General features: G+C 46.9%; 57 protein-coding genes and 1 tRNA gene (1 of these 58 only partly in view). 20 read left to right on the top strand and 38 right to left on the bottom strand.

The features are described 5' to 3' along the window. Positions 1–44 precede the first annotated feature (44 nt). Both cysK and EXU85_RS12570 read right to left on the bottom strand, forming a co-directional pair. Positions 45–953: a cysteine synthase A gene (gene cysK, locus EXU85_RS12565; protein WP_142772411.1), complete on the bottom strand. Its 909-nt coding sequence runs from the start codon at positions 951–953 to the stop codon at positions 45–47. A 115-nt stretch (positions 954–1068) separates the two neighbouring features. Beyond that, complete coding sequence (locus tag EXU85_RS12570) at positions 1069–1914, bottom strand: serine O-acetyltransferase (RefSeq protein WP_142772412.1); 846 nt, start codon at positions 1912–1914, stop codon at positions 1069–1071. Between the two features lie 233 nt (positions 1915–2147). Between EXU85_RS12570 and EXU85_RS12575 the strand changes: the two genes are divergently transcribed. From EXU85_RS12575 to EXU85_RS12590, 4 genes are all read left to right on the top strand, one after another. Then, positions 2148–3383 (top strand): sorbosone dehydrogenase family protein, encoded by a 1236-nt coding sequence (locus EXU85_RS12575; protein WP_142772413.1) that lies wholly within the window; start codon positions 2148–2150, stop codon positions 3381–3383. A 436-nt stretch (positions 3384–3819) separates the two neighbouring features. Then, complete coding sequence (locus EXU85_RS12580) at positions 3820–4536, top strand: ferritin-like domain-containing protein (RefSeq protein ID WP_142772414.1); 717 nt, start codon at positions 3820–3822, stop codon at positions 4534–4536. 127 nt (positions 4537–4663) lie between these two features. Beyond that, complete coding sequence (locus EXU85_RS12585; RefSeq protein WP_142772415.1) at positions 4664–5158, top strand: RDD family protein; 495 nt, start codon at positions 4664–4666, stop codon at positions 5156–5158. 2 nt (positions 5159–5160) lie between these two features. Continuing rightward, entirely contained in the window at positions 5161–5664 is a 504-nt protein-coding gene (locus EXU85_RS12590; protein WP_142772416.1) for a methylated-DNA--[protein]-cysteine S-methyltransferase, read from the top strand. 79 nt (positions 5665–5743) lie between these two features. Here EXU85_RS12590 and EXU85_RS12595 read toward each other — a convergent pair whose 3' ends face one another. The 5 genes from EXU85_RS12595 to EXU85_RS12615 form a co-directional block, all read right to left on the bottom strand. Then, positions 5744–6385, bottom strand: coding sequence for an autotransporter outer membrane beta-barrel domain-containing protein (locus EXU85_RS12595; protein WP_142772417.1), 642 nt, complete (start codon positions 6383–6385; stop codon positions 5744–5746). A 43-nt stretch (positions 6386–6428) separates the two neighbouring features. Continuing rightward, complete coding sequence (locus tag EXU85_RS12600; protein WP_168207780.1) at positions 6429–8243, bottom strand: serine/threonine-protein kinase; 1815 nt, start codon at positions 8241–8243, stop codon at positions 6429–6431. A gap of 8 nt (positions 8244–8251) precedes the next feature. Then, on the bottom strand, positions 8252–9190 hold the full coding sequence (locus tag EXU85_RS12605; protein WP_142772419.1) for a Stp1/IreP family PP2C-type Ser/Thr phosphatase: 939 nt from the start codon (positions 9188–9190) through the stop codon (positions 8252–8254). Positions 9191–9202: 12 nt separating this feature from the next. Then, the gene (locus EXU85_RS12610; RefSeq protein WP_142772420.1) at positions 9203–10399 is read right to left on the bottom strand and encodes a serine/threonine-protein kinase; all 1197 of its coding nucleotides are present in this window, start codon (positions 10397–10399) and stop codon (positions 9203–9205) included. Between the two features lie 110 nt (positions 10400–10509). Further along, positions 10510–12207: a trypsin-like peptidase domain-containing protein gene (locus EXU85_RS12615; RefSeq protein ID WP_142772421.1), complete on the bottom strand. Its 1698-nt coding sequence runs from the start codon at positions 12205–12207 to the stop codon at positions 10510–10512. Between the two features lie 307 nt (positions 12208–12514). On the opposite strand from EXU85_RS12615, the gene EXU85_RS12620 reads away from it, so the two are divergent. The 3 genes from EXU85_RS12620 to EXU85_RS12630 all read left to right on the top strand — a co-directional run bounded on the left by EXU85_RS12620 (position 12515) and on the right by EXU85_RS12630 (position 16898). Continuing rightward, positions 12515–14584, top strand: coding sequence for a tetratricopeptide repeat-containing sensor histidine kinase (locus EXU85_RS12620; protein ID WP_168207781.1), 2070 nt, complete (start codon positions 12515–12517; stop codon positions 14582–14584). Positions 14585–14824: 240 nt separating this feature from the next. Then, positions 14825–15817: an exo-alpha-sialidase gene (locus EXU85_RS12625; RefSeq protein WP_142772423.1), complete on the top strand. Its 993-nt coding sequence runs from the start codon at positions 14825–14827 to the stop codon at positions 15815–15817. A 247-nt stretch (positions 15818–16064) separates the two neighbouring features. Beyond that, on the top strand, positions 16065–16898 hold the full coding sequence (locus EXU85_RS12630; RefSeq protein ID WP_142772424.1) for an IS982 family transposase: 834 nt from the start codon (positions 16065–16067) through the stop codon (positions 16896–16898). 65 nt (positions 16899–16963) lie between these two features. Here the strand turns inward: EXU85_RS12630 and EXU85_RS12635 are convergent, their stop codons facing one another. From EXU85_RS12635 to EXU85_RS12645, 3 genes are all read right to left on the bottom strand, one after another. Further along, positions 16964–18403, bottom strand: coding sequence for a serine hydrolase (locus tag EXU85_RS12635; RefSeq protein WP_142772425.1), 1440 nt, complete (start codon positions 18401–18403; stop codon positions 16964–16966). An 87-nt stretch (positions 18404–18490) separates the two neighbouring features. Beyond that, complete coding sequence (locus tag EXU85_RS12640) at positions 18491–19477, bottom strand: alpha/beta hydrolase (protein WP_142772426.1); 987 nt, start codon at positions 19475–19477, stop codon at positions 18491–18493. A 157-nt stretch (positions 19478–19634) separates the two neighbouring features. Then, complete coding sequence (locus EXU85_RS12645; protein ID WP_142772427.1) at positions 19635–20288, bottom strand: response regulator transcription factor; 654 nt, start codon at positions 20286–20288, stop codon at positions 19635–19637. A 187-nt stretch (positions 20289–20475) separates the two neighbouring features. Here EXU85_RS12645 and EXU85_RS12650 point away from each other — a divergent pair, with 187 nt between their 5' ends. Then, positions 20476–21504, top strand: coding sequence for an MBL fold metallo-hydrolase (locus tag EXU85_RS12650; RefSeq protein ID WP_142772428.1), 1029 nt, complete (start codon positions 20476–20478; stop codon positions 21502–21504). A 111-nt stretch (positions 21505–21615) separates the two neighbouring features. On the opposite strand, the gene EXU85_RS12655 is transcribed toward EXU85_RS12650, so the two are convergent. From EXU85_RS12655 to EXU85_RS12675, 5 genes are all read right to left on the bottom strand, one after another. Beyond that, complete coding sequence (locus EXU85_RS12655; protein ID WP_142772429.1) at positions 21616–22623, bottom strand: bestrophin family protein; 1008 nt, start codon at positions 22621–22623, stop codon at positions 21616–21618. 113 nt (positions 22624–22736) lie between these two features. After that, the gene (locus EXU85_RS12660; RefSeq protein WP_142772430.1) at positions 22737–23240 is read right to left on the bottom strand and encodes a GNAT family N-acetyltransferase; all 504 of its coding nucleotides are present in this window, start codon (positions 23238–23240) and stop codon (positions 22737–22739) included. 14 nt (positions 23241–23254) lie between these two features. Next, the gene (locus tag EXU85_RS12665; RefSeq protein ID WP_210422465.1) at positions 23255–23614 is read right to left on the bottom strand and encodes a cupin domain-containing protein; all 360 of its coding nucleotides are present in this window, start codon (positions 23612–23614) and stop codon (positions 23255–23257) included. A gap of 178 nt (positions 23615–23792) precedes the next feature. After that, positions 23793–25691 (bottom strand): TlpA disulfide reductase family protein, encoded by a 1899-nt coding sequence (locus EXU85_RS12670; protein ID WP_142772431.1) that lies wholly within the window; start codon positions 25689–25691, stop codon positions 23793–23795. Positions 25692–25838: 147 nt separating this feature from the next. Next, complete coding sequence (locus tag EXU85_RS12675) at positions 25839–27302, bottom strand: sodium:solute symporter (protein WP_142772432.1); 1464 nt, start codon at positions 27300–27302, stop codon at positions 25839–25841. A 113-nt stretch (positions 27303–27415) separates the two neighbouring features. Here EXU85_RS12675 and EXU85_RS12680 point away from each other — a divergent pair, with 113 nt between their 5' ends. The 5 genes from EXU85_RS12680 (at position 27416) to chrA (ending at position 31645) form a co-directional block, all read left to right on the top strand. Then, the gene (locus tag EXU85_RS12680) at positions 27416–27706 is read left to right on the top strand and encodes an ATP-dependent Clp protease adaptor ClpS (protein WP_142772433.1); all 291 of its coding nucleotides are present in this window, start codon (positions 27416–27418) and stop codon (positions 27704–27706) included. An 84-nt stretch (positions 27707–27790) separates the two neighbouring features. Further along, the gene (gene recR / locus EXU85_RS12685) at positions 27791–28402 is read left to right on the top strand and encodes a recombination mediator RecR (RefSeq protein ID WP_142772434.1); all 612 of its coding nucleotides are present in this window, start codon (positions 27791–27793) and stop codon (positions 28400–28402) included. Between the two features lie 174 nt (positions 28403–28576). Then, positions 28577–29272 carry a superoxide dismutase gene (locus EXU85_RS12690; protein WP_142772435.1) on the top strand — a complete coding sequence of 232 codons (696 nt, stop codon included), beginning with the start codon at positions 28577–28579 and terminating at the stop codon, positions 29270–29272. 124 nt (positions 29273–29396) lie between these two features. Then, a complete protein-coding gene (locus EXU85_RS12695; RefSeq protein ID WP_142772436.1) occupies positions 29397–30356 on the top strand; it encodes an isopenicillin N synthase family oxygenase in 960 nt (319 codons plus the stop codon). A gap of 86 nt (positions 30357–30442) precedes the next feature. Then, positions 30443–31645, top strand: coding sequence for a chromate efflux transporter (gene chrA / locus EXU85_RS12700; protein ID WP_142772437.1), 1203 nt, complete (start codon positions 30443–30445; stop codon positions 31643–31645). Positions 31646–31818: 173 nt separating this feature from the next. Here chrA and EXU85_RS12705 read toward each other — a convergent pair whose 3' ends face one another. Further along, the gene (locus tag EXU85_RS12705; protein ID WP_142772438.1) at positions 31819–32310 is read right to left on the bottom strand and encodes a GtrA family protein; all 492 of its coding nucleotides are present in this window, start codon (positions 32308–32310) and stop codon (positions 31819–31821) included. Positions 32311–32547: 237 nt separating this feature from the next. Between EXU85_RS12705 and EXU85_RS12710 the strand changes: the two genes are divergently transcribed. Next, on the top strand, positions 32548–33087 hold the full coding sequence (locus EXU85_RS12710; protein WP_142772439.1) for a GNAT family N-acetyltransferase: 540 nt from the start codon (positions 32548–32550) through the stop codon (positions 33085–33087). A 72-nt stretch (positions 33088–33159) separates the two neighbouring features. Here EXU85_RS12710 and EXU85_RS12715 read toward each other — a convergent pair whose 3' ends face one another. Beyond that, positions 33160–34539 (bottom strand): LapA family protein, encoded by a 1380-nt coding sequence (locus EXU85_RS12715; protein ID WP_142772440.1) that lies wholly within the window; start codon positions 34537–34539, stop codon positions 33160–33162. A gap of 58 nt (positions 34540–34597) precedes the next feature. Further along, entirely contained in the window at positions 34598–35683 is a 1086-nt protein-coding gene (locus EXU85_RS12720) for a hypothetical protein (protein ID WP_142772441.1), read from the bottom strand. A gap of 282 nt (positions 35684–35965) precedes the next feature. Between EXU85_RS12720 and EXU85_RS12725 the strand changes: the two genes are divergently transcribed. Further along, positions 35966–36400, top strand: coding sequence for a DUF3592 domain-containing protein (locus EXU85_RS12725; protein ID WP_142772442.1), 435 nt, complete (start codon positions 35966–35968; stop codon positions 36398–36400). Positions 36401–36408: 8 nt separating this feature from the next. Here EXU85_RS12725 and EXU85_RS12730 read toward each other — a convergent pair whose 3' ends face one another. The 6 genes from EXU85_RS12730 to EXU85_RS12755 form a co-directional block, all read right to left on the bottom strand. Continuing rightward, a complete protein-coding gene (locus EXU85_RS12730) occupies positions 36409–37134 on the bottom strand; it encodes a hypothetical protein (RefSeq protein WP_142772443.1) in 726 nt (241 codons plus the stop codon). A gap of 93 nt (positions 37135–37227) precedes the next feature. After that, positions 37228–37446 (bottom strand): YgaP-like transmembrane domain, encoded by a 219-nt coding sequence (locus tag EXU85_RS12735; RefSeq protein WP_142772444.1) that lies wholly within the window; start codon positions 37444–37446, stop codon positions 37228–37230. 126 nt (positions 37447–37572) lie between these two features. Continuing rightward, entirely contained in the window at positions 37573–38859 is a 1287-nt protein-coding gene (locus EXU85_RS12740) for an adenylosuccinate synthase (RefSeq protein ID WP_142772445.1), read from the bottom strand. 29 nt (positions 38860–38888) lie between these two features. After that, on the bottom strand, positions 38889–39362 hold the full coding sequence (locus EXU85_RS12745; RefSeq protein WP_142772446.1) for a DUF3291 domain-containing protein: 474 nt from the start codon (positions 39360–39362) through the stop codon (positions 38889–38891). A gap of 23 nt (positions 39363–39385) precedes the next feature. After that, positions 39386–39895: a Fur family transcriptional regulator gene (locus tag EXU85_RS12750; RefSeq protein WP_142772447.1), complete on the bottom strand. Its 510-nt coding sequence runs from the start codon at positions 39893–39895 to the stop codon at positions 39386–39388. Positions 39896–40045: 150 nt separating this feature from the next. Next, the gene (locus EXU85_RS12755; protein WP_142772448.1) at positions 40046–42316 is read right to left on the bottom strand and encodes a bifunctional (p)ppGpp synthetase/guanosine-3',5'-bis(diphosphate) 3'-pyrophosphohydrolase; all 2271 of its coding nucleotides are present in this window, start codon (positions 42314–42316) and stop codon (positions 40046–40048) included. Positions 42317–42560: 244 nt separating this feature from the next. On the opposite strand from EXU85_RS12755, the gene EXU85_RS12760 reads away from it, so the two are divergent. After that, positions 42561–42642, top strand: a tRNA-Leu gene (locus EXU85_RS12760). Positions 42643–42752: 110 nt separating this feature from the next. Continuing rightward, on the top strand, positions 42753–44108 hold the full coding sequence (tig, locus tag EXU85_RS12765) for a trigger factor (protein WP_142772449.1): 1356 nt from the start codon (positions 42753–42755) through the stop codon (positions 44106–44108). Positions 44109–44166: 58 nt separating this feature from the next. Here tig and EXU85_RS12770 read toward each other — a convergent pair whose 3' ends face one another. The 14 genes from EXU85_RS12770 to mltG all read right to left on the bottom strand — a co-directional run bounded on the left by EXU85_RS12770 (position 44167) and on the right by mltG (position 55565). Then, on the bottom strand, positions 44167–44652 hold the full coding sequence (locus tag EXU85_RS12770; protein ID WP_142772450.1) for a hypothetical protein: 486 nt from the start codon (positions 44650–44652) through the stop codon (positions 44167–44169). 17 nt (positions 44653–44669) lie between these two features. Continuing rightward, on the bottom strand, positions 44670–44822 hold the full coding sequence (locus EXU85_RS35330) for a hypothetical protein (RefSeq protein ID WP_168207782.1): 153 nt from the start codon (positions 44820–44822) through the stop codon (positions 44670–44672). 88 nt (positions 44823–44910) lie between these two features. Continuing rightward, positions 44911–45126: a hypothetical protein gene (locus tag EXU85_RS12775; RefSeq protein ID WP_142772451.1), complete on the bottom strand. Its 216-nt coding sequence runs from the start codon at positions 45124–45126 to the stop codon at positions 44911–44913. A 39-nt stretch (positions 45127–45165) separates the two neighbouring features. After that, positions 45166–45351 carry a hypothetical protein gene (locus tag EXU85_RS12780; RefSeq protein WP_142772452.1) on the bottom strand — a complete coding sequence of 62 codons (186 nt, stop codon included), beginning with the start codon at positions 45349–45351 and terminating at the stop codon, positions 45166–45168. A 461-nt stretch (positions 45352–45812) separates the two neighbouring features. Further along, positions 45813–46709 (bottom strand): transglutaminase family protein, encoded by an 897-nt coding sequence (locus EXU85_RS12785; RefSeq protein WP_142772453.1) that lies wholly within the window; start codon positions 46707–46709, stop codon positions 45813–45815. Positions 46710–46893: 184 nt separating this feature from the next. Then, the gene (locus tag EXU85_RS12790; RefSeq protein ID WP_142772454.1) at positions 46894–47796 is read right to left on the bottom strand and encodes a cyclopropane-fatty-acyl-phospholipid synthase family protein; all 903 of its coding nucleotides are present in this window, start codon (positions 47794–47796) and stop codon (positions 46894–46896) included. 73 nt (positions 47797–47869) lie between these two features. Then, the gene (locus EXU85_RS12795; RefSeq protein WP_142772455.1) at positions 47870–49021 is read right to left on the bottom strand and encodes an acyl-CoA desaturase; all 1152 of its coding nucleotides are present in this window, start codon (positions 49019–49021) and stop codon (positions 47870–47872) included. Between the two features lie 7 nt (positions 49022–49028). Then, positions 49029–49358 carry a helix-turn-helix domain-containing protein gene (locus EXU85_RS12800; RefSeq protein ID WP_142772456.1) on the bottom strand — a complete coding sequence of 110 codons (330 nt, stop codon included), beginning with the start codon at positions 49356–49358 and terminating at the stop codon, positions 49029–49031. 492 nt (positions 49359–49850) lie between these two features. Continuing rightward, a complete protein-coding gene (locus EXU85_RS12805; RefSeq protein ID WP_210422466.1) occupies positions 49851–50873 on the bottom strand; it encodes a hypothetical protein in 1023 nt (340 codons plus the stop codon). 104 nt (positions 50874–50977) lie between these two features. Beyond that, entirely contained in the window at positions 50978–51598 is a 621-nt protein-coding gene (locus EXU85_RS12810) for an L-threonylcarbamoyladenylate synthase (protein ID WP_142772457.1), read from the bottom strand. 63 nt (positions 51599–51661) lie between these two features. Further along, the gene (locus tag EXU85_RS12815) at positions 51662–52678 is read right to left on the bottom strand and encodes a glycosyltransferase (protein ID WP_142772458.1); all 1017 of its coding nucleotides are present in this window, start codon (positions 52676–52678) and stop codon (positions 51662–51664) included. A 257-nt stretch (positions 52679–52935) separates the two neighbouring features. After that, a complete protein-coding gene (locus EXU85_RS12820; protein ID WP_142772459.1) occupies positions 52936–53892 on the bottom strand; it encodes a YihY/virulence factor BrkB family protein in 957 nt (318 codons plus the stop codon). Between the two features lie 101 nt (positions 53893–53993). Continuing rightward, positions 53994–54407, bottom strand: coding sequence for a thioesterase family protein (locus tag EXU85_RS12825; protein ID WP_142772460.1), 414 nt, complete (start codon positions 54405–54407; stop codon positions 53994–53996). A gap of 120 nt (positions 54408–54527) precedes the next feature. Continuing rightward, positions 54528–55565, bottom strand: coding sequence for an endolytic transglycosylase MltG (gene mltG / locus EXU85_RS12830; RefSeq protein WP_142772461.1), 1038 nt, complete (start codon positions 55563–55565; stop codon positions 54528–54530). Positions 55566–55748: 183 nt separating this feature from the next. Between mltG and EXU85_RS12835 the strand changes: the two genes are divergently transcribed. The 3 genes from EXU85_RS12835 to EXU85_RS12845 form a co-directional block, all read left to right on the top strand. Further along, positions 55749–56246 carry a DUF4440 domain-containing protein gene (locus EXU85_RS12835; protein ID WP_246859541.1) on the top strand — a complete coding sequence of 166 codons (498 nt, stop codon included), beginning with the start codon at positions 55749–55751 and terminating at the stop codon, positions 56244–56246. A gap of 130 nt (positions 56247–56376) precedes the next feature. Continuing rightward, positions 56377–57636 carry an MFS transporter gene (locus tag EXU85_RS12840; protein WP_142772462.1) on the top strand — a complete coding sequence of 420 codons (1260 nt, stop codon included), beginning with the start codon at positions 56377–56379 and terminating at the stop codon, positions 57634–57636. Beyond that, a protein-coding gene (locus EXU85_RS12845; protein ID WP_142776704.1) for a hypothetical protein crosses the window boundary here: on the top strand, positions 57636–57671 show its 5' end (the start). It continues 372 nt past the right edge of the window; only the first 36 of its 408 coding nucleotides appear in the window; its start codon is at positions 57636–57638; the stop codon falls past the right edge of the window. Before EXU85_RS12840 ends, EXU85_RS12845 begins: the two co-directional genes overlap by 1 nt.

The raw sequence follows: 57671 nt of genomic DNA on the forward strand, positions 1-57671 counted from the left end.
TACTTTATCCCCACTTAACTTACTCCACCTACTTCACTTTAGTCCTAATATAACCCTTCTATTGATAAATACCGCTCACCGGTATCATAACAGAAGGTTAAAATCCGACTGCCGGGGGCAATGTCGGGTAGTTTTTTGGCAACGGCTGCCAGGGAAGCTCCTGAGGAAACACCTACGAATATACCCTCTTCTTTTGCCGACCGACGTGCCATTTCGTATGCGTCGTCTTTGCTTACCTGAATGGTGCCATCCAGCAGGTCGGTATGAAGGTTCCTGGGAATAAAGCCCGCTCCAATACCCTGAATTGGGTGTGGGCCCGGAGCTCCTCCGCTTATGACGGGCGACAATTCAGGCTCAACGGCATAGATTTTTAGCGCAGGGAATTTCTGTTTAAGAACCTGCCCTACGCCGGTAATATGGCCACCAGTGCCTACGCCGGTAATCAGTACATCGAACCCCTCAGGAAAGTCAGCCAGAATTTCTTCGGCTGTGGTACGCACATGGACATCGATGTTGGCCTGGTTCTCGAATTGCTGGGGCATCCACGCCCCTGGTGTTTGTGCTACCAGTTCATGAGCGCGTTCGATAGCCCCTTTCATCCCTTTCTCGCGGGGTGTCAAATCAAATTCAGCGCCGTAGGCAGCCATGATTTTCCGGCGTTCAATACTCATCGACTCGGGCATGACCAGAATGATCTTGTACCCTTTTACGGCAGCTACCATGGCCAGACCAATGCCCGTATTGCCGGATGTAGGCTCAATAATGGTGCTGTCAGACGTAAGCAGGCCCTTGGCTTCAGCGTCTTCAATCATGGCCAGTGCAATCCGGTCTTTGATGCTTGCGCCAGGGTTGGCTCGTTCCAGCTTGGTCCAGACTTCGTAGCCCGGAAATAAACGGTTAATACGCACGCAGGGCGTTTGGCCGATGGTATCGAGAATAGTAGTAGCTTTCATTGGTGGTTAGTTAAGAGGGGAATGAGTGGAGTAAGTAAAGTAGGTGGAGTAAGTGTAGCCGTTCTTCTACTAGCCTTACTCCACTCACTACACCTAGTTCACTCACTCCACTACACTAGATGACAAAATTGATTGGTTCAACAGACTCCAGCGACTTTATCCGGACTTCGGTCTGGTGCTGGTGGAACACGAGAGAGTGGGCTTCAACGCTACTCGTTAACCAGACGTTACCGCCGATAACCGAGTCGTGACCCACAATGGTATGGCCACCTAAAATTGTGGCATTTGCATAAATGACAACGTTATTTTCGATGGTTGGGTGACGTTTTTTCTGCGCCATCGACTTGGCAACGTGGGTAGCACCGAGGGTTACACCCTGATAGATTTTTACGTTATTCCCAATAACCGTGGTTTCGCCGATAACAACACCTGTACCGTGGTCAATGAAAAATGACTGACCAATCTGGGCACCGGGGTGAATATCGATCCCCGTCTGGCCATGCGCATATTCAGTGAGCATCCGGGGCAGGAGGGGTACATTGAGTTTCAGTAATTCATGGGCAATTCGATAGACCGAGATGGCATAAAATCCCGGATAAACCGCTACCACTTCTTCAATACCAACCGAAGCCGGATCATTATCGACAATGGCATGCGCATCCAGTAGCAGGCTATCGTAAATAAATGGTAGCTGATCGAAAAAACGCTCTGTAATTTCAGCGGGGTTTTCGGATAGGTTTTTTTCCAGTGGGCACAGGAGGTTCGTCAGTTGCTCATGTAAACTCTGATACGTCTCTTCTACGTGCTGCGAAATCGACTTACAATCCTGCGTGACCGGGAACAGCAACCGCATTAACTGGTCAATAAATCGTCCGGCGTCAGGCCGGGAGGGAAGTTTGTAGCGATAGTGTGAACGCTGAGCCTGAAGGTGGTCAAGGAGGGTATTGGTCGCCGTGGTCATGGTGTTTTGTTGCTTAGTAAATCAAATGTCACTACTAGTTGTTAGTTTTTAAGATAGACTATAGTAGAATCTGCACCCCGTTCTGTAGAAACACGACCCTGAGGGACTAGTTGTTAAACGAACAAAGTTGGAATCTAACACAAACAGATTCTATGATTTTGGAACAAAATGCGGGCCGCAAAGTTCGCCGATACCAATTGGAGTCTGATTTGCAGGATAAATTTTAGAAACTAATGAAAGGAATCCTCATGTTTAGTAAAACCATCGTCACGTTTGTCATTTCACTGATAGCTACATCGGGCGTCTCCTGGATCGTCGCAATAGCTTGTCAGCCCGCAAAACAGGCCGATGCTATTGTTGCTGATTCGACTGGCAGTATGTCCGGCACCGCGCTGGTAAAAGTTGTTAATGCCTATCCAAAATTGACCTTCGACTCACCGGTTGAGTATACGTATGCGAATGATGGCACCAATCGAGTGTTCGTCGTGGAGCAGGCCGGGCGGATACGGGTAGTTGAAAACGACGCCAATACGGCTTCGGCGGGGATCTATTTAGACATACGTTCGAAGGTGGCATCGGGTGGAGAAATGGGATTGCTGGGCCTGGCCTTTCATCCCGATTTTAAGCAAAATGGCTTTTTCTATGTCAACTATACGAAAAGTAATCCTCGCGAAACCATTGTAAGTCGATTCAAGGCATCCTCAGCCAATGCGTCAACGGTTGACCCCGGTTCGGAAGTAATTCTATTTCGGTTTGATCAGCCTTATTCCAACCACAACGGCGGCAAAGTCCTGTTTGGGCCCGATGGGTACCTATATGTGTCAACGGGTGATGGCGGAAGCGGGGGAGATCCACAGAATAACGGACAGAACCGGAGTAGCTGGTTAGGGAAAATCCTACGCGTTGATGTAAATAGCACCGACAAAGGTCAATATGGTATCCCGAAGGATAATCCATTTAAAGGCAACACCAATGGTTACCGCGAAGAGATTTTTGCCTATGGCCTTCGGAATCCATGGCGGATCAGTTTCGATGAGAAAGGTCAACTGTGGGTAGGTGATGTTGGTCAGAACGCCATCGAAGAAGTAGATATCGTTACGAAAGGTGGGAACTACGGCTGGCGCCTAAAAGAAGGGAATGCCAACTACAACACAAAAGACAACGCGAATGCGGCTGAGCTGATCGCGCCCATCTGGCAATATTCACACAGCAATGGCGACGTATCGATCACGGGTGGCGTTGTTTACCGTGGTTCGACAAATCCGGACTTGCGCGGGAAGTATATCTATGCCGATTATGCCAGCGGCCGTGTTTGGGCGTTAACACCCAATGGTACAAAATCGGCTACGAACCAGGAACTTGTTTCGGGAGCAGGCGCTATTTCGGCCTTCGGCGAAGATCAGAAAAATGAGCTTTATCTCTGTGAATACGGCGGGGGCAAGATTCTTAAACTGATGGCCAATAACTGAAAAGCGAATAGTTACTAGTTAACCACAGAGGTATCGAGAATACTGAATACTAGAAGGTTGATTTTTAGTACTCAGTATTCTCGATACCTCTGTGGTTAAGATATAAAAAATTAATCTGTTGAATTATCTAAGTCTCACGTCCCTCTAGTGTGACCCCGACGGGGTCAGATGTTTGTAGAAATGAGGTTTTACTATAAACATTTGACCCTATCGGAGCCAATCGCCAACGACTACTATTATGTAATTGTTAAACTTAGTCTACGCTTCCTAAACTTGGTGTTCGTGGATTTAGTGTTGATAATCTACAGAACCTGTAGAGAAATTGAAACACAACTAGGGTACGAAAAGTCGTAAATGCCAGACTATCAGGTGTTGGTCCGAAAATGGCATACTGAGAAGACAAAACCAATTTAGTTAACTCAAAACCACAGTAATCATGGCAACGTTTGGAGAACGCATCGCTAACTTTTTCGGAGGCACGGACACGGAAACGCAGGAAGGCCTCAAGGGTTTGTTTGTTAATGAACTCAAGGACATTTATTATGCTGAAAAACAGGCTGTAGATGCACTGGGCGAGCAAGCCGATGCATCCACAACCGACGAAGTGCGGAATGCTTTTTTGCATCATCAGGAGGAAACCCGGAACCATGTAGCCCGACTGGAGCAGGTATTCAGTAGCATTGGGGTAGATGCCGAAGAGGGCTCCTGCGACGCTATTGATGGATTGGTAGACGATGCGCAACGGGTTGTTTCGAATACCGATTCTGGCTCATTGACACGTGATGCCGGTTTGATCATAGCTGGACAGAAAGTGGAGCATCACGAAATTGCTTCGTACGGTTCGGCTGTTACGCTGGCACAGGTTCTTGGCTATCAGCAGGCTGCGCGGCTACTGGAACAAACCTTGAACGAAGAGAAAAATGCCGATAAAAAGTTAACGACACTAGCCGAGTCATTCGTTAACAGCCGGGCTTCGTCGGAAGATAGCGGATCATCTTACCGGAATGATGATGACGCGGATGACTTTAACAAATGGGGCGTAGTTAATCCGGATGGGACTCGCTACGATGACCCGACCAGAAGCAGTAACTCAACGGGTACGACTTATAGTGGTAATACCAGTACACCATTGGCTGGCACATCGGGCATCTAATAGTTCATTAGAAGTAGACTGGTTGATTCAATAATAAAAAGATGAATTTTCGGGCCCTCAATTCGTTGAGATGTGCCGAAAATTCATCTTTTTTATGGGCCGTATTTAACCTGCACGTTTTACCCCAATGGACAGCCCATCTCGAGACCTACTTGATGCCAGTGAGCTTTTAGCGCAGCCCCTAAAGCCTACCCGCTGGACAAACCGGCTGGCAAATCTGCTGATTGACACGGTATTTTTCTATATCATTTTCGGTACGCTTGGTACTGCCATTGCCCTGATTAGTCCTGAATTCCTTGACTCGCTGGGTCGTATCCACCCAATACTTAATCAGGTCCTGAGTTCATTACTTTTTGTGATCTATTACCTTGCTTTCGAAATATGGTTGGGCAAGACGCCTGGAAAGATCATAACTAAAACGAAGGTTGTGGATCAGGAGGGGAATAAGCCTGATGTTAAGACTTGTTTAGAGCGTAATTTTGCCCGCCTAATCCCATTCGATGGGTTAACCTTTTTTCAGGCCGCGCCCATTGGTATGCATGACCGGATGGCGCATACTATGGTTGTTGATGATTTACCTGCGTTAACGTTGGATCAGTCGCTTCGAAACATACCGGAATAGTCATGGTAACTGTTGTTTTTGAATCACCCCTTGGTTTAGTGCGTGTCTCCGGCGATGAAAAAGGCGTTGCGGTTATTTCCTGCACCGATAGTTCAGTCCAGGAAATAACCCCTGAAATCCAGTCGATCTCTCCCCTTGTAGAACCAGTTCAGGCGGCTGTTCAGCAACTAAAAGATTATTTCGCAGGAAGCCGTCAAACGTTTGATTTTCCGTTGAATCCATCAGGAACCACTTTTCAGCAAACGGTTTGGCAGGCTTTGCTGGATGTACCGTTCGGCACAACACAATCTTATCTGGCACTGTCCCGCCGGATTGGCGATGAAAAAGCGATCCGGGCAGTAGCCGCTGCCAATGGCCGGAATCCACTCTGGATTGTAGTGCCCTGCCACCGCATCATTGGTTCCGATGGCTCATTAACAGGTTATGCGGGTGGCCTATGGCGCAAACAGTGGCTTCTGGAACATGAAGGAGCTTTCGCCAAGTCGAGCCAGTTATCGTTGTTCTAAGAATAGAACGCTGATGAATGGATTAAAAATGATTTTATCCTAATCAATCTGCTCAATCTGCGTCATCAGCGTTCCATTTTCAAAACAACTCACTCAAATACACGACCACACCCAACGAGATGCGAAACGCCATTACATCGGCCTTTTCATCGAAATAATTGACACCGGTTACATAAACGGGTGATTTTGCGCCTGCCTGTAAGCTTCCGTTTAGTGTTATCGCAACCGGTAACGAGACAAAGTAATTAAGACCTGCTCCAACATGTAAAGCACCACCCTTAAATAAAATATTGTCGCGCCCGCCGTTTCCATTAAGTACCAGGTCTGCCTTACCTGTTTGATAGGCGTAACCCAGTTCAGCAAAGGGGCGTAAGGCCTGGGTCGTTGTCGAAAAATTAAAACGCAGACCGGCTGTTGCGTGGGAAAAATGGAAAGACTTTCCAGCTATTTTGGTTGCGTCCAGGAAGGCAATATCGTACTGGGCGAAGACGTCGAGCCGTTGATTAAAACCATATCCTATCCGGCCACCAATACCCGGTCCGCTGCCAGCATTCTCGTCTAAATATTGAAAATGATCTGAGGACCAGCCCAGGTAATGCCCCTGTAACGTAAAACTGAGCCCTTCGGTAGTCGATTTCTGGCGGATCGTCTGCGCCCATAGGCTGTTCGATACGAATAAACTTACAACGAAGAAAAGGAATGAAAATCGGATGGATTTCATGATAATCAAGCTATTAAGTGAGGGGATGTAGTAATAAGGGTTCTTAGAAATTCAGGACATCGTCGCCGGTTCGGACTTCAAATGTTTGCCCGGACCGGAACAGTACCGCTTGTCCTTTTGCCTCGTCGCTGAACGTAGCCGACCGAAGGGCAATGCGTTTACCATTCACCGCTTCAACAGCCGTAATCCGAAATTCAAGTAGGTTTTTCTTGCGGAACACATCGCCATCGGCCCGTTTGATCCGACTTATTTCGCCATATGCCGTTGCTCCGCTTTGAATGACCACTTCGCCATCGCTCATCACTGGCTCAGTGACCCGAAAGCGGATGGACTGACCTTCCTGAGAACCATCTGATGAAAGTCCATCAACCAGAGCCAGATTTACCCGTAGACGTCGGATGGCAATGGATTTGTGGGTGACGGTAGATTTAGGAATTATGGCTTCAGGTGCTGGCTCCGATCGGGTAGCTGGGGTACCTGGATTCGCTGGCGTTTCAGTGGGCTTAGGGATTTCCGGTGATCCAGCGACTGGCTTTTTAACCAGGACAGGGCTATTACTATAGGGGCGAGGGCTGACCGATTTGGGCTGCTTTCCAATAACCTTCTTTTCCTCGGGAGCTGGTTGCTCCTGCCTGGGCTCGGGTACGGCAATGGTACTGGGCTTGTTGGATGGGGTTTCGTTTACTGCCACCGTAGTAGTGGCTGGCTCTACCGGTTGTTTGGCTAATCCGGATGCTACGGTGTTACTCGTGACGCCTGTTTGAGCCTGATGCGTTGATAGGGTATCGTCGGATCTGTCGAAAAATAATAACCCAATAAAGACGAAGGCAATCAGGATGAAGATACCTGCCAAGAGCGTTTGCCAATTGTCGGATACCCAGCTTGTAGTCTGTGATTTGTTGGTTGATTTTCGCTCTGGCTGAATCTCGGTTGTTTCGAGCAATACCGTTTTACGGACGGGCTGAATGTTCAATACATCCGTAGTGGGTGCAGGCTTTGGAGAAACCAATAACGATGGATCGAGAGAGGGTATCTGCGAAAAAAACGGCTGAAGTGCTTTTTGAAATTCCCTGGCATCGGCAAACCGCTTGGTCGGATTTTTCTCAAGGGCTTTATTGACAATTGCTTCCAGCTCTTTCGGGACATTCGCGTTCAGTTTCCGAAGGGCAATAGGTTTCTCCCGGATAATTGCCTGCATCAGGGCATAATCCGTTTTGCTGGCAAAAGGGAGTTTTCCTGAGAGTAATTCATACAACAGAATACCCATAGCGTACAGGTCCGAAGCAGGTGAAGGCGCTTCTCCCTGAACGAGTTCTGGGGCCATGTATTCCAGCGTTCCCACAATGCGGTTGACCTGCGTCAGGCGTTGGTTGCCAACTACACGGGCAATCCCGAAATCCATTAATTTGATGCTACCTTCTGGCGTAAGCATCAGGTTGGCGGGCTTGATGTCGCGGTGTAAAATGCCTTTCCGGTGGGCATGGGCGAGCCCTTCCAAGCCCTGACGGGTGATCTCAGCGGCCACCGAAGCGGGTAAAGCGCCGGTTTTTCGAACCAGACTTTCCAGGCTGTCACCTTCAACGTACTCCATGGCCATGAAATAATCGGAACCATCCTGCAGGAAATTATACACAACAGCAATATTGGGGTGGTTGAGCCGGGCCAGAATCAGCGCTTCGTTACGGAAACGCTCCATGAACGAGGTCTGGTTAACCAGATGAGTGTGTAGCATCTTGACCGCAACAAGTCGTTCGAGATGCGTATCAATGGCCTGATATACGGTCCCCATCCCGCCTTCGCCCAGTAGCGATTCAACGCGGTAGTGATGGATCAATCGGCCTTTCATAGTTGGTTGCATGGCGGTTGTCATTGAGGTAGTTCCAGATCACGAGTGAAGGGCAAGTCGATTTCACGGGTTTCTTTGGTGGTCGTTGTGGTATCGGAAACGACCCGCTCGGCAAGCACAATGGTTATATTGTCGTGTCCGCCCCGGTTCTTCGCTAGTTTGACTAATTCGTCGGCGGCATCGTGCAGGTTGGCCTGTTGCAATACCTGTATGAAATCGGCATCGAGGCAATATTCATACAGACCATCGGAGCAGAGTAACAGCCGGTCGCCCGAATCGAAAGGCAGAACACATCGTCCCAAATCCACCCGAATATCGGCTTTGGTACCCATTGCCTGCGTCAGCACGTTTCGTTCTGGATGGCTGGCAGCGGCTTCGGGGGTAATCTCGCCCGACCGAAGTAACTCCTGGATATAGGTATGATCCTGGGTTAACTGGATAAGCTGCCCCGTTTTAAATAAGTAGGCCCGGCTATCGCCAACGTGGGCGAAGTAAAGTTGCTGGTCATGAACCACAATGGCTGTGCAGGTGGTGCCCATGCCTCGAAACGCATCGTGCTGCCGGGCTTCATCGAAGATCTGCCGATTGGCCATCTGGAATGCTCGTAACAAACTTTTCTCAATGGATTCAGAATGCTGAAAATATTCCCGGTTCACGATTTCGGCGGCCATTTGGCTGGCTACCTCTCCGGCTAGATGCCCACCCATGCCATCGGCTACGAGCAGGAGATGGCCTTTAATCCGACGAAGGCCTTCGTCGGCCAGGCGGACAAACAGGCCGGTATCTTCATTGTTTTGCCGGACATTGCCCAGATCAGAAACCACCACGGCGTTGACTTCATCGACTGGTGAGCTTCCAGTTGGCGCAGGGCTGGTGGGTTGTTCAACAACCGATTCGGCGGTTTCCGGAAGCGCGGCCGGATCGTTGCTGCCGAATAGCCAGTTAAAGAAATTTTTCATGAGCGCGGGGGGCTATCGGTCAAAATAACACTGATAAAGGTCCTGTACTTCGGGGTCAATGATAAACTGCTGCTCGGCTCCCAGGTGCCGAATGGTAATCGGAAGTGGCTGGCCGGGTGTCCGTTTTACCACAAAGGGTTCTTTGGATTGTACGCTTCCATCGGGCATAACAAGCTCAAGATCATAGTCGGCGTTGAGTACTTCGACCCGAATCTGTTCATACTGTTCAGGCGGTTGGATAACGGTCTCTTCGGATTTTACAGGCTTCGTTACAGTGCGGTTGACGAAGGTAATCCCAGCTATACTGATGGCTCCGGCTAGCAGCCAGTACCGGATAGTAACGGGCCAGTTGAGCGTTGGTAAGGCTGGTAGTGAGAAAAGGTTTTCTGCAATAAATCCTTGTTCAACCGGTTTTTCCAGGATTGATTCAATGTCTGCGGCATTGGGTCGTTTGGCTGGATTTGTTTGCAGGCATTGGGTAATCACGGATGCCAGTTCCGGCGAAAGGGTAGGGTTAAGTAAGAGCGGGCGGGTGAAGTGCCCATGGTCAATTTGATGGCGTAGAAGAAGCGGATTCCGTTCGTCGAAGGGCAGGTGCCCCGTTGTCATTTCGTAGAGCAGAACACCCAGGGCCCAAACATCCGATTTTGGTTCAACCTGAGCCCGAAACTGCTCGGGGGCCATAAATTCAGACGTTCCAACGGCGTGTCCAACCTTCGTTAACTGAGGAGTATAGCGCCCTTTGGCAATTCCGAAATCAAGTACTTTAACCTGACCATCGGGGCGAATCCGAATATTTGATGGTTTCAGATCCCGGTGTATAATGCCCATCTGATGCAGGTAAGCAACGGCCCTGGCAATTTGCCGGATGATCCGGCTTGCTTCTTCGTTACTCAGTCGTTCTCTCCGTCGAATCAACTCATCCAGGGATAGTCCGTCGATCCATTCGATAACCAGCGCTGGGCGATCATCAATCAGCGTGACATCGTACAGGGCAGCAATATTGAGATGCGAAATAGATGCCTGGAGCGATGCTTCGTTGCGGAACCGGGCGGCAAACTCAGGTCGGTATAAAACTTTCACGGCCGCCTGCCGACCCGTTTCCAGATTCCATGCTTTAAACACTTCCCCCATTCCCCCCGCACCGACGTAATCGGTCAGGCGGTAGCCAGCAACAACGCGGTGGAGGTAGGAGTGAGCGGGTAGCATGGATAGACGGAGTTTATAGTTTGGAGTCTGAAGTTCGTAGTTTGATGTTACGGTACCCTGATTAAGCGTCAGCCAACTTCAAACTACGAACTACAAACTTTAAACAGTTATTATTCAACCACTTGCCGACGGCCCATTAACTCCAGACCGTATTTGATGGGGATTGCGAAGGTGATTCGGGTGGCATCTTCCCGGCTGGTGCTGGCGGAGAATATACCAATGGCGTTACCATCTTTGTCAAATACGGGCCCACCACTGTTGCCTGCTCCCGTTGCATTGGCTGTAAGCTGGTAGTAGTCACCAAATTCGCTGTAGTAAGCGGCTGCTTTCCCGGCCGACTGTCCGCGCAGAATCTTGCCAATATTGCCCGGTGTGACCGTTACATCGGGCACTTTAACGACCTGAGGATTCCGGTTGGCAAAGTCAGACGAATACTCGCCTACGAAAACATCGGGTGAAATGCCAGGGTAGCCCATAACCGTGATCGGCTGACCAACAGCAATATCTTTGTCGGCATCGCGCAGTTTAACCGGGGTGAGCGTTTCGGGCAGGTCGATTTTAATAATGGCTACATCGTGTTTCGAGGAAACAATGGGCTTACCCTGCGCTGGGAACCGTTGCTCGTTCTTATTGAAGGTAACGTCGAGGTAGGTGTTCTCGCCTTCAATTACTTTCCCTGACATTGGCTTTTTGCCGAAGAACTGGGTTTCGCCGGGCACCCAACGGAATTCCTGTACTGGCGTTGGGCTAATTTCCCAACCTTTAGCCCCTTCTACCAACAACATACCAGGGAAGGCATCCTGCGGGAAGCTGTAATAGGAATTCCAGGCGGCTGCTACGTGTCGGTTCGTCAGAATATGCCCCTGGGGCGATACAACAAAGCCGGTTCCACTGGCTCCTGCCATGGCAATTGGCTTACCAACGGCCACATTTCGCTTCAGACCCAACAAGGGTTCAATTTTACCCGAAGACGTTTCAATATACATGGCCACGTTAACTACACTTCCGTCTTTCTGCTTTACGGGCATGTATTCGTGGTAAATGTCGTCGCCGGTTGGAGTATACGTTAGCTTGTAGCCAAATTCAATGAAAACAACTTTGCTGGTGTTGGCAGTAGCAATCTGTTCGGCGTTTAGGCTATTGTCTTTGACACCCTCATGAATGACCTCCTTCGTTTTCACATAATAGGTTTTGGTGTCTGGCTTGATTTTGTCTTTGAAGGCATAACCCAGCCCTGATAATACAACCAGCAAACCGGCTACGCTCAGCAACACGCCCTTGTTCGTTTTCCGACGCTCGGTCATCATCATCCGCTCAACGGTTTGTTTGCCAAGGCCAACTTTGTGCGGAACTGCGATATCGCTTTCGTTCGATCCGCTATGGGTTTCGGCCAGGCTCATTTCTGTCGTTGGTTTGAACGACGGAATGTCGACAACGCGGGTGCTCATCATTAGTTCGGCAGGGCGAGGGTTCAAATCGAACTGGAAAACAGGACCGCCCTGACCCAGTTGAATTTCATCGCCAGGCTGAATAGGAGCGGAGTTGCTGATGCGGCTCTTGTTGACGAAAATGCCGTTTCGGGAGTTGTTGTCTACGACACTGAATGATAGCTCGTTACCAGGGTCGCGGACAATTTTGCCGTGATCGCGGGAAACGGCTGAGTCGCGTTCCGGATCGAATCGGATAACATTGGTGGTGGCCCGGCCGAAGCTCAGTTCGTTGTATTTCTTGTAATCGAACTCTTCGACCTGATTTGCTTTGCTACCGGTTAAGTGACGGATGACGTAACGATTGACTAGAGTTGCCATGATTTTGTATATGTCTTGGGGTGAAAAGTGATTGCCGTTTGACTGATACAAAGTTGGCGGATGGGCCGTCGGTGGGAAATCGGGGAAAGCCCTGATTTGCTTCCCGGCGAACCTATATTTTTCATCTATAGGTTTTCCTATATTTTGATCCAGCTCCTTGTCATTGAGCTTGTTAAATGACTACTTTGGATAGCGAATGAGTGAATAAGTGAATGAGTAAATGAGTGAAAGTGCGAAAACCAGCAAGCACTCATTATCCCTTTCGCTCGTTCGCTCATCTACTCTTTCACTCATTCGCTCTTTAGTTATGCGCTACGTTCTATTCCTCTTTCTAACCTGCACAATAGCCGTTGCCCAGAATCCAACTATCGATTCGTTACGGAACCAGCTAACCAAGCTACCTCTAGACAGTAATCGGGTGAAAACGATGCATGAGCTGGCAACTAATCTGTGGTGGAATGGCTATGACTCGCTGGCCCGCCAGATGCTTTACCAGGCAATGCACGTAGCCAGGCAGACCAACTACGCCACGGGTGAGATTCGCGCCCGGCTGGCACTGGCCCGGATTGAAGCGGATTATCTGTCGGACACCAGATCGGCTCATGTGCAATTGGATTCGGCTCAACAACAGGCTATTGCCATCCATGATTTGTCTTTGCAGGGACAGGTGTTTCTGCGAAGGGCGCAACTGTATGAGAATATCATGGACAAACTTCCTGAAGCCAGAAACTTGCTGGACAAAGCATTACAGAAGTTCCAGCAAGCCCACGATCAAAAATGGGAAGCGCAGGTACACAACGAAATGGCGATCATGAAGATGGGCGAAGGGAATTATGTAGCAGCTATTAACTTATGGCTCAATACCCGACGGATTCAGGAGTCGATACAGGATTGGAAAGGCCTCCGATCTACTTTACCCAACCTGGGTTCTGCCTATATAAAACTCAGACGGTATACCGAAGCGATGGCTTGTTTTACGGAAGCCGAAAAGGTAGCCGACCGACTAAATGATGGCATGATCCGAACGTTTATCCTGAGTCGAAAAGCCGAAATACTTGAAAAAGAAGGCAACTATACCCAAGCTCTGGCATTGTTTTTTCAGCAGATAAAAGCGTACACGACGCCTTACCAGCCCAGTCATCTGGCCAGGGCCTATGGCTCGGTTGGTCGAATGTATATTGAACTTAAACAATTCGATAAAGCACTTAAATACAGTCAATTATCGCAGGGTATTTATCGAAAAACTGTAGAGAAAACGCAGGAAGCGCTGGAACATAATGCTCAGGCTAATTTCGGTAAGATTTATCTGGCACTAAAACAGTACAGGCGTGTGATTCCGTACGCTCAGGCAGGACTGGCCTGGACTAAAGATGTAAAAGAAATGCGCCCCGAACGAACGGAATACGTTCGCCAACTGGCCGAAGCTTACGATCATTTGGGAGAGCCCGCCAAAGCGCTACGGTATTTTAAGTGGTACAAAGCCGAAGCCGATACCATGCTGAACGAAGAGGCCATGCAGAAAGCCACTGTGGCCAGCATGACCTATGATTTCGAGAAAAAGCAACAAGGTGTTCGGTTGAAGCAGGCGCAACAGGAAGTACGAATTCAATCGCTGGAAAACGACAAACTGGAACAGACGCGTAACCTGCTCATTACCTTGTTACTACTGGTTGCGGGTGTCCTCAGTTTTGTATTCTGGAATAACCGCCGATTGAAGATCAGAAATGAGGAACTCTCCCAGAAAAACGCCGAAATTGAAGCGGCTTTATACCGGGGACAGACGCTGGAACGCAAACGAGTGGCCAGTGAGTTGCACGATAGTGTTGCATCTAAAGTATCAGCGCTGAAATGGCGGTTCGAAGCCTTCGATACCTCGCAGTTCGATACCGAGCAGCACCGGGAGCACGCCCGATTGCTTGATCACATGGGCGAAGTGTATGAAGATATCCGGTCTATTTCGCACAATCTCATGCCCGAAATTCTCGAAAAATTGGGCCTCCAGGCAGCGTTGGTCAAGTTAACGGATACCCTAAACGTTCAGAACCGAACCCGATTTCAGGTAGAAGTTGACCAATCGGGAGAGGATGTGCGAGGCAACACGGCCTATGATCTCTATACGATCACGCTCGAATTGGTGAACAACATCCTGAAACACGCCAAAGCCCGTCAGGCTGATATTTCGTTAACGCGACGGAATGGCTTTCTAACCCTGACGGTACAGGACGACGGTCAGGGGATGCAACCGGAGAAGAATCAGGATGGCTTTGGGTTACAGAACATTAAGTCGCGCCTGGAGCGGCTGGGAGGCACCTATCTGGTATCGAACCCGGCGCAGGGAGGAACGTGTATACATGTTCAGATTCCGGTTGCGGTGTAGGGTTACCCAGGGTACAATCTACAAAGTCGAGTTGGACGAAGGCAATGAGCCTCTCTCAGCTTGAAATTGATTGACAGGATTTCGTGTGAATCTAAATCAGACAACTTAGGACAATGGACGAGGTTTTCGGTGGTTTTACAAACTTTTACATCTCGTTTATAACTCTTTACTACTAAAAAACTTCAGGATAGTTGACGCCCAATACCTTTACTGTATTGTTTTATCAAATCAATTATAGTCATGAATAGCTATAGCCTTGTTTTATTTCTCCTTTTGCAATTCTCATTTTATCAGGCGTTAGAATTTCCACAGTTATCCCCACTACTGGCTAGTCAGCAAAAACAAAAAAGAAATAAGGCTGGAGCTGCAAACATCATTTTTAAATCTACAGATGGCGGACAGACATGGCAGGACATTAGCGAAGGGCTGCCTGAAAATTTGCCAGCGGATAGTTTCGTTGAACATGATAGTGAGCTCTATATAAGTGCTGGCAATGGGATATATCATAGTAAACCAAATTCCACAGCTCCTTTTTGGGAAAAAGAGATTTCCCCTGAAAAATATAGCAGCCTTATTCCTGGTAAGACTGGAATAGTTGCCTACAATCACAATGGCCAATTTTTACAAAAAATAAACGGAACGAGTGTATGGTCGCCAATGTACACGAATTTGCAAGAGAGGGAAGTACGCACCTTTTTTGAAAGTGATGAAGGTGCATTTTTTGTCGGTTACAACAACGGCCTTTTTAAATCCACCAACAGTGGAAAAACCTGGAAACAAGTCTATGCAGGAGGCTGGGTAATGAAATTGGTTGAGTCAAACGGTGTGCTGATGGCGACCAGCCAGAAGGGTATAATAGTGTCGACCGATGATGGTGAGAACTGGAATTGTGTAATTAGCGAGGGCGGTGTGGGCATCGCTGTAGAACGCATCAAAGGCGGATTTGCGGCTATTACGTATAATACAGAGTCGGAAACCAGACGAGTGCGAACATCCTACGACGACGGTAAAACCTGGCAGCCCATTGATGCCGGCCTTCCGGCAAGCCTTTCAATTTCCTCAATTATTCAGGTTGGTGAATACTTCTTTTGTGGTCATCCTGGCGGCATTTTTAGATCATCAGATAAGGGAAAAACATGGAAACTGTTACTTCCTTCTATCGACAATAAAGTCTTCAATTTATCGGTTTCAGGCAACGTGATTTATGCCATACCCAGAAACGGAGGATGTTGAAAATTACATTATTTGCTATTTTGTATGACCCCGTCGGGGTCAGATATTTATAGCCAATTGAGCCTTTACTATAGCATTTGACCCCATCGGGGTCATACAAAATAAAGTGAAGTTTAATTCTGCTTGATTACTTAATCTAAGTTGTATGAAAGGCGATTGATTTGATAGGCAAACCCCTTAAAAAAACAGACATAGCACAAGCCAGACTACCTTTGAAGTGCGAAAACAGAGGTAAATCTAACCAGCTATGTCTGAGAAAGTAGTGGCAATTTATTGCTTTTTGGATGATTATTTCATCGAAGTGGGCAAAAATCAGGGGAGTGTAAAACCCCAGACAACTCCTAAAGTTAGCGACAGTATCGTGTTGACAACCGCCATCATATCGGCCCCTTTCTTTGGTGGCAATCAAGCCTCGGCTATGCTCTACATGGCTGATAAGCAAGGTATTGTCATGCTTGAGAAATCGGCGTTCAATCGTCGTCTTCACCGCCTGGCGACCACACTGAGTGCCTTGTTCTACTATCTGGCTGATTTTTTCAAAGCACTCAATCTGAGCGGAGAATACCTGATCGATTCGTTTCCTGTGGCAGTTTGTGACAACATCCGCATTGGCCGATCGCGGTTAGTCAAAGGGGAGGAATATCGAGGGAAGATTGCGTCGAAGCGTCGATTCTTTTTTGGCTTTCGTGTTCAACTCATCACCACCCGCGACAAGCAACCGGTTCAGTTTTTTATTCTGCCGGGTTCGTATGTGGATGTGACGGCGCTTCAGATGATGCATTTGACGTTGCCAGCAGGTAGCGAAGTCTATGGGGACTCGGGCTACACCGATTACGAGCAAGAGGATTTGTATGCTGAGAGTGAGGAGGTTAATTTAAGAATACAACGAAAAAGTAATAGCCAACGCCCCGATCAAGCTTGGGAAGCTGCTTACAAAAAGCAACTTCGCCAACGGATTGAGCAGGCCTTTAGCCAGATTACGATGCGATTTCCTAAGAAAATTCATGCCGTTACTGAAGCCGGTTTCCTTATTAAAATCGTGTTGTTTTTGATAGCCTATACCCTCGAAACAAACTTGTGACATACAACTTAGATTACTTAAGTAAATGACTATAATAATCCTAACCTGATCAGTACGATTACTCATTACTCAGGGGCCAATAACGTTTTTAGTCTGTTTTTGGCTTCCTCATTGGTTGGATTAACGGCAATGGCTTTCTGATACGTTGCTATCGCATCTTTTTTACGATGTAACGCTTCGTAGGTTTTTGCCAGGCTGACTAATGCGATATCTCGTCCAGGAAATTCGGTAACGTTGTTTTCGAAAATAAGCCGTGCATCCTCATATCGTTTTAAGGTAACTAATTGATTGCCAAGCTGGTCCATGGCTAGCCAGTCGATATAATACCGGCTCGTGTCCGCTTTCATCCGTTTATAGTCGTCAATCGCTTTTTGGGCATGTTGCGTGGCTAGCAATGTTTCTAAAACTTTATGAACAGGTTGTTTCAGCGCAACGGGTTTGTCATAAAGAATTCGCATCAGATTCGATGTAATGCCAAAAAAATGAGTCGGGGTACTATTGCAAAGAAAAATAATCAGGCTGTTGGTTTCCGGTATGCGAATGAGGAACGACAGGAATCCTTCGGTCATACCCAAATGATAATTGGTAAAAACGCTATCGGTTGCGGTATACTTAAACTGCTGATTAAACCAGCCAAAACCATAGCGCCAGGGCCGTATGCCTGGCGTAAACATCTGGTCCGTCAGGGTTTTATTCAGCAATGAGTTATTCGTAATAGCCAGATGTAAGTTGAATAAGTCGTCGACGGTTGAATAAAGATCGCCCGTTCCCATGGTATTCGACTGATCCCGAAAATCAGCACTGGTAAAGCCCCCTAAACTATAATCGTAGCCCGAAGCACGTTGAGCCACAATCTGTGTATGAGCATACGACCCCGAATGACTCATGCCAATTTTATCGAAAATATCGTCTTTCATTAACTGGGCATACGATTTTCCCGTAACCCGTTCCATAATATAGCCAAGTGTAAAATACCCCCAGCTACTATAATAGTAGTTTGTGCCCGGCGTAAAGACAAGTGATGAGTCCTTATATAATTTTATGTACTCCTCCCTGGTAAAATACTGGCGACTGATTCTTGGAAAGAAGTCGTTGATGATATCATAATTCGGGATGCCCGATGTGTGATTCAGGAGTTGCTTTATTTTGATACGACTACCGTTATTTTTTGAAAATTCAGGAATATAATCAGCAATTGTTTTATCCAGATCTAGTAAGCCTTTCTGGACCTGTATCAGCACCAGGATAGCCGTCAGCGGTTTTGAAACAGAACCAAGCATGAACTTTGTGTCGGTCGTATTGGCTATATTCCACTCCCGATTAGCCATCCCAAACGCCTGTTTATAAATAACCTTCCCGTTCTCAGCCACTAAAACGCTACCATCAAACATATTAAACTGATGATACGACTTCATCAATTGATCTAAACGTTCTGGCTTGCTTTGTGCCTGACCAGGCAAAAAAGCTAAGGAAAACAGGCTGATTAATATAAAAAGTCGTTTCATCTCATTTTGCCGCTAGCTATCGTAAGCTCCCCATTTTCTAAAAACTGGCATGTAGGTGTAGCGTTAAGCTATTCGTTCTGAATGGTATCAGTTTGTTTTTTTGTAATTAGTACCATTATACGTTTTATCCAGCCAGGCAACCACTTGCTCCCAGCTGGCAAAGGGAATTTTAGCGTGAGTGGTGTTTTTCATAACTAAGAATTCCTTTTTATTGCCCGGAACCAGATCGTAGAACTCTTTCACTTTATCGATCGTAAACAATTCATCTTTATCGCCAACCCCTACCAACACCGGAACAGTCAGGGTCTTGGGAAGCCGGAGTTCCTTGACATTCAACATGGTCAGAAAGCGAAGGGTATATTTAAAATTGAACAGGGGATCTTTCGTTACTGTCATACCCTCTCTATAGTATTCAACTGCCTGATACGATGGACGGAAAATAGAGCTGGCAAAAATTTTCATTTTCTCAAACAAGGTGGGTGGTTTATTCAGCCCTTTTCGGCCTTCGTAAGCGCCTGAGAGTAGTATCAAGCCTGATAGCTCATTGGGAATGGCATCCGCGGCACAGATCGCCGAAGCTACGCCCAGGCTATGGCCTAACACAACCACTTTTGGGTAACCAAGCGTTTTGATATATCGGACCGACTCCACTAAATCGGCAATCCATCTTTCTTTACCGGGGCTATCTCCGCGGTTTCCATCCGATAAGCCATGCCCTCGGTAATCCAGACCAAACGTTGTATAGCCACCTGCTGCAAATGGTTTTCCAGCCATATCATAGGCACCACTGTAGGCGGTTATGCCATGGAAAATCAACACGGCAATGTCTTTTTTAGCGGGCAGAATCGTGTCCGGATTCCACCTTCGCAGAAATAACGTTTCCCCATCCGTTGTGGTAAATTGGTCATGGGGGCCGATGAACTGCTGTCGTAATTTCGCAGCTTCTTCCGGCGAAACCCCAACATGATTTGTCTTTGATTTTGTTTGCAGAAACGCCAATATCAAGCCAAAAACCAAAACAGCGGCCACTACGGCAATAAGCGTGTAGGCTATCCTCCTAAATACTTTTTTCATGCCGAATTAAATAGTTTTTCTGTCATTCCGACGATAGGAGGAATCTTAAAGTTGCTTAGTAGGAGAGTCTAAGATTCCTCCTATCGTCGGAATGACAGAAAAAAAGCTGTTTTAACGCCAATTTAAAAATTTAAAAACCCCACGCCCCTGCCATTTCCTACAACAACCCGTGCTTGACGGCATACTTTATAATGCCAATCGAGTTTTTGACGCCTAATTTTCGGAGGATGTTGTGCCGGTGCGTTTCAACGGTTCCGGGACTGATGAATAGCTTATCGGCAATGGCGTTGGTCGACAGTTCCTGGGCAACCAGCTTGATGATTTCAATTTCGCGGTCGGTGAGGGGCGTAATGGGAGCGGGGGCTTCGTCCGAGGGGCGGATAGTGTCTACGGGTAAAGCCATCAACTGGGTCATAACGGATTCCGAGAAGTATTTTTCGCCACGGGCCAGCGTTTTTATTGCTTTTTCCAGCTCGGCTTTGCCCGCCCGTTTCATCACATAACCCGAAATACCTGCCCGAAAAGCCTCCCGAATTTTATCGGCATCTTCCGAAACGGTTAGCATCAGTACTTTAATCTGAGGGAATTGCTGCCGAACCTGGAGCGTCAGGTTAATTCCATTCAGAAGTGGCATATCCATGTCCGTTAAGAGGATATCGACCTCGTTTTCATGGAGAAAATTAACGACTTGTCGGCTATCGTTTAGGGTGCCAATTACCTCCACACCTTCAATTCGGCTGAGTAATAAAGATAAACTATCTAAAATGATTTCGTGATCGTCGGTTAATAGTACACGAATAGAAGAGGACATAAAAAATTCGGGTCAAGAGGAATGGGATATGTCAAATATACTACGGGTTTCAGCCATTGACAATCATCTGCTTTAGCGTATGGTAAATTTATGGTATTGTGTTGTCGGTTACTTATAACCGACAACACATTTTAATGCACCTGAAAGATTTTAAACTATCAGGCTGTCAATCTTGTATATTCACGATATGCATACTGCTCTACCGTTACTCCTGTTGTTCAGCCTTCTTTTGACGATATCTGCCTGCGCCCCGCGCTATAAAGGCCCCATAACCAATCACTTCGATGGCAAGAAATTCTTTAATCCGGGAATGCCCGAGCGAACCAGTGGTGGTTTGCTCAAATGGCTGCTTCACCGCGATAAAGGCCCCTGGCCTGAACAACCCGATGCTTATATCGGTGCTAAACCGGCCACGCGTATCGAGGGAGATAGTCTGGTGCTCACCTTTGTGAATCACTCGACCTTTCTGATCCAGACAAACGGCCTGAATATCCTAACGGATCCCGTTTGGTCGAAACGAGTTGGACCAACGTCGTGGCTTGGGGTTAAACGCAAACGCCCGCCGGGGTTGCGCTTTGAGGAATTGCCACCCATTGATGTTGTGCTACTGAGCCATAATCACTACGATCACCTCGACTTGCCGACGATTGAAAAACTGGTCAAAGCCTTCAATCCTCTGTTTGTAACACCGCTTGGCGTATCCTATCTGCCCAAATCGGTAAACGGGCGCATAACCCGAGAACTTGACTGGAATGATACCTTGCAGGTTAACGAAAAGCTCCGCCTTACCTGCACACAGGCCCAGCATTTTAGTAATCGGGGCATTGGCGATCGGGACGAAACCCTCTGGTGTGGCTACCTGTTGCATACCAGTTTTGGGACTACCTATTTCTGTGGCGATAGCGGCTACGGGCCTCATTTCAAGCACATTGGTGAGCAGGCAGGTGGGCCAATCAAACTAGCCTTACTGCCCATAGGCTCATACCGGCCTGAGTGGTTCATGGCCCCCGTTCATGTATCGCCCGCCGGAGCCGTTCAAGCATTTATTGATCTGAAAGCTACGCAAGCAGTTGGTATACACTTCGGTACATTTCAGCAGGGCGACGACGGGCTATTTGAACCCGCTGATGATCTTCGGAAAGCGCTTCAGATGAAGAAGATTGCCGAAGAGAAGTTCCTGGTGCCGAAGGAAGGCCATCCAATGGTGTTTAAATGATTCTTTTTGAACACAGAGCCATGGAAAGTTAAGCGAGAACGAGAGTACTACGCCAACCGAGGAATATAAAAAAACTCTGTGTTCTCTGTGGCTCTGTGTTGAAATTAAAAACTACAACAAAATATTGTTGACGGGTTGCATGGCGGGTGGAATATCCGTTTCGTCGAGCATTTCGCGGAGGTCAATTTCAATCGTGCGGCTCATGGAGGTGATGGGGGTGTCGTTTGCACTTCCTTCGAATGGGTTCTCGGTGCTTTCGCCAACCTGCTCCAAACTCATAAATACCCACGATACCAACACGCCAAAGGGAATGGTCAGCCAGACGGCGTGGTCGCCGAGTTTGTCAAACTCCTTGAGTAAACCAAATGGCACCAGCAACACGAACAGCCGGATAAACAATACGTTGATAGTAGCGAACTGGCGAGGGTAGGGGAAGTTTTTGATGCGTTCACTTTTTCCCTGATGCTCAAACAGTTCCTTTAACATTAATTCCAGCTCAACGTATCGGTAGTTCTCGATCCAGCCATCATCAGTCAGTTCACGTAGGTGTTTCGATTGAAGGGCTAATAACTGCGTAGCCCGGTTTTTCTTGCTTAACACATAGTTGGTTTCCTCGGCCGATAAGAGGGTGCGCAGTTCATCTGGCAGATTACTTTCCAGCTCAGGCACCTTGTAGAACTGGCGATATTCTGCATTGTAGCTTTTTTGCATATTCTCCCACTTTCGAGGCTCGCGCAGTTGAAATCGCAGTGCTGTGAGCCAGGCAATATGGCGATAAAGTAACTGCTGGTGCACAGCAGCTGAGCTACCCGACGAGGTTGTTGGGCTCCGTACAAAATCCCGAACCATAATACCCAGGCTTCGGCTGCTATTGACAATGCCACCCCAAATCTGGCGGGCTTCCCAGGCACGGGCGTAGGTAGCGTTATTGCGGAAGCCAGCAATGAAGGCTGCCGCTGTACCTAACAGGGCAATGGGTACCCAAGGCATGCCTAGCCATTCTAGTCCAACTACTTCATACAGAATGGTTACTGTACAATTAATTCCCAACAGCCAGTACAAATTCTGACGGGTCCAGAATAGAAATTCTTTTACAGTATAGTTTCTTCCAGCGTGCATGGTGATGGTAGAGTTTGTGGAGTAGGGATGTGAATGGTATCGTGAATGGAGTGGGTGTAGTAAGTTGTACTAGTAGCCTAACTTCACTCACTACACCCACTCCACTTACTGCACTAATTTAACTTTTTCTCATACGCCAGGAATCGTAAACCGGGGCGGAATCCGAGGGTGATCTCTCCGGCATACTGATAACCGAGTTTCGGGAAAAGTTTTTGGGTCGACTGATTTTCTGAGTTCGTGTCAATTCGTAAAAAAGAAATGCCATGTTCAAGAGCAAGCTTCTCGGCTTGTTCCAATAAAGCAACGGCCACACCCTGTCCACGAAAATTGGGATCAACAGCCAGTCGGTGGGTGACAATAGCGCGTTGGTTCAAATCGAAGCCTACCTGAGCGTATTCGGGCTCCTGGTCTTCGGTCAGAGCGGCTACACCCGCAAGTTGGCCGTCGATGTCGGCTACCCAAAGTTGTTGCTTGGAGATGTCCTGTCCGAAGACCGTTTCATTCGGGTAGTGGTCGTCCCACTGAAAATTTCCGGCTTCGTGCATAAGAGGAATCACGTGTTGCAGGAGCGTTACTAAAGCTGGAATATCGGACGGGGTAGCGGGGCGAATGGTCATATATATGAGGTTTCTTACTCTACAATAACTCGATCACCGTGGCTTTTTGGCATTGAGGTCACAGTGAAAATAACGTCATTTGGGGAGTCATTTCGCATCTGGTGCGCTATGAAAGGTGGAATTTCAATGCCTTCATTGGCTTTTAATGTACTGGTTTCCTCGCCAATTTGCATGGTTGCTTCGCCGGATAAGACAAAGAAAAACTGATGCGAGCGTTCATGGTAATGCTTCACTTCTGCCGTGCCAGGGGGCATGCGTTCCTGAATGATGCTTAATAAATCCGACTTCACTAAATGCCAGCCATCGCAGCCATCTCCCCACATATAGTGCTCAGCATTTTGAGTGGAGATGATGTGTATAGAATTTCCGGTCATCAATTTGTTAGAATTAGAACACGCAAAATCAGATTAATCATTCGTCACTGGTGTGATCCCGATGGGGTCAAATGGTTATAGTAAAATCATCCTCTATACATATCTGACCCCATCGGGGTCACACCAGCGATATAATTCTTTGTGGCCTCCGTGTCTCTGTGTTTAATAATATTGCCACTTACTTCCCTTCCTTCAACATTTCAACCACCAGCGTTAACTCATTAACGGTCGCTTCGGGATCGCCCGAGAAACCGATTTGCCGATAGCGAACGCGGCCGTTTGGGCCAATGACCACCTTCGTTGGAATACCCTGAACTTTGTACGCATTAGCCACTTTTTGCTGACCGTCGAGGGGAACCACAAAATTGTAGGGATGCTTTTCCATGAAATTATGTACGCGCTGTACAGGACCGCCCTCGCGGGTGTTCACGAATAGAAACCGAACATTGGGGTCGTTTTGAAAGCGGGATTGCGCTTGTTGCATAGCCGGGAATGAGGCAATACAAGGCCCGCACCAGGTAGCCCAGAAATCCAGCACAATCACCTTTCCTTTAAATGCCGACGAAGAAATGGTACGCCCCAGTAGATCGTTGAGTGCAAAGGCAGGAGCCGGTTCATTAATGAGTTTTTGCTGAAGTTCATCGCGTTGATCGGCCTTTGTATCGGCTTCCAGATCGGCCAGATACGCATCGGCTTTAGCGGGTGTATTTCCGGCTTGTTTAGCGTACCAGTCGCGCAGGGCGGTTTTTAGACCCGTAGTCGCTCTGTCTACCTGTACAATGGCTTCAATGACCGGAAGCACATCGGCAACATGGTTCGTCCGCAGGGCACATTGGAAGTAACGTTCATTGGTGCGAGGGTCACTGTTCTCAACATCGTTGATCGAAACAACCTCCTGATAAGCCGTATAGGCATCCGCGTATTTACCCTGTTGTTCAAGCGCACGGGCGTAGGTGTTCATTAATTGCCGCTGACGACTTTGCTTTTCGGTATCCCAATTGCCCGCAATCGTTCTGGGCTTAGGCTGAGTTTTCAGAACGGTTAACCCCCGTTTGACCAGCTGTTCGGCTTCAGGGAGCGACCGTCGTTCATCAGCTAATTGAAACGCGATTGTATTCAGTACCAGCACATCCGTTTGTGTTACGGGCAGTTGGTCGACAAAGGTGACCAACCCCCGAATATCATTGTTCTTGAAATAGCCATTGGTCATAATCACCGACAGATCGAGCAGGTGGGGGGAGGTAGGGAATTCACGGACGAAGGCTTCGTAGGCAGCTTTCTGGCGAGCCCAGTTAGTTTCGGCCCGGATAGCAATGGCCCGGTCTTTCTGTACGAGCGAACCCGCCGGTTCCACTGTTTTCAGACGTTCGCGCAGGGCATTAACTTTCTGGAAATCGCCCATACTTTCATACAGCCTGGTGGCATCGGTCAATTCGGTGAGCGTTGGGTTAGGGCGGGAGGCCAGATACGACTCGATTGCTGCTTTGACTTTTGGGCCATAACCAGGTTTCTTCTGTTTGATCAGAGCTGCTAAATGATCGGACCAGTACAGAGGGCGCAACTCAGGATTCTGTACCAGTTCGTGTTCATATAGCGTAACAATCCAGTTCGGATCAGGACGGAAGTTCGTTTCATTCATGAAATGACTGCGCGTAAATACGGATGCCTGCCCACCTGTAACGTGCGGCACGATTCGGCCAGACTCATCACAAACCGGAATGACGTAGAACTGCCCGTTATTAAGATCGGTGTGTTGGGGGATCTTACTGTTTCGGAAAAACAGCATGATCCCGGTTACATCTTTTTTGGGAATAAATACTTCACCAATATAGTCATTACCTTGCCGCACCAGCGTAGCTGTTGCCGGCTGGCTAATGTACATCCTACTAGGTACTCCATATCGTACAAACCGACCCTCAAGCAGGCTATCTTTAGCCAGTGGCGTCGTTTGCGGGCTGTACGTAAACGATACGATTTGACCAATCTGAGGTCGTTCTGGCGAGAAACAGAATTGGGCCTGAGCGAATGACAACGCAATAACCAGGAGGGTGAGAGTTAAGAAAACCTTGCTGTTCATAACGAGTTTGGCGTCAAAATTGACTTGAAACTAACCATAGAGACACAGAGAATACAGAGTTAAAATAGATTGGTAATTAGGTAATTTTCACTCTTTGTTCTCTGCGTCTCTGTGGTTAAAATTTTTATATAGTTCTGCTTAATACGGTTAAACCGCAACTGGCTCTTCTTTTGACACCGGCTTCGATACGGCCCAAAGGCCCAGGAATGTAAACAACCCATTGAGCAGCAATCGCTCAAAGCCAAACTGATACCCCCCAAACCAGGCCGCGGAATTTTCGTTAACAATGTACGTAAGCACGGGCGATACCAGACAGATAAACGGCACAACACGATCCATAACCGGACGCTTGCTAAAAATACCAAACGCATATAACCCCAGCAGTGGGCCATAGGTATAGCCCGCAATATCGAATACGGCCGTAATAACCTCCTTGCTGTTCAGCTGTCGGAAAACGATGATAACAATGTAAAACAGGACCGAAAAGCCAATATGAACGATATGTTTAATCCGCGACCGTTCGGCTTCAGGGCGTTTCTCCACATTCATGAAGTCAACGCAAAAGGAGGTCGTGAGGGCGGTTAGGGCGGAGTCGGCGCTGGCGTAGGTGGCCGCTGTAATACCCAGCAGGAAGGTAATAGCAACGACCAGACCGAGGTGATTCAGCGCCAGTAAGGGGTACAAATCGTCGGTACGGGCTGGAATTTCAATGCCTTCGCGCTGGGCAAAAACGTATAACAGGACACCGAGCGAGAGAAACAGAAAGTTGACGAAAACCAGTGTTATCGTGAACCAGAACATATTTTTCTGCGCTTCGCCAATGTTTTTGCAGGTCAGATTTTTCTGCATCAGATCCTGGTCCAGACCCGTCATTACAATAGCAATGAATGCGCCTGAAATAAACTGTTTGAAGAAGTTCTTCGGATCATTGGCATCCCAATAAAATACCTGCGACATGGGGCTGGCTTTAACAGTTTGGATTAATCCTCCGAAGGATAAACCCAGTTCCTGAGAGATCAAAACAATCGTCAATACCACTGCTGTGACTAGAAAGACGGTCTGGAGCGTATCCGTCACGATAATGGTTTTAACACCCCCTTTGAAGGTATAAATCCAGATCAATCCAATGGTAATAAAGACCGACACTTCGAACGGCACGCCTAATGCATTAAAGAGTGCGATCTGTAAAACCCCGGCGGCTACATAAAGCCGGACGGCTGAGCCAACCGTTCGGGCGAGCAAAAAGAAGCCAGCCCCGGCTTTATACGACCAGAAACCGAAGCGTTTTTCGAGATAGCCATAAATGGAAATCAGGTTCAGTCGGTAATAAAGCGGCATCAGTACCGAACCGATCACAAAATACCCAACAATATAGCCCAGTACAACCTGAAAGTACGAGAAGCCAATTTTGCCCACAGCTCCCGGTACCGAAATAAAGGTAACCCCCGACAACGAGGTGCCAATCATGCCAAAGGCAACTAACCACCAGGGCGACTGCCGGTTAGCGGTAAAAAAAGCATTGGTATCAGCTCCTCGGGCGGTGTAAAAGGAAACGGCAATCAGCATCCCGAAATAAGCTACTAAAATCACTAAAGCGAGGGTGGTGTTCATGAAGAATACGGCAACTTTTCAGGCCAAAATGGGGTTTTCTTAAAGCGGGATAACAGTTTTCAAAACTGCTCGTTTTTCCGTAAATTTGCTAAGTAAACACGCTTTTCGATCCCATGCAACCTTTTGAAGAAAACGACTGGTCGACCCATGTAGATGTACTCGATGAAGTAGTTGAAACCGACGTTCATAACCTCGTGGTTTTCAATGACGAGGTCAATACGTTCGATCATGTTATTGATACATTGATCGATGTTTGTGAACACACGCCCGAACAGGCTGAACAATGCACCCTGCTAATTCACTACAAAGGCAAATGTGCGGTTAAAAACGGTTCTTGGGAAGAGCTCGTACCCATGCGTAACGAGATCTGCCGGCGTGGTATCTCTGCTGAAGTTCTAAATTGAATGTACAATGTATAATGAGTAATGTAGAATGATTGAGCTCATTATTCATTACTCATTATACATTATTCATTAAACAACAAACTCTTGGAATACCCCTCCAAACTCATAGAAGACGCGGTTAACGAGGTGTCGAAACTGCCGGGAATTGGAAAGAAGACCGCACTCCGGCTGGTACTGCATCTGTTAAAACGTGACGAAGACCAAACTGAACTGCTGGCCCAAAGTCTAACGGCCATGCGCACGAAGGTTAAATACTGCCAGAAGTGCCACAACCTCTCCGACCATGATTTGTGTACCATTTGTGCCAGCCACAAACGCGACCAATCGTTGATCTGCGTGGTTGAAGATACCCGTGATGTGCTGGCTATTGAAAATACCGCACAATACAAAGGCCTGTATCATGTACTGGGAGGCATTATTTCACCCGTAGAAGGCATTGGCCCGAGTGATTTGCAAATCGACTCGCTCATAACCCGGCTTCGCGGTTCGGAAAGTGAGCAGGTACGCGAAATTATTCTGGCGATCAGCCCCACAATGGAAGGCGATACAACGGCTTTTTATCTGCAGAAAAAGCTCAAGCCGTTTAACCTCAAAATTTCCACTATTGCCCGTGGTATTCCTATCGGGGGCGATCTTGAATATGCCGACGAAGTAACGCTTGGCCGGAGTATTCTGAGCCGGATTGTGTATGAGTAGTCTCTTTCCCTGGCAGCACACATAGATGCTGTTTGCTTAGGAAAATCTTCTTTCTTTGTGTCCACGACCTTGGTCTGCGAGCCCGATTCGTTGAACATTCGCCCATTTGTAGGGTTTTGATTAACAGACCTAGGTCGCAGACGCTTTTGTTTTCTCCCAAAACCAATCATTCGCATGAATCGCTCCGAGTTTTTGAAACTGGCATTTGGTACATCGGCCAGCCTGATAGCTTTCCGTTCTTTTGGTTTAGCTCCTGCTCAGGCAGAAGGTCCATTCAAACTGGCTCCGCTGCCTTACGACGCTGGTGCACTTGAGCCGCATATCGATAAAATGACCATGGAAATCCACCATGGTAAACACCATAAAGCGTACGTTGACAATCTGAACAAGGCTGTTGCCGGAACCGATATGGCGAAGATGGACATTGACGCACTGGTGAAAAGTGTAACCACGAGCACCCCGGCAGCCGTGCGTAACAACGCAGGTGGTCACTGGAATCACACCTTCTTCTGGAATGTTATGGGACCTAACGCAGGCGGTGCGCCAAAAGGCGCTCTGGCCGACGCGATCAATAAAAAATATACTTCGTTCGACAATTTTAAAACGGAGTGGGGCAAAGCGGCAACTGGCCGTTTTGGTTCGGGATGGGTGTGGCTCATCAAGAATGGAAACGACGTAGAAATCATCTCAACGCCCAATCAGGATAATCCACTAATGGCCCTGGCTGAGAAAAAAGGAACCCCTGTTCTGGGTCTTGACGTTTGGGAGCACGCGTATTATCTGAAATACCAGAACCGTCGACCAGACTACGTAACCGCTTTCTGGAACGTGGTTGACTGGAACAAAGTAGGGAAGAATTTCGGCGCGTAATTTAGTGGGGTAAGTAAAAATAGGTGGAGTGGGTGGAGTAGTGCAGTATGCAATTACTTTCCTCACTCCACTTACTTTTACTTACTCCACTAAATTCATATTTTTGTGGAAATAGTTTTCGTCTATGTTAACCGAAGAATTATACAATGAAATTCCGTCATTAGACTTGGCGGATTTCACCTCAGGTGACCCCGACCGCAAAGCCAAATTCGTGCAGGATTTAGGCCGGGCGTTTAATCAAATTGGTTTTGTCGCTATTCGCAACCATGGCCTCACCGATGAACTGACTAAAAAACTCTATGATTCGGCACAGGCTTTCTTTTCATCGCCCGATAGTATTAAACAGAAATATGAACACCCAGAACTAAGTGGCCAGCGTGGCTACATCGGTAAGGGAAAAGAAACGGCTAAAGGATTTAAAGTTGCTGACCTGAAGGAGTTTTACCACATTGGCCAGCCGGAGCCAGAAGGGGATATGCCCGCTAATGTATTCCCGGAAGAATACCCAGAATTTAGTGAAGCAACCGTAACGGCTTACAAGACACTCGAAAGTGCCGGGAAGCAGCTATTAAGGGCAATTGCACTTTATCTGGAATTGCCCGAAACGTATTTTGACGATAAAGTCCGGAACGGCGACAGCATTCTGCGTGCCTTGCATTATTTTCCGCTCGATCCCGATAAAACGCCAGATGGTGCCGTACGAGCCGCTGCTCATGGCGATATCAACCTGATTACGTTGCTGATGGGTGCATCGGCCGATGGACTTGAAGTGCTCCGACGTGACGGAAAATGGATTGGCATTACCGCCCTGCCCGATCAAGTCGTTGTAAACGTAGGTGATATGCTGGACCGACTCACGAATCACAAATTGAAATCGACGATTCATCAGGTCGTGAATCCACCTCGCGAAAAAATGAATCAGTCCCGGTACTCGATTCCGTTTTTCATGCATCCCCGTGCCGATATGGATCTCACCAGTCTGGAAAGTTGCATTGACGCCCAACACCCCAAAATTTACGTTGATATGACGGCGGGTGAATTCCTGGACGAGCGCTTAATGGAGTTAGGATTGAAGAAGAAATAGTCATTTATCGTCATTAGACGTCATTTGTTGAGCGTTTCCATTAAATGACGTCTAATGACAATGAATGATGCTTAATGACATCCCTTATGCTGCCCTACCTAACGACTACCCAACCCGTGCGACGAATTCGCTACATCATCTTTCTGAAAGATGTGCTGATTCTTGCCCTCACGACGTTTGGTGGTCCTCAGGTGCATCTGGCCATGTTTTACGACCGTTTGGTGCAGAAAAGACGGTACTTGACGGAGGAAGAGTTGCTTGAGTTAAATGCGCTGGGTCAAGTGTTACCCGGCCCAACCTCTACGCAAACGATTACGGCTCTTGGGTTTAAAATTGGTGGGCCGAATTTAGCGTATCTAACGCTGATCATCTGGATACTTCCTGCCGTATCCATCATGACAGCGGCTGGAATCGGGATCTTTTACCTCGAACGGCATAATCTCTCTCTTCAGTTTGCCCGTTTTATTCAGCCAATGGCCGTTGGGTTCATGGTGGTTGCCGGGTATCGGATTGGGCAGAAAGTCATTCAGGATAAAATAAGCCTGTTGCTGGCGCTTACTGCGGCTTTGGTCGGCTATATGTTCCGATCGCCCGTTATGACCCCCATTGTTATTGCGGTAGGTGGGCTTACTACAGCACTGGCCTATCAAAAACAAGCAAGAATGGAAAAACAGCCCCTGCGTGTGCAGTGGGCTAATTTTTTTCTGTGGTTCGGGGTATTTATTCTCGCTGCCGGAATGGGGGCTATCACCCACTCGCTGCCGGTTCGGTTGTTCGAAAACTTTTATCGGAACGGGAGCTTTGTGTTTGGGGGAGGGCAAGTGCTAACACCTATGCTGTATAATGAGTTTGTGGCCTTTAAACACTACCTGACTCGTGAGGAATTTTTGTCGGGGCTTGGGCTAGTGCAGGCGGTCCCTGGGCCTGTGTTTGCCTTTGCCTCCTACATTGGGGCACTATCTATGCGCGATGCCGGTATTCATGGTCAACTATGGGGTGGCTTAGTGTCTACAGCTGGAATTTTTCTTCCGGGTACTTTTCTTATCTTCTTTGTGTACCGGTTTTGGGGACAACTCAAACGCTACCGTGTCGTGCGGGCTTCACTGGGGGGAATCAATGCCGCCAGTACAGGGCTGACAGCGGCAGCAGCCATCGCCCTTTTTGAGCCAATGGCTACTCACTGGCCTTCTGTTGCCATTGTTGTGCTCACAATAGGACTGTTATTATATACGAAGATTCCGCCTTACGTCCTGATCCTGGGAGGTTTGCTGGCGGGGATAGTTTTGTAAAAAAGCGAGCCCATAGGTTAAACGCTTCTTGTTAACCAGCTAAGTACTACCATCAGCTAAGATCAGATTTTAACCACAGAGGCACGGAGAACACAGAGATTAAACAATTAACTATTCGTTTATTAATCTCTGTGTTCTCCGTGCCTCTGTGGTTACTAATTTTGTTTAATTACTTATTGCAAATTCAGTAATGCTTTCAGCTTTTCATAAAAACCGGTATTCGCAAATGTGAATCGTTTGTGTAGGATATAATTACTCAAAAAACTGAGCCCCATTCCTACAATCTGCGATATAAATTTGTTCAGGTGAACCTCCTTTACCGAAAAGGGAATGGTAAAGGTCTGTGGGCCGAAGGTTGCCATTGAATAGTCGTAAAGGAAGGATGCCCCATACACAGTAATCAGGCAGGAGAGTAGAGAGACCAGCGTAAATTTGATGGCTTCACGCTGGGTTTTAGCCGAGTTCTTCGCATTAAAGGCGAAAAGCTTGGTTAGAAAGAAACCAACCAGAAATGCAATTACGTACCCAATTAATAAGGCTTCCTGATAACTGATTAGAAACCAATCCTGAAGTAAACTACCCGCTATTAATTGCAACGAAGCGCCTATGGCAGCAACAATAAAATAAGCTAAAATATCTTTACGGTTAAAAAGCTCACTGGCCATAAATATGTGTTAAGAGGAGAAGAAAGTTAAGGGAAATGCTTGCCCTGGAAGTCTTGCATTTAGACATACCAGATCCCCTCCGAAATCAATTTGTTACGCCCGCCTACATTTAGTTGATAGGTATTTGTTGATATGTCTCCGTCAAGGTACAAATACGATTTTCGCCCCATTTCTCCGTTGCTGTACGCGTTGCTTTTGAAATTTTAATGTGCATTCGTAAAAGTAGTAGCTTAGTGGATGAATTCACTACTTCTCTTTTCACCTCGACTGCTATTCGTTGCCGCTTCCCCAGCTTTGTTACGAGCTGAATTAGTCAGTAACCAGCAATTAGCAAAGGCACTCAATGTAGACATTCCATCAGATTGGCCACCCGGTGAGTATGACCAGGGAGCCATTCAGTTCTTTCTGGATCAACTGCTGATCGGAGGTCTGGAAGCAACGGGTTGGTATGCCTGGTATGTCGTTACGTATCCAACCCCCACAACACCCGCTACATTAGTGGCCAGTGGAGGGTATTTTGGGCCACCTGATACCGAAGGGACCGTCGAAATTGGTTATTCGGTTTCAAGCGAGTGGCGACGGCAGGGAATTGCTACTGAACTAGTGGCAAGACTTGTTGATCATGCAAAACAACAGGCAGGTGTAAAGCGAATCATTGCGCGTACGCTACCCAATAACCAGGCATCAATTGGTGTACTTGCCAAAAATGGCTTCAACCAGATCATTAGTGATGACGCCGAAAAGCTATGCTTTGAGTGGCAACCAGCTACTGCTTAACTAAACGAAATTCTTGTCTTAACTAAACAAGATTCTTGTGGCGTCGTCCAGGATTCTCCGAGAACCTATACCTTACAATTCGTCCGACAGAAATTTTCGAACCGTCTGGTAAGGACGTAATCCCTGTGGTTTTCCATTCGTACCGTTGGTTGGTGGAGTCCCATTACCAGTTATGCGGGGTTCATCAACTCGTTTGCGGCCATTATTGTGAAGCGAGAGCATTTCTTTCCGTAGCTGACGTTGTTCTTCGTCGCTGAGGCCAGTACGTGTAGCCTCTCCCTGTCCATACCCATCATTGAAATTACTGATACGACTGTCGGTTTGGGCCAGTTTTAGTTCGGCCAGAAACTCGTTGAGGTCAGCTAGGATGGATTGCCGTTCTTCTTTTAGTTCGGCGAGATTGGGTAATAAGTCTAGGTTATGCTGCAACACATTTTGCTGTGTCAGTTGATCGGCTAATTGCGTTTCGAGGGGAGCAATTTCTTTGTCCAGGCGCTTCAATCGACGACGTAGTTTCCAGAGTTTTATATCGGCCTGCAACCATCTGAACCAGAACGCAGACAATACGGGTAAGGCAATGCCCAGGCAGACAGCTCCGGCCAACGCAAACAAAATACCGCTGAGTACGAACGATAAAAGTGCCCAGGGGCTATTGACCAACGCCAGATTTAACTCGCTCGATTCGTTAAGTTGTTTCTCGATTTGGTTGAGCGTAGATGAACTGAGCGTTTGTGTGGCAGCGGTTGGATCGGTATTCAACTGAAGCTGCCGCACCGATTTATTAATGGCTGATTTAAGCTGATCTGTCCGATACGCTTCATATCGGAACCAGCCCAGCACTGCTAATGTCAATACTGAAAAAACGGCTAATGCCATCTTAAAGCGACCGTATTTTCGCCCGTTTTTTACGGGATCTTCCTTGTATGGCTGCTCAATAAGTCGGTCATAAGCGGGCTTTAACAAAATCGACACCATGGCCAGACCGACGGCAAATGCCCAGGCCTCATTGGTGTTGCGTATGTTCAGCGCGTAAGCCACGATCTCGTGTGAGATGATCAAATCACCCGCCAGAAATGAAATACCGGCTATCAGAAACAGCAGTCCGGCAAGCAATGAATAATCGGGCGAGGCTTTGGTTCGACGTTCGCGCAGTTGGTCCCGGTCGGCTTCTAAGACCTGCCGGTCGGCTTCCCGTTGACTGATCTGCTTGGCTAAGCGTTCAACCTGTACCGTATGCGCCTGCAAATCGGCAAAGGCCGTTCGATTGGCTTCAGTGGTTTCGCTTAGCTTACATTCGGTATTGGCCAGTTCGGTTCGTTTTTCCTGTATTCGTTCAGAAAGCCAGTCCGTATTGATCTGACTGGATAGATATCCTTCGTATGTTTCCCGGTTTACACCTTCCACACCACTGGTGTAGCCATGCTGGAAGTCGGGGTTGTTAGTTGGCTCCATAATCAATGATAAATTATAAATGATGAATTATGAATGAAAAGCAATAGCGTAAAATTCATCATTCATAATTCATCATTGATTTCCGTTGTTGTTCCGTAAGCCGGTTTCGTAGGCTACGGGCGAGTTCAAACTCACTGATAAATAGATTAACAAGCCCATCGCGTTGAGTGTTCAAACGGGTCATCTCGGCCTGGAGGTGATTCAGGGTTGTTACAATGGGCCACTTCTGTGCCCGAATGCTATCAATTTCCTGGCTTAGGCGCTCAATATCGGCTTCCCATCGGGGTAGATTCTGCAATTTATTGATAGTGAGCCGGTGGTTACTCTGAATACCGGAAACGTCCGTTTGTAGTGACGTCAGGGTGCTTAAAACTAGTTTTCCCGCCAGTAAGAACAGGAAGAATACAAAAACAAACAAGCCAATGGCCTGCCCAACAGCTTGAGAGTGTAATGCCTGCACCAGCACAAAAATAGCTGTGGCTAGCGGTAAACTAAGCTCTTCTACCAATCGTCGGCCAGTTAATCGGGTATCTGTTTCATAAAAGAACGATGTTCGGCCAAACAAATTGAACATCCCGGCTATAAATACGCCAACGGCAATCCACCGATTGGCAAAAACGGGGCGCAGTGTTTCGTCAATCAGATAGAAGTTCCCAATGCACAATACGACTGATAAAGCCAGACTGACCACATGCCGAACCAGATTGTTAGAAACAGGCTGCGTATCGTGCAGATCGCTGATTTGGTTACGAAGGGTTATAATTCGATTCTCACGTTGCTCGATAAACAAATTGAGTTCACCGATTTTTTCGGTATGCTGCTCAATTTGCTCGTCGAGAGGGGCGGATTGCTGACCAAAATACGCCCGAATCTGGGCCAATTTACCATCCGGACGGGCATCCGAAAGTCCGAACAGTACACCCTCATCCCGGAGGCTTTCTTCATCAGCCAGCCAAGTTGGAAGAGGGTCTGTTCTTGTAAGAAAAGGGGAAAGCACTAAAGGTAATGGTTCAGAGGACGATTGTTCCCGTAAACCAGGAGGTTGGGATACCACTCTGGTAAGAGGAGCCTCTATCGTAGCCGTTGGCGCAGGCAATGAAGTCGTACGAGTGAAAAAAGAACGGAGTCGGTTGGTAAGCGTCATTTATCGAAATCCGAAAGAGAATTAGTCCGCCGGAACAGGTTGTTAAAGCGAAAACGGGCGTAAATACGCGAATAGTACCCCATTGATGCAAGTAACAAGTGATGGATGGAGAATATTTCTGTCAGGAGTTTAACGTTGATTTACTTACTGAAGGGAAAATATGGTAGACTGTTTGCTCGATTCCACCAGTTATTTATTCCCCTTAGTTCCACTTCGTATTGATTGGTAGTTTCGTGCTGTAATTCTCAATCAAAGCTGTCCTGATTAAACCCATCGTTAATCATGAAGTTCCCGGCTGGTGACCTGTTTATCTTCATTTTTTTTCTGATAGGAGTCCTGTTTATAAGTATTGCCTATTATCTCTATTACAGCCATCAACAGTTGGTTCAGCATGGCGTTGCCACCAAAGGTGTTGTCATTGATATGCATCGAATGAAACCACGTGAGTATCCGATGGCGCCTTCCATACGCTATCATATTCGTGATGGGTGCGAGTTAGTATTCCACAGTTCGGAAGGTAGAAATCCACCCGCTTATGAGATTGGCGATGAAGTAACGCTGTATTATGATCCGGCCAAGCCAGAAAACGTCCAACTGGATGGTGACTATCTGATGGTGTATGTTATGGGTGGCATGGGAGCTGTGTTTCTGCTCTTATCGATTTGGAGCGTTCCCGAGTCTACGGTTGCCATCTGGAAATGGCTGTTTACTCGATAGTAGAGAGATTACCGTTGCAGAAATATACGCTGTAGGGCACCCCAGAGCCGCTTCTTTAAATTTTGATCGGCTTCAATCGTTGGTAAGGAATCGGCCATTAGAAAGGTAATACCCTCAAACCGGACCGGCGAATACCGATCCATCATAATGTCGAGGTTAATCCGCTCAAACGGCACGCCAAAGGTAATAAAGTGATTGATGTACTTGCCACGTAGCAACTCCGGGAAATCCATATCCCGAACACCATGCAAATTGAGCAAATCAACGCCTTCAATATTTAGATTGACAGCTTTCAGAATTTTCTCTAAAAACAACAAATTACTGGGGTCCAGCTCTTCATCGGCCAGTAGGAGAACCTTATGATTGAGTTGTGGCAACCTGGCTTGCTGAATAGGTGGCACGATGGCAGGCGTAGTTGGTCGGGGAGCGGGTTCGGGTAACGGTTCCGGTGTGTGAATTAGAACGACAGGTTCTGGTACGGGTGTAATTAACACGGGTGGAACTTGGGTGATGTCAGCTACTACGGGTTCAATAACCTTAACAGAGTTAGCCGTCAACGCGTCTAATTCCGTTAATAAATCAGACGTATTAGCCTCTTCCAGGTGTAAATAAATAGCCTTATCAGCCACCGCTGGCTCTTCCAATACTTGACTACTTACCGCCCACGATTCGTTAGGCAGCCGGTAAATCGAGTCAGTCTGATATAACGTGTGGTAAAAATTCTTTGCTGACATGGCTCAGGCTGATTGTTCGCCAAAAATACGCAAAAAAGCCGCCCCAATTTCGCAATAAACCGGGGGATCGTAACTACTGGATCGTTGGATTACCTAGACGCTAACTTGATTCTCCCGGGTCGAAAACTTGAACAAGTCGTAAATGAAGCAGTAGCGCGTTACACAGCCAATGGCGAGAATGAACGAGAGCGTACTAAAGAGATAAACAACCAGGGTAGGCAAAAGCCCCAGCAGACAGGGGACAAGCAAGTCTACAATTAAAATAGCTCGCACAAGCTGGTCAACAAAACTGACATTTTTTTTGAATAGCATACATGAAGGCAGTTACAAGAGGTCGGTAGGTAAACATACGTATAATATTTTGATTACCAGGGTATTTACACAAAAAGAGCACTCGTGTATACGAGTGCTCTTTTTGTGTATAATTAATCGGCGTGCTTAGGCAATTACGGCCCGACGATGAATAATGGCTTCGCGATCGGGGCTGGTTGAGATAAAATTGATCGGTAAGCCCAACGTATCTTCCAGGAAGTAAACGTACGTGGCCAACTCAGCGGGTACATCTTCGAACGAACGGATATTCGTTAGGTCGGCCTGCCAGCCTTTGAACGATTGATAAATAGGCGTCACATCCGTATCACAGAGATCATATGGCATTTGTTCCGTAGTGGTGCCATCTGGAAGTTGGTAGTGGGTACATACCTTAATTTCGTCGAAGATATTCAATACATCCACCTTCATCATGACCAATTGGGTTACCCCATTAATCATAATGGCATACTTCAGCGCAGGCAGGTCGAGCCAGCCGCACCGACGCGGACGACCCGTTGTGGCACCAAATTCGCGACCTTCTGCCCGGATACGCTCACCCGTTTCATCGGAGAGTTCGGTAGGGAAGGGGCCACTTCCTACGCGGGTGCAGTAGGCTTTGAAAATACCATAAACTTCGCCAATCTGACGAGGAGCTACGCCCAGACCCGTGCAGGCTCCGGCTGTCATCGTGCTGGAGGAGGTTACAAATGGGTACGAACCGAAGTCGATATCGAGCAGTGAACCCTGAGCACCTTCGGCCAGAATCTTCCTGCCACTTTGTATGGCATCATTAACGGCGTATTCACTATCCGTTAATTGGAACTGCTTCATGAACTCGACTGCGCCAAAAAACTCAGCTTCTGACTGGGGCAGTACCGACGCATAATCGAAGTTGTTCTGCTCCAGAATTACTTTGTGAATGGCTACCAGTTTATCATACTTTGCCCGAAAGTTTGGCGACTCAACATCGCCTACGCGCAGACCCAGGCGGGCCACTTTATCCTGATAGGTTGGACCAATTCCGCGCAGGGTTGAGCCAATTTTCGACTCACCTTTTGCCTGTTCGTAAGCGGCATCCAGGAGTCTATGGGTTGGTAGAATAATAGAAGCCTTACGGGAAATCTGTAGATTCTGTGTTAAGGAAAGGTTGTATTTCGCCAGCCCGTCGATTTCTTTTTTAAACACAATCGGGTCGAGCACTACGCCATTGCCGATGATGTTGAGAATATCGTCGCGAAAAATACCGGACGGAATCTGGTGTAGTACGTGTTTCAGTCCATTGAATTCGAGGGTGTGTCCAGCATTTGGGCCCCCCTGAAAACGGGCTACAACCTGATATTGTGGAGCCAGTACGTCCACAATTTTACCTTTACCTTCGTCGCCCCACTGGAGGCCTAATAAAACATCGATCATTCTTGAATGAGCCGCTAACGCGGTTATAGTTATACTGATTCTCTACTCTGAGTGGCATTAACAAACGTCTCCGGCCATATCTCCCGAAATGTAAATGCGCTGGGGCCTGGTCCGGTTGTATTCAGGAACTCAAGCCGTTCTTTCGCTTCCTCAACCGTTGGTACATGACTTACCGGAATCCACCACAGCACAGTCATTAGCTGATCCGGTTTCTCGAACCATTTCTTCCGGTCTTTCATAACCGCAGTATGCATACTTTTAAAGACGAAGTTCTGCAACGATTCTAGCGACTCCCAAACCGACATATTGACGATGATTCGTTCGTCATCGAATGGGCGAAGGCTGGTAGCATCATTCCCATCGCCTGTTAATCGCCAGATAAATCCCGTACTTGACTCGGCCAATTTATTAATCGTATCGAGTTGCGCCACAAAATCAGCCATAATAGGATGATTGATATCGGGGGCCAGCATTCGGGAGATATTTAGTTGAGCAAGCGGCATACAGTCAATCTCATACCTGAAAATTACTCTTCCATTACCATGCCTACAGCCTGGGTTTCTTGCTGACCTTCCTTTTTGTTCTCACAGAAATCGCGTGCGCAGGAGCCGTAGAAAATCAGAGAGTGGTGCATGACGTTGAATTTCAGCATATCGCCCACCATGTTCTGAATATTCTGAACGCGTGGGTCACAGAATTCCATTACTTTATGGCAGTCGGTGCATATCAGGTGATCGTGCTGACGGAAACCATATGATTTTTCGTACTGGGCCAGATTTCGGCCAAACTGGTGCTTGGTCACTAAGTCACAGTCAACCAACACGTCTAAGGTGTTATAGACTGTTGCCCGACTAACCCGATACTTCTTATTCTTCATGGAGATATACAACTCATCCACATCGAAGTGGTCTTGCCGATTATAAATCTCTTCAAGAATGGCAAAACGTTCAGGCGTCTTTCGCAGGCCTTTTCGTTCGAGGTAAGCCCGAAAAATCATTTGGGCTGCCTCTAAATTCGTTTGTGTCGGCGCAGGCATATCCGGTTCCGATTAAGTGAAAGTACAAAGGTAGATGTTTATGGTTTGAAGTTTATAGTTTGATGTTTGAAGTTTGTTCACACTGGCCTAATCATCAGGCCTTGTTTCAGTCAACTTCAAACTTCAAACTATAAATTTCAAACTGTCTCATTAAGAGTCGAATCGCACAACCTCAAACACGCCCTGGACGCGCTCAAGTTTATGCATCAGAATTTCGAGGTGGCCCGTATCGTGGACGTAGAGTCGAATGTTGCCTTCAAAAATACCGTCTTTTGAATCAATGGCGACGGAGCGCATGTTGATATGCAACTCGTTACTAATGACCCGGGTCACATCGTTGATTAAGCCTACGCGGTCAGTACCGGTAATGCGAAGGCCCGCCAGAAACGCCAGTTCTTTCTGGGATGTCCATTTAGCCTTGATAATCCGGTTGCCATGATTCGACATCAGCTCGACGGCGTTCGGACAGGTAACCCGGTGAATTTTAATGCCTTCGTTAATCGTAACAAACCCAAACACATCGTCGCCCGAAATGGGGTTGCAACATTTTGACAGCGTGTAGTCGATCTTATCCATGTCCTCACCAATGAGGAGCATATCGGCGTCGGCCCGTTCGCCGTGAATTTTCTTAAGTTCTTTGACAAATGCCTTGGCGTCAGGCAAGGCATCGGTATTGAGCTTATTAGTACGGTTTTCTTTGGCTTCCTTATCGGACTTGAATTTCTTAAGTTCAGCAACATCGATATGACCTTTTCCAACCCGATAAAAGAAATCATCCGTTGTTTTAGAGCCGAAATAAGCCCGTAACTGGTTGATCACCTCGTTGGTCATCTCAATTCGAAGTAAGCGTAACTTTTTGTTGACCAGCTCACGGCCATCGGTCACGTAGCGCTTATTCTCCTCCTTAATTAGGTCTTTGATCTTGGTCTTGGCCTTTGAGGTAACGACAAAGCGAAGCCAGTCTTCGTTTGGTTTTTGCCGGTTTGAGGTAATGACCTCTACCTGATCACCATTTTGCAGGACGTAACTCAGCGGTACCAGGGTATTGTTAACCTTGGCCGCCATACACCGAGCCCCAATCTGGGTATGAATATCAAAGGCAAAATCAAGTGCCGTGGCTCCGCGTTGCAATACCTGAAGATCACCTTTGGGTGTAAAGACGAAGACTTCTTCACTGTATAGATTGCTTCGAAAATCGTCAACGAACTCAATGGCTGCTTTTTTGTCGCCACTGCCTGCCGACTCGATCATGTCACGAACCTGACTAATCCAGGCTTCAATACCGGCACCGGTCTGCGTATCATTGCCTTTGTATTTCCAGTGGGCTGCGTACCCTTTCTCGGCAATGTCATTCATCCGCTCGGTCCGAATCTGAACTTCAACCCATTGCCCCAAACGACTCATAACCGTTGTGTGTAACGACTCATAGCCATTGGTACGTGGCGTACTGATCCAGTCTTTCAGGCGGTCGGGGTTGGGTTTGTAGTGGTCCGTTACGATGGAATAGGCTCGCCAGCAAGCGGCTTTTTCTTCTTCGGGTGGAACATCCAGAATAATACGGACTGCGAACAGATCGTAAATTTCCTCGAAGGGCTTTTTCGATTTGTTAAGCTTGGTCCAGATTGAGTAAATGGACTTGGGCCGACCTTTAATGACGTATTTAATACCTGTTTCGGCAAGGTCTTTCTCAATTGGTTCGATAAAGCGACCAATAAATCGGTCGCGGGCAAGTCGGGTCTCGCGTAATTTTTTGGCAATGTCCTTGTAGGCCTCCGGCTCAACGTGCTTCAGATACAAATCTTCCAGCTCCGATTTAATCGTGTACAGACCCAGGCGGTGTGCCAATGGCGCATAGATGTAAATCGTTTCGGAGGCAATTTTCAATTGCTTATCGCGGGGCATGGAGTCCAGCGTTCGCATATTGTGGAGCCGGTCAGCAAGCTTAATCAGAATCACCCGGACGTCGTCTGACAGCGTCAGCAGCATCTTTCGGAAGTTTTCAGCCTGCTGTGAGGAGCCGTATTCAAAAAAGCCCGAAATCTTGGTTAGTCCGTCAATAATCCGAGCTACTTTGGGTCCAAATGCCCGGTCAATATCGGCAATCGTAGTGTCTGTATCTTCAACAACATCGTGGAGGAGAGCGGCAACGATACTGGTGGTGCCTAAGCCAATTTCTTCTACAGCAATCTGTGCAACAGCCAGTGGATGGTAGATATAGGGCTCTCCTGACCGACGACGCATGTTCTTGTGAGCCTCGGCTGAGGTATTGAACGCCTTTTTAATCAGCTTGGCGTCATCCCCCTTCAGCATTGGTTTTGCCGCCCGCAATAGCCGCCGGTAGCGTTTCAGGATTTCCTGTCGTTCCAGTTCTAAATCAATTGTGGGTTCAGCGCCAGGTCGATGTTCGACTGCATTCATCATAGGTGGTGTCTTTGGTTGGGCATTACCCGTCGGTTGTACTCGTACTACCAAGATAACAAAATAATAATCGAAAATAGAGCCAAGATGAGCTAAAAATAAAACCTTCTATAAAATTCCTTGGAGAGTTGAAAAACTTTCGTACTTTTGCACTCCGAAACCAGTGCATAATGTAAAATGCATGATGAATAAGGGTTGTACAGCCACTGTACATTATTCATTCTACGTTGTTCATTGACGGCTACCTGCGGGCGTGGCGAAATTGGTAGACGTGCCAGACTTAGGATCTGGTGCCGCAAGGCATGGGGGTTCGAGTCCCTCCGCCCGTACAAAGTTTTGAATGAGTGATTGAGTGAATGAGTGAATTGTAATTTGTCGCATTGACTAACATTCGCTCAATCTCTCATTCGCTCATTCACCATTTTAAACCGATACAAACGTGGATATTACCCTCGAAAAAGCCAGCGATACCAATGCTTCGCTGAAGATTACCCTAACTCCAGCCGACTACAAGCCAGAAGTTGATAAGAAACTGAAAGACTACGGTCGTAAGGTTCAGTTAAAGGGATTCCGTCCTGGCCACGTACCCGCTTCGCTCGTGCAAAAGATGTACGGTAAAAGCATTCTGGTCGATGAGATCAATTCTATGCTCAGCAAGACGGTTAGTGACTATATCCGCGAAAATAAATTGCAGGTTGTAGGCGATCCCGTTCCAAATCGCGATGAAGCGGATGCTATCGACTGGGACAACCAAACCGATTTTGCGTTCAGTTATACACTGGGTCTGGCTTCGGAATTCGATATTGATTTCAGCGATCTGCCAAGTGTAACAAACTACGAAATTCAGGCGGGCGAAGCTGAAATAGATTCAACCATTGCTGATTTACAGGAGCGTTTCCACGCGCATGCACATGGAGAGGAAGTTAGTGATGGCGATACCATTTATGGCGAACTGAAGCAGACAACTGGCGAAGGTGAATTATTTTCGGCCAAGACTGCATTCCCGATGAACCAGATGGCAGAAGATGCCAAAGGTCAGTTTGTGGGTAAGAAAAAAGGTGACGTTGTTACGTTTGTACTGGAGCAAGCATTCCCGGATGAGAAATCCCGTGCTAACGCTACCGGTGTGAAAAAAGAAGAGGCTGCTGAACTAACTGGTGAGTTCACCTTTGCCATTGACGACATTACCCGTCATGAGCCGGCCGAACTGAATCAGGAGTTTTTTGATAAAGTGCTGGGCGTAGGTGCTGTTGAAAATGAAGAACAATTCCGCACGAAAGTGGCCGAAATTATTCGGAGCAACTATAGCCGTGAATCGGACCAGCTGTTGCGTTTAGATATCGAGAAATCATTGATCGAAAATACCCCAATTTTGCTACCTGACGAGTTCCTGAAAAACTGGTTGATGGAAGTAAATGAAGGGAAGTTCACCCCTGAGCAAATTGACGAGCAGTACGACGACTTTACGAAGTCGGTTAAACTACAGCTCATCAAAAATAAAATTGCTGACAAAGCCGACATCAAAGTTGAATTTGAAGAAGTGCTGAATGCTACCCGTCAAATGGTACGTGAGCAGTTCGGTTTTGCCGGTAGCGAAGATGAGGAGATGAACAAAACCATTGACCGCATCGCCCGTAACTACCTAATGGACGAAAAGAACAATGGACAGAATTACACGAGTACCTTCAATCGGGTATTTGACGATAAAGTAATTGGTTATGCCAAAACACAACTAACTATTGTATCGCAGGAGATCAGTGTCGACGAGTTTAAGGCACTGGTTGAGAACCGGTAGTTGATTCTCGTACTGTAATAAAAGAGGCCCGGTCTTTTCAGATCGGGCCTCTTTATATTTAATTCAGATGGAGTAAATAGGGCTCGGCTTCCTGAATAGCCCGACCAAGCTGTCGTTTTAAATAGATTCGCTGATCGTCGATAAATAGAGCGAGCTCATTGTCAAACTCGCCGGTGAAAAAAGACCCATTGGCAAAATAGCCGGTCCCCTGATTAAAGTAACGATTCAAGCGTTGCGTAGTTAACTGCCCGGCCAAATCGGCAATGGACACTGGTAAACAGGCACGCATCCATTCTACTAATGAGGTGATATCCTGAATCTTGCCGGATACACCTACACCCTCATAAAAATCGATTCGGTGGCCTAACTGCTGCGATTGATTCAGCAACTCGTCGCTGACCATGATTAGTTCGGCAAAAGCTACTTTCCAGGAACCCGTATCGAGTGAAGTTGGATCGAATAAGGAAGACTCAAGAAGCTGATGTGCCCGATTTAGCCGTTGCTTAATCTGATCAGCCGTGTATAAACTAGTTGATGTATTCATAGGATAAGGGTATTTGATTACGGGCGTCGGTCCTGAATCAGACCTGTCCTGATGGATTTGTCGGGTCTGTGATCCTGGATAATGACTGGGCGAAACGTCCGGTCGGACAAATCACCCCAACCAATCTGTTGAATCATCCTAACGAAGTTGCTAATGAGTTTTTGAACCATTTTTTTGTAGCTATTGGCTGGTTTGGGTAATCGTGAATTGGGTAAGTTGGGTTGTAGAAATCGCTAAAACCAATTTCTATCTGTGGCTTTATTGGTCAGCCAATCCACTGATGGAATAAATGCCACCTTCAATATCAACGTCTAAGCTTTTGCCCATCCATTGATGCAGATCAACGCCATTTAAATTGAAAGTATCCAGGTTTATCCCTTTCTCCAACAAGCCTCCTGCCTGAATACGAACTGGAACTCGGGTTATAAAACCGTCTCTGGTTTGCGTAAACAGGTAATTAAAAATAATTGTCATGTTGACTTGATTAACAGGGTAAATGCGCTGTCGATGTACTTAATGCGCCGTGGGTAACTGCCCAAATTGAGGAATCAGGTCATCCCGTTTAGCCGCTTGTTCGTCGGTTAAATACAGGACGGCTCGGGACAATCCACGGGCAATATAAGGCTTCTTACTAGCTTCGACTAGTTGATGGGCCGCTCGCTGACGTTCCTGAGCGGTTAACTTTGGCGTAGTATTCATGTTGCTTATTTTTTATCTTTTGAAGAGACGTTGGCGGATAACGAATTCAGGACTGAAGTCGATTCGCGCTGTTCATACGTAGGCACTAGGCGTACCCTGTGCTTTAGGCTCTTTGGTTGCCACTTTTTTAGGCTGATCGTTAGCCATGGCCAAGATGATTCTGAAAAAATATATTGGGTGAACTGTTGGAAAGGATGGGCAAAATTGACGGGACAACATCAATACCAATCCGTGTATCTGAAGTTGATTGGTAAATGACGTAAGGTGCTCTTAATGCCCTTGGGGGGAGTAGCGGAGAGGTTTTCAATGAGGTGCGCAGGCTGTGCTTGGTGCTGACTGTATTTGGGTATTCATCCATTATCAACGGCATTTTACTGCCTTTAAACAAGCGCACAACAAGGGTTGTAATCTATCAACACGTTTACGACCAAAATGATTATAAATAGCTGAAATACTTATTCTTATACAGACTGCTCATCTGGAAGGTGCGTCAAGGTATTGGAATAGGTAAACGTTGTTTCGCAGAGATCGGTAGTGCCAGTTAACGGGGCTGCCGCAGCTGGCGTAGAGGTACAGGCTAGCGGAATATGACCTTCAGTGGCTAACATGCCAGACGTTGGGTCAAGACCAATCCAGCCAGCACCGGGTATAAATACTTCTGTCCAAGCGTGTAAAGCAAGTGAGTTTCGTTCCTCGGGATTAGCTGAATCATTCTCATCCGTCTTCTCCATCCTGACCTGTGCCAGATAACCAGAAACAAAGCGGGCTGCCAGACCCAGATGCCGCAAAATCTGGACAACTAACCAGCCTGAATCACGGCAGGAGCCAATGGCTAAAGTTAAGGTCTCCTCGGGTGTTTGAACACCAGGTTCCATTCGGGTGCTATACGCAATATCCTGATTAACCTGTTGGTTCAGTTTAATCAGGAAGCTGATCGTATTCTGTTTGGTTTGATCGACCTGCTGTAACCATCTGGATAAAGCAGGGCCTGGCTCGTCAACCTCCAGATAGGGTATAAGGTCTTTTTTTAACTGCGCTTCGTAGTCAAAAGGAAACGATTCTGCGTATGTGTCCAGGAAAAAATCGAAGGGATTTACCGGCTCTAGTCTTGCAACGATGTCCACATCAATAGACATCAGTTGCATGGGTTCCCAGAAATCGACACGAGCGATAAAGTTGCCAAACGGATCTTGTTGCCAGTGAATTACATGATTGGCTGGTTGAACGGTTAACGAATAGGATTCAATTATTGCCGGACAATGCGCTGCGGGTTTAAGTCGGATGAAATGAGGTGACAGATGAACTGTCCGATCGTAATCGTACTGAGTATGGTGGTGAATAGCGACACGAACGGCCATAATGATTTGAATAAGTGAATCTAAATTTGCCAGGATACGTAAGCAATCACGCAGAATTAGATTATATCATTTATTGCCTGGTGTGACCCCGTCGGGTCAGATGATTATAGCAAACTTGGCCTTTCTATAAACATTTGACTCCTTTGGAGTCACACAAAAACATAGTTCGATTCTGCCTAACGTCTTATACTTTTTCAAACACCAGCCGGTAATGTTCCATCGTCTCATTCTGGAAACAAACCCGGTTTGGGCTTACCCTGAACACCGCGATCAGATCCTGAAATGGTTTATTTGTCAATAATTTCGGTAGCAGCGAAGCATAGAGGAAGTACTTCTTTAGGTTGAAAGCCCGGAATCGCTTGCGCCACTGGCCAATGGTTTCAATATAATCGAGTCGGCCGCTGCTTTGCGATACGAGCTTAAAATACGGCTTGGCGTTCCGAATGACCTGTTCAGGACCGTACGGTAGCCATGAACCCGGAAACTGGGCAATCATCAGCGCCAAGGCATAGGAAGGCGATTCTTTGGGGGCGTCCAGGCTGATTTCCTCAAACGGAATCATATTTTTTCCGAACACCATGGTCTGCATATAGAAACGACCACCAACAGGTAGCAGATCGTTGAGTTTCGTGAAAAAATCGGCGTACACCTGATCCTGCTGACCCGCCTGATATTGCTCAACGGAACAGAAGTGCTCCATCCCGCCAATACAGCTTACTGCATCGAACGTACCATAATCGGCTGGCGTAATCAATCGGCAATCTTTTATATCAACCTCCAGCCCATTGGCCCGGCAGGCTTCAGCCTGGCCTTTAGAAAGGGTTACGCCACGTCCGATGGCCCCACGTTGCTTCACAAAGGTTAAGAAAGGTCCCCAGCCACAACCCATGTCGAGTATTCGTGTTCCTTTACCTACACGTAGGCTATCAGCAATAAAAGTATGTTTCTGGCGCTGAGCTTGTTCGAGCGTTAGCGAAAAATCGCCATTATACATAGCCCCGCTATAATCACCAGTTTCTCCTACGCTCAGGCGAAAAATTTTATCAATAGTTGTGTACGTGAAATCAAGGTCTTGTTGGGAGGCCATAAAACGAGGAGAAATTTTGAGTACAAGGTGAGTTAAGAAAGGGGGGCAATTAAATGCAAAAGAGGCCTATCGTTTAACTGGATAGAACTGGTTTGGTAGCAGGGTTTTTACGGGCCATTGGCTTCACCTCTACGGGCAGCGAATCGGTCTGACGACCCAATTGGCGTAAAAGGCGGAAGTGCGATGCCAGAGCCGAACCGAAGCTTCGATTTTCCAGATAAGGAAGTCCAAATTCATGAGCAGTATCCTTAACGATGGTTGAAATAACCGGATAATGAATATGGCAAACCTTAGGAAACAAATGGTGTTCAATCTGACGATTTAACCCGCCACACAGAAAAGCCGCCATCGCACTATCGGGGGCGAAGTTGGCTGTTGTGTGCATCTGGTGGATAGCCCAGGCGTTCAGGATGTCACCCTGTTCATTGGGCAGCGGGAAATCAGTGCCTTCAACGGCATGAGCTAACTGAAAAACAAGGCCTAACACTAAGCCTTCGGCCAGGTGCATCAACACAAAACCAATCAGAATTTGCCACCAGTCCAAATCAAGTACTAAGAAGGGGAGAACCAGAAAAAAGAAGTAATAAATGGCTTTGGAAACGAATAGCTTGATGTACTCGCTTCGGGGATGGCATGAATTGTCGTGGTGACCAATCTGACTCTTGAAAAATTTAACGAAATCTTTTCGAAATACCCATGATAGGGAGGCTAATGCATATAATGGAAAGGTATACCACTGCTGATAGCGATGCCAGGGACGAACCTCTTCCTGTGGGTCTAAACGAACCAGTCCTGGTGCGAGCTCAATGTCTTCATCATGACCTGGAATATTCGTGTACGTATGGTGAACAACGTTATGGGTAATTTTCCAGATGTAGGGATTTGCGCCCAGCAGATAAAAGCTGTTACCTAATACCCGATTGACTCCGCTATGGGCAGAAAAAGCACCATGTAAGCCATCATGTGAGATGTTAAAGCCAATGAACGCAGCAAACATGCCTAGTACAATGGCCATCCCCAGCATGGGCCAGGTACCAAACTGGTTCGATATAATTAAGCCATAGAGCAGGGCATACCCAATTAAAAAGAAACTCGCCTTTGCCCACATTGCCCCATTAGCATGTGGCGAAAGGGCTCTTTCGCTAAAATAAGTATCAACTCGTTTACGAACGGTTGCATAGAATTGTGATCGACTTGTATCCTTAAATTTTAATGGGGTTCGCATCAATAAATCAATTAAATAGTTGACCGATTTCCTGAAGCTGGTTCAGGACCGGCAAGGCTAATCGGCCTTTTTTTGATAATTTATACTCTACACGCGGGGGCATTTCTGCATATGCCTTTCGTTTCATTACACCCAGTGCTACCAGTGCTTTTAATTCGCCAGCAAGGACCTTCTCACTGATACCGGGCAGTAACTCACTGAGCTGAGTGTACCGGAGCGTTTGCTCGCCCAAAAGCAGGATAATATACAATCTCCATTTTCCGCAAATCATTGCCAGCGCTTTGCTAATCAAGTGCAGGTCTGGATTTGGGGCGTTCTCATTGCGGTTAGTTGACATAGCTACCGCCATTCAATTGAACCGTAGGAGCATATTTCCCCAGGGAAATGAACTCTGGAAAACTGTAGATATGTACGATAAGGGTAATGAGTAAAAATGAAAAATAAGACTGGACCGAAGTTGAGATAGGTTAACCTAATCGGAAAACTATGTTGAGTAGAGCAAACTTCTGCAAGATATACAATACTATCGTTACTCAAACTAACCTATAAAAACTTAACGAATAAAGAAGAAGGCAATTATACTATAGACCAACTATATATTTGGTAATAGACTTACACATAAGTAAGTTTAGGTGGATTTCGAAATCAACACCGATAAAGTATATACGATGAGTTGGCGGTATAAGATTTACACACGAGAAAAATCCTCCAGAAGTAGCTCTTACTGAACACAAGAGCTACTTCTGGAGGATTTTAGAAAATGGATGCTGTAGCCAGTTTTGGCGTAGGTTATTCAAGCGTTTTGGCTTAATCCACGCTCTATGATAGTCTACTGATACTGGATATACATTGGTTTTGGGGTCAGGGCCAGTACCTCTTCGGGGGTCATGATGCGAGAACCTGGTTTGCGGAAATCGTTTTCGTAAAACAACTTGAAGCCCGTGTACTGTACGGGTTCTTTCTGGATATAATCATGATACGAGTCTTTCTTTAACACTGGTGGTCCCCAGCCATCCATGTCCATCACTATCTGTACATTCGGGTCGAGTTTGATATTCTTATAGTTTTTAATCATCCCCTGCGTAAAGCGATGTACAACCAGTACTTTGGGAGGTAGATTGTTTTCTTTGACAATCCGGCTTAGAAACTGAACGGCCTGATTAACATCAGCGGCATCGTACGAGCCAATTTTGGTGCCTGGTTTAGCACCCGTTACCATCGAAAACTCCGGGTCAATCCCCAGGTGTACGAAGGGTAATTTTAGGTATTTTGTCATGTATTCCATCTCGGGACCAAGGGGGGCATGGCCACGTTGAATATCCAGAAAGACAATGGCTTTGTGCTCATTGCCCCATTTCAGTACTTTCTTAATGGTTTTATCCGACATCCGCATCCGGTAGCCACCATCTTTGCCAGGAGCACCCTGGGCCGATGTTGCCACTAAATGCAAGGCGGGCTGTATGGGTGTGGCAGGATCGGCTTTCTGCCAGTTTTTAATTTCATTATCCAGCCGTTGAAGCATTTCCTCCTTTGGGTATTTGCCCAGTGCTCCCATTTTCTTGGAATGTGGATTGCCATAGTACGCAAAAATGCGGTATTTAGGCAGGAGAGGTCCAGCAGGGGGAGTAAAGGTTAGCGAATCGAGGGTTGAATCTCCAGTGCTCACACCACGGGTTGAGGCAATCGGTTCCGGTGCGGGTTTGCCGGAAGAATCGGGAGGTGTGGTTGGTTTTGCGGTGGCTTCGGCAGTGAGTTTGCCTGTTTTTGACGAATCGTCCTGTTTGGATGAAGAAGAGCAACCAGCAATCTGACAAACCGCCAGCACGGAGAGCGCGGCTAAAGAAAAGCGCATACTAAAATAATGAGTTAAAAAGATGATTCGCAAAAAAAGGGTTAGCCTCCAGTGTAAAGGAGTATTAACCCTACGGTGCAAGTATAGAATCTTATTGTAACTTTTCAAAGTACTAATTCACCCAGCCCCTGGCGAATCACGGAGAAATCATCGTCGGTAGCATCCACAATTGTTGAGGGTACATTTCCGCCGTATCCCCCATCAATTACGATATCTACCTGATTCTGGAATTTCTCAAAAATCAATTCCGGATCAGTTGAGTACTCAATAATTTCATCCTCATCGCGAATCGAAGTGGTAATAATCGGGTTACCGAGCTCATGTACAATGAGCCTTGGGATGTCATTGTCGGGCACACGAATACCTACCGTTTTTTTGTTGGTATTGAGCAACTTAGGAACATTGTTAGTTGCCTGGAGAATGAATGTGAAGGGACCCGGCAACACACTTTTCATCAACTTAAACGCCTGGTTACTCACGCGGGCATAATCGGCAATATGACTCAGGTCGTAGCATATAAATGAAAAATCATTCTTGGTGGGTTTAATCCCTTTTATGCGGGCTACCCGTTCAACTGCCCGTGCATTATGAATATCGCAGCCCATTCCGTAAATGGTATCCGTTGGATAAATAATAACGGCCCCATCACGCAGGGCTTTCACGATATGATCAATCCGGCGTGGGTCAGGGTTTTTTGGATAAAGCTTAATAAATTCAGCAGACATGATAATGGTAGTTGATTTATGGTAGTTGGTACCAACTACCATAACCTATAAACCAAAAACCACCTAAAGCGGTTTCGAACGCAGCTTGAGATACAGTTGATATACGATGTTGACTGGTAGCTGTAAGTGGTTTAGGGCGAGAATAAACCTGGTTAGTAAGTTTGGCTGGGCAATTTGACGAAGAAGATGATCGAACTGGAAAACCAGATCAACTTGTTCTGCGTAAAATGCTTTCCGAATAAACGTTTGAAGCCGGGTAGCTAATGCCTGGAACTCATCGGGAGTAACACAAAGGGTAAACGCTTTCTGACAAACGACTAATGTTGAGGCAAGTAGGTTGTTGTTGGGCTGCACTACCTGCGTTGACATGGATCTGGGCAGTTGCCGTTTTAACGTCAATACCTCGTCGAGGTAAGCATATTGGTAATACCGTGACGACCGTACCCAGAAATCAAAATCCTCGTAGCTTAAGGTTTCATCATAGCCTCCTAGTTCACCCAGTACAGCCCGGCGCATCATCATTGTGGGCGTACAAATAAAATAAGATTCCAGAATGTTTCGGAAGATACTTCCGGTAGGTATGGTAGCAAGCGCGAAGCCATGCGTATCAATTTCGTAATGATACCCAATTAGCTGACCTTTTGTGTTAATATACCCTGCGTTCGAAAAGACAACCCCATATTCAGTGGGTAACTGCTCAAACAATGATACCTGTTTAGTGATCCGACTGGGTAACAATACATCATCGGCCGACAGGTCTATGATGTATTGGCCTCTAGTTACTGTTAATCCTTGATTAAATGCTTTGGTTAATCCCAGGTTGACTGGGTTCCGTATAAAACGGATAGCTGGATAGGGCTGGATAAATTCGGTAATCCGCTCTACCGACCGATCTGTACTACCGTTGTCAATGATGAGTAGCTCCAGGTTGGAATAGTCCTGTTCAACCACCGATTGGAGGGCTTGTACAACATAATTTTGGTGGTTATAACAGATGCAGATAACAGTTACCAGCGGATTAATCAGATTTTGGCAAGGTATTAGCTGGGAGGGGTTTGATCCGGTGGAGACAGAACTCATAAAAAAAACAGCATTTTGCTCTGAAGCTAAAAAACAGCCAAACTGCTTGATTTATAATTAGCTACCTAAAGGTGCGTAAGCGGCTGATTCGCCATCTACTAAAATCAGAACCATTTAGTAAAGATATTTTCCCCAAAATGTAAAACTGGCACGCTTTTGGCCATTTTCTAAAACGAACGCGTTACGACCGTGCCAATTTGGCGTCTGACTGTAGCGTGTGCTTTTACATTTATGGGTTAGGTTTTGCAAACGTCATCTCAAGTCTCTGAGGTGGCGTTTGTTGTTTTTGCCGCTACACTAGGGTGTTTGTCTCCTTCCAGATTGTAGAGCGAAACATTCATTTCAAAACCAAGAATGAGTAGTAAGGAGATTAAGTTGATCCAGATCATCAACGCAATCACTGTACCGATTGACCCATAAACTTTGTTGTACGAACCAAAATTGGAGATATAGTAGGAAAAACCGAAGGTTGTTAACACGATCAGAACCGACGCTGTTATGGCCCCCGGCATGATAAAGATCCAATTCATGTTTACATTCGGGCCAAAGCGGTAGATGACTGAAACGGCACCTACGAACACCGCAAAAACAACTAAATACCTGCCTATAGCCAGTAAGTTAATAAAAACAACGTTGTTCAGGATGCCAAAGTGAAGTAGGTAGTCGCTTACAATTCCCCCGATTATCAAGACAACAATCGCCAGAATCAGCGCAAAGGCCAGTGTAAACGTCAAGCCAATGGCAATGGCACGAATTTTAAAAAAACTGCGCTTTTCTGCCGAATGATAAGAAGAGTTGAAGGCTTGCATGAGCGCCACCAAACCACTCGTAGCCGAGTATAAAGCCAGAAAGAAACCAAATGAAAGTACTCCACTCTGGGGGCGACTGATAATATCCTGTATTGTGGTATCAACCATGCTGAAAGTATTCCCCGGTAGGACCTCCTCAAAAAAATCCATGATCTGCTTCTGAAGATCAGGGATAAAGGTGATATAAGGAATCAGGGTGAAGAAGAAAATCACCGTTGGGAAAACCGCCAGAATTAAGCTATATGATACAGATGCAGCGCGTTCGCTGGTGTCGTTATCCGTAATTTGGGCAAGCATTCGCTTCAAAAATGCATACCAGGTTGTTTTAGAGTTGAAGGGATGATGACTATGCAACCAAACCCTAACCTTTCGGAATGTCTTTAACCCCAATAGCTTGTCGTACATAGTGCAAAAGTCGTTACGGGGCGCCCGTGCGAGGTCGCTAGTTGTCAGTGAATAGTTGGCTTCTGCTTGTTGCCTGCCTACTATTGACTGACGATCAGCAATTATTGTTCAAAAAAAGGTTTAGCGGCCTCGACCAGTTCAGGCGGAGCTGCACAGGGTCTGCCGGTTTCCGTTCTGACAAATACAAGGGTAGTTTGCCCCGTATTCAGTAATTGGCCGTCCTGATTGAAAATCTCGTAATCAAACATTAGCCGGGTTTTAGGAAGTTGTGGAATGGTAACCCGAATGGTGAGTAGATCATCATATTTCGCAGGTCTGATAAACCGGGAATTGAGATCATAGACTGGCATGGAAATGCCATCTTCCTCCATTTTTTTATAGGTCAATCCTAGATGACGAAGGGCTTCAACCCGCCCAATTTCATAAAAGCGGGCGTAATTTCCGTAATACACAATGCCCATTTGGTCAGTGTCGTAATACCTCACCCGAATGTCGGTAATGTTGTGGGTAATCATAAAAAAGGGGAGTAAAGGAGGAGAGGCAGGAAGGGGAGTAACGGGAGGAGAGGGAGGATGTTAACTAAGACTTTTCTTCTCCCTTTCTTCCCTCTCCTCCCGTTACTCCCCTTCCTCCTTTTATTTCATAATCTTCATTCGTGTCAAAGCTTCCTGATATAACCGGGCGTTGGCTATGTGTTCGGCCAGCGTTTTGGAGAATGTATGGTAACCATTGAATCGGGCGTCGACTACGAAGTATAGATAATCGTGTTGCTCGGCGTTCAGGACATTATCAATCGTGGCTGGGGCTGGGAGGTTGATAGGCCCAGGGGGGAGCCCTGCATAACGATACGTATTGTAGGGCGAATCGACGGTGAGTTGTTTATTCAACAGCCGACGGATGCCAAAATCACGGAGGGCAAAAATTACGGTTGGATCGGCTTCCAGTTTAATGCCTCGTTTTAAGCGGTTTAGGTAAACGCCCGCTACCCGCGGTTGCTCGTCCCGCTTATTGGTTTCTGCGGCCACAATAGACGCCAGCACCTGTACCTGTGTTTGGCTCATGCCCAGGGCTTTCGCTTTGGCCTGACGGTCGGGTGTCCAGAATTTTTTGTATTCAGTACCCATCCGCTCCAGAAACGCTTCGGGCTTGATTGTCCAGAACATCTCATAGGTATTGGGCAGAAACAAACAGACAATCGTTGTAGTATCGAAGCCGAATTTCTGGCAGGTAGCTGGATCATTCAGTAACTTGCCCAGCGCTTCGGGACCAAACTCGAACTTACTGCCGACTCGCTGAATAAGGTCGCTTTTTTGCCGCATGCTATTGAAGGTTACAGGCATAGCATCCTGATTACCACTGCGAAGTTTGACCAAGGCTTCGCGGTTGCCCATAAGCGGTTTGATTTCATAACGTCCTTCTTTAACCAGCTCAGGATATTTCATCATCTTGGCCAGAAACCGGAAGGATGTTTCGTCGTTGATGACCTTATGCGTTTTAAGGGTATCCATCACCGATTCGAACGTAGCCCCGCGGGGAATCAACAACGCAAACGTTTTATCGCCATCGTTTACCTGAAGATTTGGGCTTTTGAAAACCTGCCAGAAATAGAATGAAAACGTTGTGAGCAGGATGGAGACTGTGAGGAACAGGGCAATTTTAAAATTACGAGACATACGAAAAAGAATGTATAATTGATAATGGATAATGGATAACGATACTCAAGAGAAGCACTGAACTAGCAGGTGATTCAATTGCCCGTTAGCTTGGCACCACAATTGCACATTATACATTGTTCATTATTCATTTTAATTAATGCGCAAATTTACGCCAAAACAGAACCATTTAACCTACCGAACATGAAGTACACAGTACCACTTATACTACTTTTTGGTCTGATGGCCTCCTGTCGTACGCAGGTCGATAGTCCACGCTCCATGAATCCGGCCGCAGCGGTGCGTCAGAAAGCTATTGATGAAATACGAGAGGCCGATCAGAATTTTAGCATACTTTCTGAAAAACAGGGCATGGCCAAAGCCTTTACAACCTACGCTGCCGATGATGTAATTAAACTCAATGACGGAGCCGCCCCAACCATAGGATTTGACTCTCTTCGGGCGCAGATGAGCCGATTACCTGCGAATGGGCCCGTTCTGACGTGGCAGGTATTGAAAGCGGATGCATCTTCATCGGGTGATTTGGGTTATACGTTTGGCCAATGGATGCTGACAAAAAAAGATAATGCTGGAAAGCGAACGTCAGAACAAGGAGTTTACATAACCGTATGGAAACGTCAGCGTAATGGCCAATGGCGATTTGTAGTCGATGGTGGTGATAGCACACCTGAACCGAAGTAATCTCAAAAAGCACAGTTTTTTTGACAGGATTTACAAGATGAAGCCGGATTATTCTTACTCTTAAATCCTGTTTTATCCTGTAAATCCTGTCAAAACTATTGTAAATTTGGGCGAACCAAATCAACTCGCTTTGATTGCTCGTTCACTGTTTACTCGACGAAATTCCAGCGGTCCTTCGCTTTATACGCTCTCCTTTTGGTTGCTCTCAGTCAGTAACTTCCTCTTTTCGGCCAGTTTTTCAATGATGATTCCTGAGTTGCCAGCCTATCTGGAGAAGATGGGGGGACAGGAATACGTTGGGCTTATTATTGCCCTATTTACGTTAACTGCCGGGGTTTCGCGCCCCTTTAGCGGAAAAATTACGGATACGGTTGGGCGGGTGCCGGTTATGGCCTTCGGCTCTATCGTGTGCTTTGTATGCGGGTTACTTTACCCGTATCTCCTCACGGTTTGGGGTTTCCTGACACTCCGGCTCATTCATGGATTTTCAACAGGAACGAAGCCGACAGCCACCTCCGCCTACGTGGCCGATGTTGTTCCGGCCAACCGTAGGGGTGAAGCGATGGGTATGCTGGGTCTGTTTACCGCCATGGGAATGTCGCTTGGACCCGCCATTGGGAGTTGGTTAGCCACCGATTTCTCGATGAATGTTATGTTCTGGACATCGTCGGCCTTTGCCCTTATGTCGATCGGTATTCTGCTCCGAATGCCTGAAACGCTGGTGAATACGCAGCCGTTTCGATTTAAATTGTTACGGCTGAAAAAAGACGAAATTTTCGATAAAAGCGCCATTCCACCATTTCTCGTTCTGTTGTTGCAGTCGTTTTCGTCGGGCGTTATTCTGACGGTGATCTCTACCTTTAGCGCATCGCTTGGCGTTACCAACAAGGGACTGTTTTTTACGGTCTATACCGTTGCTTCGCTGGTTATTCGGCTGGTATTTAGCCGGACTTCAGATCGATATGGCCGTATTCCGGTGCTGTTCATTTCAACGATCGTACTGGCTTTTTCGATGGTGCTCTTAATTCTCACCGATTCAACGTTCCTGTTCTGGACGGCCGCTGTTTTCTATGGGATGTCGTGGGGAATGAACTCGCCAACGGTAACCGCCTGGACGGCCGACCTAAGCGACGAGAAAACTCGTGGCCGGGCAATGGCAACCATGTACATTGCCCTTGAAGCTGGAATTGGGCTAGGTGCATTGGGTGCAGGCTGGGTACTTAATCATTTTGCTGGCGAAGCGGGAATCGATGCCTCTTTTGCGGTCTCGGGTGTATTGGCACTGGTTGCTGTGGGGTACCTGGGCTGGCTATGGCGAAAAGGCCCACAAGTCATGCATCATCACGTTGACGGAACGGACGAGTTAGCCCTACTGGATGAAGAACCATGATGCATGACATTGAGCCGAAAATTCGCCCACTGGTC

Origin of the sequence: Spirosoma sp. KCTC 42546 (assembly GCF_006965485.1) — a bacterium.
Taxonomy (GTDB): Bacteria; Bacteroidota; Bacteroidia; order Cytophagales; family Spirosomataceae; genus Spirosoma.

Bases quoted from the DNA above. Each gene is read 5' to 3' on its own strand.
- cysK (WP_142772411.1), bottom strand. From the start codon at position 953: ATGAAAGCTACTACTATTCTCGATACCATCGGCCAAACGCCCTGCGTG.
- EXU85_RS12570 (WP_142772412.1), bottom strand. From the start codon at position 1,914: ATGACCACGGCGACCAATACCCTCCTTGACCACCTTCAGGCTCAGCGT.
- EXU85_RS12575 (WP_142772413.1), top strand. From the start codon at position 2,148: ATGAAAGGAATCCTCATGTTTAGTAAAACCATCGTCACGTTTGTCATT.
- EXU85_RS12580 (WP_142772414.1), top strand. From the start codon at position 3,820: ATGGCAACGTTTGGAGAACGCATCGCTAACTTTTTCGGAGGCACGGAC.
- EXU85_RS12585 (WP_142772415.1), top strand. From the start codon at position 4,664: ATGGACAGCCCATCTCGAGACCTACTTGATGCCAGTGAGCTTTTAGCG.
- EXU85_RS12590 (WP_142772416.1), top strand. From the start codon at position 5,161: ATGGTAACTGTTGTTTTTGAATCACCCCTTGGTTTAGTGCGTGTCTCC.
- EXU85_RS12595 (WP_142772417.1), bottom strand. From the start codon at position 6,385: ATGAAATCCATCCGATTTTCATTCCTTTTCTTCGTTGTAAGTTTATTC.
- EXU85_RS12600 (WP_168207780.1), bottom strand. From the start codon at position 8,243: ATGCAACCAACTATGAAAGGCCGATTGATCCATCACTACCGCGTTGAA.
- EXU85_RS12605 (WP_142772419.1), bottom strand. From the start codon at position 9,190: ATGAAAAATTTCTTTAACTGGCTATTCGGCAGCAACGATCCGGCCGCG.
- EXU85_RS12610 (WP_142772420.1), bottom strand. From the start codon at position 10,399: ATGCTACCCGCTCACTCCTACCTCCACCGCGTTGTTGCTGGCTACCGC.
- EXU85_RS12615 (WP_142772421.1), bottom strand. From the start codon at position 12,207: ATGGCAACTCTAGTCAATCGTTACGTCATCCGTCACTTAACCGGTAGC.
- EXU85_RS12620 (WP_168207781.1), top strand. From the start codon at position 12,515: ATGCGCTACGTTCTATTCCTCTTTCTAACCTGCACAATAGCCGTTGCC.
- EXU85_RS12625 (WP_142772423.1), top strand. From the start codon at position 14,825: ATGAATAGCTATAGCCTTGTTTTATTTCTCCTTTTGCAATTCTCATTT.
- EXU85_RS12630 (WP_142772424.1), top strand. From the start codon at position 16,065: ATGTCTGAGAAAGTAGTGGCAATTTATTGCTTTTTGGATGATTATTTC.
- EXU85_RS12635 (WP_142772425.1), bottom strand. From the start codon at position 18,403: ATGAAACGACTTTTTATATTAATCAGCCTGTTTTCCTTAGCTTTTTTG.
- EXU85_RS12640 (WP_142772426.1), bottom strand. From the start codon at position 19,477: ATGAAAAAAGTATTTAGGAGGATAGCCTACACGCTTATTGCCGTAGTG.
- EXU85_RS12645 (WP_142772427.1), bottom strand. From the start codon at position 20,288: ATGTCCTCTTCTATTCGTGTACTATTAACCGACGATCACGAAATCATT.
- EXU85_RS12650 (WP_142772428.1), top strand. From the start codon at position 20,476: ATGCATACTGCTCTACCGTTACTCCTGTTGTTCAGCCTTCTTTTGACG.
- EXU85_RS12655 (WP_142772429.1), bottom strand. From the start codon at position 22,623: ATGCACGCTGGAAGAAACTATACTGTAAAAGAATTTCTATTCTGGACC.
- EXU85_RS12660 (WP_142772430.1), bottom strand. From the start codon at position 23,240: ATGACCATTCGCCCCGCTACCCCGTCCGATATTCCAGCTTTAGTAACG.
- EXU85_RS12665 (WP_210422465.1), bottom strand. From the start codon at position 23,614: ATGACCGGAAATTCTATACACATCATCTCCACTCAAAATGCTGAGCAC.
- EXU85_RS12670 (WP_142772431.1), bottom strand. From the start codon at position 25,691: ATGAACAGCAAGGTTTTCTTAACTCTCACCCTCCTGGTTATTGCGTTG.
- EXU85_RS12675 (WP_142772432.1), bottom strand. From the start codon at position 27,302: ATGAACACCACCCTCGCTTTAGTGATTTTAGTAGCTTATTTCGGGATG.
- EXU85_RS12680 (WP_142772433.1), top strand. From the start codon at position 27,416: ATGCAACCTTTTGAAGAAAACGACTGGTCGACCCATGTAGATGTACTC.
- EXU85_RS12690 (WP_142772435.1), top strand. From the start codon at position 28,577: ATGAATCGCTCCGAGTTTTTGAAACTGGCATTTGGTACATCGGCCAGC.
- EXU85_RS12695 (WP_142772436.1), top strand. From the start codon at position 29,397: ATGTTAACCGAAGAATTATACAATGAAATTCCGTCATTAGACTTGGCG.
- chrA (WP_142772437.1), top strand. From the start codon at position 30,443: ATGCTGCCCTACCTAACGACTACCCAACCCGTGCGACGAATTCGCTAC.
- EXU85_RS12705 (WP_142772438.1), bottom strand. From the start codon at position 32,310: ATGGCCAGTGAGCTTTTTAACCGTAAAGATATTTTAGCTTATTTTATT.
- EXU85_RS12710 (WP_142772439.1), top strand. From the start codon at position 32,548: ATGAATTCACTACTTCTCTTTTCACCTCGACTGCTATTCGTTGCCGCT.
- EXU85_RS12715 (WP_142772440.1), bottom strand. From the start codon at position 34,539: ATGGAGCCAACTAACAACCCCGACTTCCAGCATGGCTACACCAGTGGT.
- EXU85_RS12720 (WP_142772441.1), bottom strand. From the start codon at position 35,683: ATGACGCTTACCAACCGACTCCGTTCTTTTTTCACTCGTACGACTTCA.
- EXU85_RS12725 (WP_142772442.1), top strand. From the start codon at position 35,966: ATGAAGTTCCCGGCTGGTGACCTGTTTATCTTCATTTTTTTTCTGATA.
- EXU85_RS12730 (WP_142772443.1), bottom strand. From the start codon at position 37,134: ATGTCAGCAAAGAATTTTTACCACACGTTATATCAGACTGACTCGATT.
- EXU85_RS12735 (WP_142772444.1), bottom strand. From the start codon at position 37,446: ATGCTATTCAAAAAAAATGTCAGTTTTGTTGACCAGCTTGTGCGAGCT.
- EXU85_RS12740 (WP_142772445.1), bottom strand. From the start codon at position 38,859: ATGATCGATGTTTTATTAGGCCTCCAGTGGGGCGACGAAGGTAAAGGT.
- EXU85_RS12745 (WP_142772446.1), bottom strand. From the start codon at position 39,362: ATGCCGCTTGCTCAACTAAATATCTCCCGAATGCTGGCCCCCGATATC.
- EXU85_RS12750 (WP_142772447.1), bottom strand. From the start codon at position 39,895: ATGCCTGCGCCGACACAAACGAATTTAGAGGCAGCCCAAATGATTTTT.
- EXU85_RS12755 (WP_142772448.1), bottom strand. From the start codon at position 42,316: ATGATGAATGCAGTCGAACATCGACCTGGCGCTGAACCCACAATTGAT.
- EXU85_RS12770 (WP_142772450.1), bottom strand. From the start codon at position 44,652: ATGAATACATCAACTAGTTTATACACGGCTGATCAGATTAAGCAACGG.
- EXU85_RS35330 (WP_168207782.1), bottom strand. From the start codon at position 44,822: ATGGTTCAAAAACTCATTAGCAACTTCGTTAGGATGATTCAACAGATT.
- EXU85_RS12775 (WP_142772451.1), bottom strand. From the start codon at position 45,126: ATGACAATTATTTTTAATTACCTGTTTACGCAAACCAGAGACGGTTTT.
- EXU85_RS12780 (WP_142772452.1), bottom strand. From the start codon at position 45,351: ATGAATACTACGCCAAAGTTAACCGCTCAGGAACGTCAGCGAGCGGCC.
- EXU85_RS12785 (WP_142772453.1), bottom strand. From the start codon at position 46,709: ATGGCCGTTCGTGTCGCTATTCACCACCATACTCAGTACGATTACGAT.
- EXU85_RS12790 (WP_142772454.1), bottom strand. From the start codon at position 47,796: ATGGCCTCCCAACAAGACCTTGATTTCACGTACACAACTATTGATAAA.
- EXU85_RS12795 (WP_142772455.1), bottom strand. From the start codon at position 49,021: ATGCGAACCCCATTAAAATTTAAGGATACAAGTCGATCACAATTCTAT.
- EXU85_RS12800 (WP_142772456.1), bottom strand. From the start codon at position 49,358: ATGTCAACTAACCGCAATGAGAACGCCCCAAATCCAGACCTGCACTTG.
- EXU85_RS12805 (WP_210422466.1), bottom strand. From the start codon at position 50,873: ATGCGCTTTTCTTTAGCCGCGCTCTCCGTGCTGGCGGTTTGTCAGATT.
- EXU85_RS12810 (WP_142772457.1), bottom strand. From the start codon at position 51,598: ATGTCTGCTGAATTTATTAAGCTTTATCCAAAAAACCCTGACCCACGC.
- EXU85_RS12815 (WP_142772458.1), bottom strand. From the start codon at position 52,678: ATGAGTTCTGTCTCCACCGGATCAAACCCCTCCCAGCTAATACCTTGC.
- EXU85_RS12820 (WP_142772459.1), bottom strand. From the start codon at position 53,892: ATGTACGACAAGCTATTGGGGTTAAAGACATTCCGAAAGGTTAGGGTT.
- EXU85_RS12825 (WP_142772460.1), bottom strand. From the start codon at position 54,407: ATGATTACCCACAACATTACCGACATTCGGGTGAGGTATTACGACACT.
- mltG (WP_142772461.1), bottom strand. From the start codon at position 55,565: ATGTCTCGTAATTTTAAAATTGCCCTGTTCCTCACAGTCTCCATCCTG.
- EXU85_RS12835 (WP_246859541.1), top strand. From the start codon at position 55,749: ATGAAGTACACAGTACCACTTATACTACTTTTTGGTCTGATGGCCTCC.